Annotated in this window: 51 protein-coding genes and 1 other RNA gene (2 of these 52 cut by a window edge); 17 read left to right on the forward strand and 35 right to left on the reverse strand. The window is 60.1% G+C overall.

Annotated features, from left to right (window positions below; translation table 11 throughout):
* Nucleotides 1-549, forward strand: the final stretch of a protein-coding gene (locus JSS95_00225) for an EAL domain-containing protein (protein ID MBS1798227.1). It extends 1641 nt beyond the left edge of the window; the window shows 549 of its 2190 coding nt (coding positions 1642-2190); the start codon falls outside the window, past its left edge; it ends in the stop codon at nucleotides 547-549.
* Between the two features lie 87 nt (nucleotides 550-636).
* On the opposite strand, the gene JSS95_00230 is transcribed toward JSS95_00225, so the two are convergent.
* From JSS95_00230 to JSS95_00310, 17 genes are all read right to left on the reverse strand, one after another.
* Complete coding sequence (locus JSS95_00230; protein MBS1798228.1) at nucleotides 637-1302, reverse strand: riboflavin synthase; 666 nt, start codon at nucleotides 1300-1302, stop codon at nucleotides 637-639.
* A 44-nt stretch (nucleotides 1303-1346) separates the two neighbouring features.
* Nucleotides 1347-2513, reverse strand: a complete 1167-nt coding sequence (ribD, locus tag JSS95_00235; GenBank protein MBS1798229.1) for a bifunctional diaminohydroxyphosphoribosylaminopyrimidine deaminase/5-amino-6-(5-phosphoribosylamino)uracil reductase RibD — start codon at nucleotides 2511-2513, stop codon at nucleotides 1347-1349.
* A gap of 128 nt (nucleotides 2514-2641) precedes the next feature.
* Nucleotides 2642-6028, reverse strand: a complete 3387-nt coding sequence (locus JSS95_00240; GenBank protein ID MBS1798230.1) for a carboxypeptidase regulatory-like domain-containing protein — start codon at nucleotides 6026-6028, stop codon at nucleotides 2642-2644.
* A 364-nt stretch (nucleotides 6029-6392) separates the two neighbouring features.
* The gene (gene ftsY / locus JSS95_00245; protein MBS1798231.1) at nucleotides 6393-7385 is read right to left on the reverse strand and encodes a signal recognition particle-docking protein FtsY; all 993 of its coding nucleotides are present in this window, start codon (nucleotides 7383-7385) and stop codon (nucleotides 6393-6395) included.
* Nucleotides 7386-7453: 68 nt separating this feature from the next.
* Nucleotides 7454-7696, reverse strand: a complete 243-nt coding sequence (locus tag JSS95_00250; protein ID MBS1798232.1) for a hypothetical protein — start codon at nucleotides 7694-7696, stop codon at nucleotides 7454-7456.
* 120 nt (nucleotides 7697-7816) lie between these two features.
* Nucleotides 7817-8815, reverse strand: a complete 999-nt coding sequence (locus tag JSS95_00255; GenBank protein ID MBS1798233.1) for an NAD(P)-dependent glycerol-3-phosphate dehydrogenase — start codon at nucleotides 8813-8815, stop codon at nucleotides 7817-7819.
* The gene (gene plsY, locus JSS95_00260) at nucleotides 8812-9438 is read right to left on the reverse strand and encodes a glycerol-3-phosphate 1-O-acyltransferase PlsY (protein MBS1798234.1); all 627 of its coding nucleotides are present in this window, start codon (nucleotides 9436-9438) and stop codon (nucleotides 8812-8814) included. The genes JSS95_00255 and plsY overlap by 4 nt, the downstream gene beginning before the upstream one ends.
* Nucleotides 9439-9490: 52 nt before the next feature.
* On the reverse strand, nucleotides 9491-10759 hold the full coding sequence (locus JSS95_00265) for a competence/damage-inducible protein A (protein ID MBS1798235.1): 1269 nt from the start codon (nucleotides 10757-10759) through the stop codon (nucleotides 9491-9493).
* Nucleotides 10760-10859: 100 nt separating this feature from the next.
* Nucleotides 10860-11516, reverse strand: a complete 657-nt coding sequence (alkB, locus tag JSS95_00270; GenBank protein MBS1798236.1) for a DNA oxidative demethylase AlkB — start codon at nucleotides 11514-11516, stop codon at nucleotides 10860-10862.
* Nucleotides 11506-12213: a 2OG-Fe(II) oxygenase gene (locus JSS95_00275; GenBank protein MBS1798237.1), complete on the reverse strand. Its 708-nt coding sequence runs from the start codon at nucleotides 12211-12213 to the stop codon at nucleotides 11506-11508. Before JSS95_00275 ends, alkB begins: the two co-directional genes overlap by 11 nt.
* Before the next feature lie 120 nt (nucleotides 12214-12333).
* Nucleotides 12334-13659 carry a Gfo/Idh/MocA family oxidoreductase gene (locus tag JSS95_00280; GenBank protein ID MBS1798238.1) on the reverse strand — a complete coding sequence of 442 codons (1326 nt, stop codon included), beginning with the start codon at nucleotides 13657-13659 and terminating at the stop codon, nucleotides 12334-12336.
* Nucleotides 13660-13802: 143 nt separating this feature from the next.
* Nucleotides 13803-14843 carry a gluconolaconase gene (locus JSS95_00285; GenBank protein ID MBS1798239.1) on the reverse strand — a complete coding sequence of 347 codons (1041 nt, stop codon included), beginning with the start codon at nucleotides 14841-14843 and terminating at the stop codon, nucleotides 13803-13805.
* Between the two features lie 120 nt (nucleotides 14844-14963).
* Nucleotides 14964-15467 carry a phosphatidylglycerophosphatase A gene (locus tag JSS95_00290; GenBank protein MBS1798240.1) on the reverse strand — a complete coding sequence of 168 codons (504 nt, stop codon included), beginning with the start codon at nucleotides 15465-15467 and terminating at the stop codon, nucleotides 14964-14966.
* Nucleotides 15468-15686: a DNA gyrase inhibitor YacG gene (gene yacG / locus JSS95_00295; GenBank protein ID MBS1798241.1), complete on the reverse strand. Its 219-nt coding sequence runs from the start codon at nucleotides 15684-15686 to the stop codon at nucleotides 15468-15470.
* 31 nt (nucleotides 15687-15717) lie between these two features.
* Nucleotides 15718-17403, reverse strand: a complete 1686-nt coding sequence (gene rimO / locus JSS95_00300) for a 30S ribosomal protein S12 methylthiotransferase RimO (protein MBS1798242.1) — start codon at nucleotides 17401-17403, stop codon at nucleotides 15718-15720.
* Nucleotides 17404-17555: 152 nt separating this feature from the next.
* Nucleotides 17556-20084, reverse strand: coding sequence for an ABC transporter permease (locus JSS95_00305; protein ID MBS1798243.1), 2529 nt, complete (start codon nucleotides 20082-20084; stop codon nucleotides 17556-17558).
* A gap of 9 nt (nucleotides 20085-20093) precedes the next feature.
* A complete protein-coding gene (locus JSS95_00310) occupies nucleotides 20094-20384 on the reverse strand; it encodes a PadR family transcriptional regulator (protein MBS1798244.1) in 291 nt (96 codons plus the stop codon).
* Nucleotides 20385-20608: 224 nt separating this feature from the next.
* On the opposite strand from JSS95_00310, the gene argG reads away from it, so the two are divergent.
* Complete coding sequence (argG, locus tag JSS95_00315; GenBank protein ID MBS1798245.1) at nucleotides 20609-21949, forward strand: argininosuccinate synthase; 1341 nt, start codon at nucleotides 20609-20611, stop codon at nucleotides 21947-21949.
* A gap of 65 nt (nucleotides 21950-22014) precedes the next feature.
* On the opposite strand, the gene JSS95_00320 is transcribed toward argG, so the two are convergent.
* The 5 genes from JSS95_00320 to JSS95_00340 form a co-directional block, all read right to left on the reverse strand.
* Nucleotides 22015-22563, reverse strand: coding sequence for a PEP-CTERM sorting domain-containing protein (locus JSS95_00320; protein ID MBS1798246.1), 549 nt, complete (start codon nucleotides 22561-22563; stop codon nucleotides 22015-22017).
* Between the two features lie 386 nt (nucleotides 22564-22949).
* Nucleotides 22950-23564: a PEP-CTERM sorting domain-containing protein gene (locus JSS95_00325; GenBank protein ID MBS1798247.1), complete on the reverse strand. Its 615-nt coding sequence runs from the start codon at nucleotides 23562-23564 to the stop codon at nucleotides 22950-22952.
* Between the two features lie 285 nt (nucleotides 23565-23849).
* Nucleotides 23850-25304 (reverse strand): beta-glucosidase, encoded by a 1455-nt coding sequence (locus JSS95_00330; GenBank protein MBS1798248.1) that lies wholly within the window; start codon nucleotides 25302-25304, stop codon nucleotides 23850-23852.
* A 22-nt stretch (nucleotides 25305-25326) separates the two neighbouring features.
* Nucleotides 25327-26352, reverse strand: coding sequence for a pectin esterase (locus JSS95_00335; GenBank protein ID MBS1798249.1), 1026 nt, complete (start codon nucleotides 26350-26352; stop codon nucleotides 25327-25329).
* Between the two features lie 35 nt (nucleotides 26353-26387).
* Nucleotides 26388-28187, reverse strand: coding sequence for a hypothetical protein (locus tag JSS95_00340; GenBank protein MBS1798250.1), 1800 nt, complete (start codon nucleotides 28185-28187; stop codon nucleotides 26388-26390).
* Nucleotides 28188-28263: 76 nt separating this feature from the next.
* Between JSS95_00340 and ffs the strand changes: the two genes are divergently transcribed.
* Together ffs and JSS95_00350 are read left to right on the forward strand one after the other, a co-directional pair.
* Nucleotides 28264-28361, forward strand: an RNA gene (gene ffs / locus JSS95_00345) — signal recognition particle sRNA small type.
* A 197-nt stretch (nucleotides 28362-28558) separates the two neighbouring features.
* Nucleotides 28559-29575 (forward strand): ketoacyl-ACP synthase III, encoded by a 1017-nt coding sequence (locus JSS95_00350; protein MBS1798251.1) that lies wholly within the window; start codon nucleotides 28559-28561, stop codon nucleotides 29573-29575.
* Between the two features lie 138 nt (nucleotides 29576-29713).
* On the opposite strand, the gene JSS95_00355 is transcribed toward JSS95_00350, so the two are convergent.
* Together JSS95_00355 and JSS95_00360 are read right to left on the reverse strand one after the other, a co-directional pair.
* Nucleotides 29714-30424: a VTT domain-containing protein gene (locus JSS95_00355; protein ID MBS1798252.1), complete on the reverse strand. Its 711-nt coding sequence runs from the start codon at nucleotides 30422-30424 to the stop codon at nucleotides 29714-29716.
* Between the two features lie 71 nt (nucleotides 30425-30495).
* Nucleotides 30496-31440 carry a menaquinone biosynthesis protein gene (locus JSS95_00360; GenBank protein MBS1798253.1) on the reverse strand — a complete coding sequence of 315 codons (945 nt, stop codon included), beginning with the start codon at nucleotides 31438-31440 and terminating at the stop codon, nucleotides 30496-30498.
* Between JSS95_00360 and JSS95_00365 the strand changes: the two genes are divergently transcribed.
* Nucleotides 31396-31587: a DUF3565 domain-containing protein gene (locus JSS95_00365; GenBank protein MBS1798254.1), complete on the forward strand. Its 192-nt coding sequence runs from the start codon at nucleotides 31396-31398 to the stop codon at nucleotides 31585-31587. The genes JSS95_00360 and JSS95_00365 overlap by 45 nt on opposite strands.
* Nucleotides 31588-31669: 82 nt before the next feature.
* On the opposite strand, the gene JSS95_00370 is transcribed toward JSS95_00365, so the two are convergent.
* The gene (locus JSS95_00370; GenBank protein ID MBS1798255.1) at nucleotides 31670-32248 is read right to left on the reverse strand and encodes a CHRD domain-containing protein; all 579 of its coding nucleotides are present in this window, start codon (nucleotides 32246-32248) and stop codon (nucleotides 31670-31672) included.
* Nucleotides 32249-32426: 178 nt separating this feature from the next.
* On the opposite strand from JSS95_00370, the gene JSS95_00375 reads away from it, so the two are divergent.
* The 5 genes from JSS95_00375 (at nucleotide 32427) to JSS95_00395 (ending at nucleotide 38794) form a co-directional block, all read left to right on the forward strand.
* Complete coding sequence (locus tag JSS95_00375; GenBank protein MBS1798256.1) at nucleotides 32427-33533, forward strand: mannonate dehydratase; 1107 nt, start codon at nucleotides 32427-32429, stop codon at nucleotides 33531-33533.
* Nucleotides 33534-33551: 18 nt separating this feature from the next.
* On the forward strand, nucleotides 33552-34757 hold the full coding sequence (gene dprA / locus JSS95_00380) for a DNA-protecting protein DprA (GenBank protein MBS1798257.1): 1206 nt from the start codon (nucleotides 33552-33554) through the stop codon (nucleotides 34755-34757).
* 281 nt (nucleotides 34758-35038) lie between these two features.
* Entirely contained in the window at nucleotides 35039-37918 is a 2880-nt protein-coding gene (topA, locus tag JSS95_00385) for a type I DNA topoisomerase (GenBank protein MBS1798258.1), read from the forward strand.
* A gap of 9 nt (nucleotides 37919-37927) precedes the next feature.
* Nucleotides 37928-38344: a hypothetical protein gene (locus JSS95_00390; protein ID MBS1798259.1), complete on the forward strand. Its 417-nt coding sequence runs from the start codon at nucleotides 37928-37930 to the stop codon at nucleotides 38342-38344.
* A gap of 165 nt (nucleotides 38345-38509) precedes the next feature.
* On the forward strand, nucleotides 38510-38794 hold the full coding sequence (locus JSS95_00395) for a DUF427 domain-containing protein (GenBank protein MBS1798260.1): 285 nt from the start codon (nucleotides 38510-38512) through the stop codon (nucleotides 38792-38794).
* Nucleotides 38795-38856: 62 nt separating this feature from the next.
* Here the strand turns inward: JSS95_00395 and JSS95_00400 are convergent, their stop codons facing one another.
* Complete coding sequence (locus tag JSS95_00400) at nucleotides 38857-39045, reverse strand: hypothetical protein (protein ID MBS1798261.1); 189 nt, start codon at nucleotides 39043-39045, stop codon at nucleotides 38857-38859.
* 171 nt (nucleotides 39046-39216) lie between these two features.
* Between JSS95_00400 and JSS95_00405 the strand changes: the two genes are divergently transcribed.
* A complete protein-coding gene (locus JSS95_00405) occupies nucleotides 39217-39801 on the forward strand; it encodes a DUF2393 family protein (protein ID MBS1798262.1) in 585 nt (194 codons plus the stop codon).
* 305 nt (nucleotides 39802-40106) lie between these two features.
* Nucleotides 40107-41018, forward strand: coding sequence for an OmpA family protein (locus tag JSS95_00410; protein MBS1798263.1), 912 nt, complete (start codon nucleotides 40107-40109; stop codon nucleotides 41016-41018).
* A 328-nt stretch (nucleotides 41019-41346) separates the two neighbouring features.
* Here the strand turns inward: JSS95_00410 and kdsA are convergent, their stop codons facing one another.
* A complete protein-coding gene (gene kdsA / locus JSS95_00415) occupies nucleotides 41347-42189 on the reverse strand; it encodes a 3-deoxy-8-phosphooctulonate synthase (protein ID MBS1798264.1) in 843 nt (280 codons plus the stop codon).
* Between the two features lie 244 nt (nucleotides 42190-42433).
* On the opposite strand from kdsA, the gene JSS95_00420 reads away from it, so the two are divergent.
* Together JSS95_00420 and JSS95_00425 are read left to right on the forward strand one after the other, a co-directional pair.
* Nucleotides 42434-42742: a hypothetical protein gene (locus JSS95_00420; protein MBS1798265.1), complete on the forward strand. Its 309-nt coding sequence runs from the start codon at nucleotides 42434-42436 to the stop codon at nucleotides 42740-42742.
* Nucleotides 42743-42784: 42 nt separating this feature from the next.
* Entirely contained in the window at nucleotides 42785-43252 is a 468-nt protein-coding gene (locus JSS95_00425) for a winged helix-turn-helix transcriptional regulator (GenBank protein ID MBS1798266.1), read from the forward strand.
* 12 nt (nucleotides 43253-43264) lie between these two features.
* Here JSS95_00425 and JSS95_00430 read toward each other — a convergent pair whose 3' ends face one another.
* The 4 genes from JSS95_00430 to JSS95_00445 form a co-directional block, all read right to left on the reverse strand.
* Nucleotides 43265-43642: a VOC family protein gene (locus tag JSS95_00430; protein ID MBS1798267.1), complete on the reverse strand. Its 378-nt coding sequence runs from the start codon at nucleotides 43640-43642 to the stop codon at nucleotides 43265-43267.
* A 22-nt stretch (nucleotides 43643-43664) separates the two neighbouring features.
* Nucleotides 43665-44129, reverse strand: a complete 465-nt coding sequence (locus JSS95_00435; protein MBS1798268.1) for a DUF1641 domain-containing protein — start codon at nucleotides 44127-44129, stop codon at nucleotides 43665-43667.
* A gap of 18 nt (nucleotides 44130-44147) precedes the next feature.
* Nucleotides 44148-47177, reverse strand: coding sequence for a formate dehydrogenase subunit alpha (fdhF, locus tag JSS95_00440; protein ID MBS1798269.1), 3030 nt, complete (start codon nucleotides 47175-47177; stop codon nucleotides 44148-44150).
* A 66-nt stretch (nucleotides 47178-47243) separates the two neighbouring features.
* Nucleotides 47244-48662 carry a CCA tRNA nucleotidyltransferase gene (locus JSS95_00445; protein MBS1798270.1) on the reverse strand — a complete coding sequence of 473 codons (1419 nt, stop codon included), beginning with the start codon at nucleotides 48660-48662 and terminating at the stop codon, nucleotides 47244-47246.
* Between the two features lie 22 nt (nucleotides 48663-48684).
* Between JSS95_00445 and tsaD the strand changes: the two genes are divergently transcribed.
* Nucleotides 48685-49896, forward strand: coding sequence for a tRNA (adenosine(37)-N6)-threonylcarbamoyltransferase complex transferase subunit TsaD (gene tsaD, locus JSS95_00450; GenBank protein MBS1798271.1), 1212 nt, complete (start codon nucleotides 48685-48687; stop codon nucleotides 49894-49896).
* 123 nt (nucleotides 49897-50019) lie between these two features.
* A complete protein-coding gene (locus tag JSS95_00455; protein ID MBS1798272.1) occupies nucleotides 50020-51495 on the forward strand; it encodes a cysteine--tRNA ligase in 1476 nt (491 codons plus the stop codon).
* A 28-nt stretch (nucleotides 51496-51523) separates the two neighbouring features.
* On the opposite strand, the gene JSS95_00460 is transcribed toward JSS95_00455, so the two are convergent.
* Nucleotides 51524-54250: a TonB-dependent receptor gene (locus JSS95_00460; protein MBS1798273.1), complete on the reverse strand. Its 2727-nt coding sequence runs from the start codon at nucleotides 54248-54250 to the stop codon at nucleotides 51524-51526.
* A gap of 135 nt (nucleotides 54251-54385) precedes the next feature.
* A complete protein-coding gene (locus JSS95_00465; protein MBS1798274.1) occupies nucleotides 54386-54748 on the reverse strand; it encodes a hypothetical protein in 363 nt (120 codons plus the stop codon).
* Between the two features lie 202 nt (nucleotides 54749-54950).
* Here JSS95_00465 and JSS95_00470 point away from each other — a divergent pair, with 202 nt between their 5' ends.
* Nucleotides 54951-55937 (forward strand): hypothetical protein, encoded by a 987-nt coding sequence (locus tag JSS95_00470; protein ID MBS1798275.1) that lies wholly within the window; start codon nucleotides 54951-54953, stop codon nucleotides 55935-55937.
* A 14-nt stretch (nucleotides 55938-55951) separates the two neighbouring features.
* Here JSS95_00470 and JSS95_00475 read toward each other — a convergent pair whose 3' ends face one another.
* Together JSS95_00475 and moaA are read right to left on the reverse strand one after the other, a co-directional pair.
* On the reverse strand, nucleotides 55952-57034 hold the full coding sequence (locus tag JSS95_00475) for a sensor domain-containing diguanylate cyclase (GenBank protein ID MBS1798276.1): 1083 nt from the start codon (nucleotides 57032-57034) through the stop codon (nucleotides 55952-55954).
* 113 nt (nucleotides 57035-57147) lie between these two features.
* Nucleotides 57148-57545, reverse strand: partial view of a GTP 3',8-cyclase MoaA gene (gene moaA, locus JSS95_00480; GenBank protein ID MBS1798277.1) — the end only. It continues 691 nt past the right edge of the window; 398 of the gene's 1089 nt are visible here — the last part of the coding sequence; its start codon lies beyond the right edge, outside the window — the gene reads right to left on this strand; its stop codon occupies nucleotides 57148-57150.

A 57545-nucleotide genomic window follows, 5' to 3' on the forward strand; every position in this document is an offset into this window, starting at 1 on the left:
GCCGACTATGTGGAGACAGTGCTCGCGATGACGCGCGCGGAGGGAGTGGAGCCGGAGTGGATCATGTTCGAGATTACGGAGACGGTTGCGATGCGCAATCCCGAACTGACCTCCGAGATCATCAGGAGATTTCAGTTATCGGGGTTCGACGTTGCTGTCGACGACTTCGGTACTGGTTACTCAAGCCTGGCGTACCTCCAGCAGTTCCGCGTCAAGCAGTTGAAGATCGACCGATTCTTTACAGAGGGATTGGACCGGCATGGACGGGAAGGCGTGGCGATGGTTTCAGCAATCATCGCGCTGGCGCATGCCCTCAATATGGTGGTGGTTGCCGAGGGAGTTGAGACTCAGACGCAGCTATCGCAACTTAGGCAGCTCCAATGCGACGAGGTTCAAGGATTCCTCCTGGCACCGCCACTCTGCGCCGAAGATTTTGAGGAGACGATACGCGAGGGGCAGATCCCCTGGCGGAGTGCAGAAGACACAGAGCAGTCAAGTTACGGGCCGTATGGATGGAGGCTCTCAACGGAAGGCGCAGATGCAGGATGAACAGTATCTGTGCGTGGAAGCGAATCCCCGGCAATCAGCGAAGACCTTGATATGCCGTGCTACATGACGGCGAAAAAGAAAAGGGAATCAATAACCGTTGGCAAGCAGGTACTGCTCTGTGACGCTAAAGGCCGTGTTTTTTTCGCCTCTGGCTTCGGCATATTTCCCCAGAACATCCACTTCGATATTGAGACCATCGCCAGGCGACAGGGTGCGCAGGCTGGTCGCGGCGTAGGTGTGCGGAATGATCGCAATCTCCACCTCGTTGCCGCGAATGGCCGCAACCGTAAGGGAGATGCCTTCCACGGTGATGGAGCCCTTTTCAACCACGTAGCGGGTAAGTGAGTCGGGGATCGTCAAGCGCAGGCGGTAATCGGTGGTCTCCGTGTCGGCTGTAAGAGCATCAAGCGAGACAAGGGTCGCCGTCGCATCGACGTGACCCTGCACGACGTGGCCTCCAAGCGGAGAGCCCGCGGGCGTAGGAAGTTCAAGGTTGACGACGGTGTCGGGCTTGAGGCGCGAGAGCGTAGTGCGCGAGATAGTCTCGGCGGCAAGATCGGCGGAGAAACGCGGTGGGAAAGCATTGGGCTCAATGTCGAGGGCCGTAAGGCAAACCCCGCTGACTGCAACCGAGTCGCCGGTGTTTAGCCGGCTAATAAGCGGTGCCGGGGCGCCGATGGTGATACGGGTGACACCGGCGTGCGGCGTAACGCAAAGAACGGTGCCAGTGGTTTCGATCAGCCCGGTGAACATAACAACAGGGTACAGGTGAATGGGTGCCGCTTGCCAGAAGACGGTTAGAACTCGGGCCAGGGATCATGCAGATAGCCGCTGATACAGGTATCGGGGCCAAAGGCGGTGATGGAAGGGCGCCGCAGGGACTGCTCATAGACAGATGCCGGCTCCGTCCCCTGGGCAAATGGCAGGGCCTGATCGCCGAGCATGATGTCGGAGTGAAAGAAGACAGCTTTGTCGACGAGATTCTGGCGCAGGAAAGCTCCATTGAGATGTGAACCGGCTTCCAGCAGGACGCTGAGGATATTGCGTTCCGCAAGCATGGCCAGAATTGCGGGAAGCGAGAGGCGCCCGGCATGTTCGGGGACCACCTCAACCTCCGCGCCATCCTGGGTCAGGCTTTCAATCTTCCAGGCTGGGGCGGTCGCGCTGGTCAGGATCAGCAGATCGCGGTTCGCCGAGCGGACGAGTTGCGAACTGCGCGGGGTACGAAGATGCGTATCGAGCACAACGCGGAGAAGCGGCCGGCGGCGCGACTCTTCCGTGCGATCGGTGAGCAACGGGTTGTCGGCGAGCACCGTGCTGATGCCCGTCATGATTGCATCGGAGGCATGGCGTAGTAACTGGACCTCCTGTCGCGCTGCAGGGCCAGTGAGCCAGAATGGCTGGTTCGGAAAGCGCGATGCAGGAGGAGGCGCAAGTTTGCCGTCCGCGGAAAGCGCCGTCTTCAGGGTGACGAGGGGCGTTCTCGTGCGTACGAAATGTGCAAAGGCGTCGTTGAGGTCGTGCGCCTGTTGTTTCAGAACGCCGATGGTGACCTGAATATTCGCATCGCGAAGTATCTGGATACCGCGTCCACTGACCAGCGGATTGGGGTCGGCAGTGGCAATAACGCAACGCGAGATTCCCGCCTCGACGAGAGCATTCGCGCAGGGACCTGTGCGGCCATGGTGGCTGCATGGCTCAAGAGTCACGTAAGCCGTGGCCCCAAAGGCGGAGAGCCCTCTGGCGGCAGCCTGTTTGAGGGCGACAATCTCGGCGTGGTCGTAGTTATCGTAGAGGTGCGCGCCTTCGCCGATGACTTCGACGTTGGCGTCCGTGCGCACGATGACGCAGCCCACCTGCGGATTGGGGCTGGTAAGCGCAGTCGTTTGAGCGGCAAGCTCAAGTGCCCGGCGCATGAAGAACTCGTCCTGCTCGGTGAGCGAAGCTGGATGGGCAACGGCCATTTCACTGTTGAGGATAGCGCGATAGCCACTGAGCGCGCTCGTGACCAGCCGATGCCACGTCTTTTCTTGCAAAAGCAAGGGGCGAACGGCCTAAGCCATTCGCCCGAAGAGTTTTTGCTTTAAGGCCCCTAGAACTGGAACTTCGCCCACAGACGCAGATGCTGGTTGTTGGCCTCGCGTGCGTTCGAGACGTTCTGATAGCCCGACTGTCCTACCTGAGTGACGTTGTTGGTGAAGTAGGTGACATTGTTGTGGTTGCCGAGCTGCTGGGCCTCGACACGGAAGACAAAGGAGCTTCCCTCCAGGTGGAAGAAGGGAGTAGGGACCGCCTTTTCGGCGGCCACGTTCCAGTACTGCTGACCGGCGTTGGGATAGCTGTTGCGACCGATCTCCTGCCGGATCATCGCCACTCCATTGGAGGCATTGGGCACCAGGAAATGGACGTCGCTGGCGTTGACGACCTTCAGAGCTCCGGTCTGGTTGAAGACGGCGCGGTCATAGTAAAGGTTCTTGATACCGCCCTGCTTCTGGAGATAGAAGCCATCGATTCCGACGCTGTTAACCGGCGCCGACTTGTTTGAGAGCACGGGACGGTCGTTGGTGGTGCTGCTATCGCCGTTGGTGTCGAAGCCACTGACGTTATAGCTGGTGTAGAGGCCGGAGTAGAGCTGCGTCTGTCCGGAGATGGTGATATGCCGCGTGAACGCACTCAGCAGGAGGTCGGTGGCCATATTTTGAGCGTGGAAGCCGGCCGGGTTCCAGGAGTACGTAAGAACCACCTGGTTGCGTCGATCATAGGCCGAGGGGCCCCAGTCCTGATGAAGGCCGTCGCCGGCGAGGTTGGCGGAGTATGAAGTTGGCGAGGCAAAGGTTGTGAATACCTCGGACGAATCGTCAAGCAATTTGCCGTAGGTATACGCCATGCGGAAGAAGAGGCCGCGCGAGAAACCACGGTCGACCTGCACCTGAAGCGAGTGATATTGCGAGTCGGCGCGGTTGTCGCGGACGTTGATGACACCTCGCGAGGTGTTGATGCGCGATCCATTGATGATGTAGTTGAGCTGGCGGTTGGAGTAGAGCTTCTGTCCGCGTGAACCGACGTAGTTGACGGCCCCCTTGATCTGGAACGGAAGGGCGCGCTCGACGCCGAAGTTGTACTGATAAGTAAGCGGGTTGACCAGCGTGTTGACGGCGCTCTGGACTGCGGAGTTGGGGCTGAAGACAGGCGTGATGCTGCCAATCAACGACGAGGAGTTGGGCAGACCGCCATCCGCGGTTGTGGTGAGAAGGCCCGTCGGGGCAACCGGCGAGGACTGCGCGGAGTTCACGAGGATGTTGGTGAAGAACGGATCGTAGAAGATGCCAATGCCGCCGTGGATGACCGTCTTGCCATCCGCGAAGAAGCCCATATGCGGTACGTAGGCGAAGCCGATGCGCGGCGCGAAGTTGTTCTTGTCTTCTTTGACCTTGACGTAGGTGTTGATGGGTACAGTGAAGACGTTGTTCAGGTCAATGGCAGGATAGCTCAGCGTATTGAGCGGGTTCGAGAGATAGTCGTAGCGCATGCCAAGGTTGACGGTCAGGTCGGGCAAGAGTTTGATGTCGTCCTGCACAAATCCTGCGAGCTTCCACAGGTGTGGGTCGGTACGGGTGGGACCGAAGGTCTTGGTCGCAAAGCCCGAAGCGCCAAGCTGGTTGCGAAGGAAGTTGTCCATCACCGAGAGGGAGTCGGAGGCGTACGTGATCGACCCGATGGCATTCTGCGCGACGAGGTCGGTTTCAAGCAGGCGGCCGACATCGGCCCCGATGCGGAAAGACTGGCGTCCGTGCGTGTAGCCGACGGTGTCCTGGAACTGGTACAGCTCCTCAATGCGGCCCTGTGGCATGTTTTGAGAGATGCCGAAGAGCCCAGGAAGACCATTGCCGCTTCCACCAAGTCCGATTCCGCCGAAGGTAATGTTGTACAGCTTGGCGAGAGGGTTCTTGAGCGTATCGGCCGTAGGGCTGAACTGCGCATTGATCCGTGTCTCCGACGCGCGGAACTCGTTCAGCAGGTTTGATGTAAAGATATGGGTCCAGGTCCCGCCGCCAAGCTCGGAGACACCGAAGTTCTGCGCGTCGAAGCCGGGCAGCGTTGTGGGATTGAGAGGGAAGTACGGCGATATCGAATTGCGGTCGTGGATGTAGCGGGCGGTGAATGTATCGCGCGAAGTAGGCGTAAAGTCGATGCGGTACATCCACTGCGTATCGGGATTGGGCTGTGCCACGGCGTTGCGCAGGAAGGTGCCGGTGGTGATCGTGCAGCCACTGGGGCAGCCGGCCATCGGTGTTACGGCCAGATTCGAGACGACGGTTTTGGAGATGGGCGAGTAGACCGCGCTATCGAGGTACGATCCGCTATTCAGATAGCTAAGAAAGAGATTCGCCTGCGCGTTGCCGGCAGCGGCGATGTTCTTGAGCGTGGCGAAACCGTTGGCGTCAGGGAGCTCGACCGGCAGAGAGGGTTTGACGGTGCCGTAAAAGCGCTGGAATGTTGCGCCGCCAAAGGCGAAGAGTTTGTCCTTGATGATGGGACCGCCGAGGGTGAAGCCATACTGGTGCGTGTCGTACCGCGCTTTGCCCGCGGCAGAGCGCCGTGACTGACCGTCTACGGCATCGAGGCCGGAGCCGGTGTAGATCTCATGTACGCTGCCATGAAAGCGATTGGTGCCGTGCTGCGTGACCTGGTTGATCACAGCTCCTCCAGCACGGCCGAACTCTGCGCTGGAGTCATTGAGCAGCGTGGTGACGCTCGAGAAGAAGTCGGGCATGATCGGCTGAATCGCTTCGCCGCCGAGGCCGACGTCGTTGACGTCCTGACTGTCGATCATGAAGTTGTTGGCGCGCGGACGCGCTCCGTTGACGGTGAGCTTTACCAATCCATTGCCTCCAGAACCACCCAGGTTCTGCACCGTTGCGTACTGCCGGGTAACGCCGGGCATCTCACTGACAAGATCTGCCGGATTCAGACTGAAGATCGGGACTTGCTGAAGCTCCTGCTTGGCAATCGTTCCTGAAAGCTGGCCGTTTTCGGTATTGATCGAGTTGCTCTGGGCCTCGACCGTCACCATCGATGTGGATTCACCGATCGGCAATGCGGCATCGTAAGTGGTGACCACAGAAGGAAGTACGGCGATGTGCTGAAGATCGAAGGGCGCGAAACCCTGGTCAGTTACATGAATGCGATAGTTGCCGGGGTTGATCGCCTCCGCCCGGTAGGCCCCTGTGGATGTCGTTGTCACTGTGCGGGTTTCGCCTGTGTCCTCGTTGGTGATTACAACGGTGGCATTCGGCAGCACGGCGCCGGTCGTATCGCGTACTACTCCAGCCAGAGTGCCCTTGCTGGTCTGTGCATGTCCACGAAGCGGTATGGCAACGACGATGCAGAGGAGGGAGAGTAGAGCGCATAAGCGCAGCGACGTTGTTACCCGTTGGTGAAGCTTTTCAGCAAAGCCGATGCAGGTAGAGCGTGTCATTGGGAATCTCCTTGTCGGATACCTGCATCTGAGTGCACGGAACAGACCGTTGATGCGCGCCGAGAGGAGAAGAGTGACCGGCAGGTTTTTTATGTGATGAAATGCCTACCCTGTGTTGTGAAATGCGTGTACAGGATTGGGGGACGCATCGGACACGCCCCGGTCCTCCAAAATCGTGGAGAATCTCTTTGCTGTAGAGCAAACGCTAATGAATTGGGAGCAGTCGCACCAGTTTGTGACGAACTGTATGCCTTGAGCAATGAATAGACGATTCAAGCCAGGATGCCGCCTTCTTCCCTGGCTGATCCCTATGATTTTGTGGATGTGTGTGTGACAGTCGTCTTACAGCGTGTGACCAGTTGCTTCAATCGACAAGTGAATCGATGAATGCGGTGCTGTCGAACGGAATCAGGTCGTCGATCTTTTCGCCGATACCGGCGTAGAGAACAGGCAGCTTCAATTCCGTGGCGATAGCGAGGACGATGCCGCCTTTGGCTGTTCCGTCGAGCTTGGTCAGGACGATGCCCGTAACCCGAGCGGCCTCAGTAAAAAGACGCGCCTGCTGAAGGCCGTTTTGCCCGGTGGTGGCATCCATCACCAGAAACGTCTGATGAGGGGCTCCCGGTACAAGCTTTTCGCAGGTGCGCCGCATCTTGTCCAACTCTTTCATCAGGTCGGTCTTGGTGTGCAACCTGCCGGCCGTGTCGGCGATCATGACGCTGGTGGAGCGAGACTTTGCGGCAGCGAGCGCGTCATAGAGCGCAGCCGAGGGATCGCCTCCCTGCCTGGTCTTGATGAGCGGAACGTCGGAGCGCTGTGCCCAAACCTCAAGCTGCTCAATTGCTGCGGCTCGAAAGGTATCGGCGGCGCACAACAGCACGCTCCTGCCCTGCGATCGGTAGAGATTCGCGAGTTTGCCGGTTGTGGTCGTCTTTCCTGTGCCGTTGACGCCAACCATCAGAATGACCTCAGGCGGCTCCGCGGGATGCTGGATGGGGTGAGCGACGCCGTCGAGAATCTGGCGAAGTTCTGTCTTGAGAATCTGCTTGAGCTGCGCTCCGCTCTCGATACCGGTGCGAAGAGCGCGCTGGCGAAGGTTCTCCATGATGATGGCTGTCGTAGCGCTTCCAATGTCCGCCGCGAGCAGTCGCGGTTCCAGAGCATCCAGCGATGCCTGGTCGACTTCGCGGGTGAGCGCCACCACGGAGCTGATGGATTCGGAGAGAGACTCACGGGTGCGCGTGACCGCCTGCCGCATGCGGTCGAAGAGGCCGCGCTTCTGCTCAGGCTCAGGGGCAGCGGATTCGGGCTGTACAGGTTCGGCGGGACGTTTGCCGAAGAGAGACGAGAAGACCATACTCCATCCAGTTTAGCGGATGGAGGTCGAGGTTTTTCACCCTGAATCCCGCTGCCGCGAAGATCGTCTCAGGCAACCGTCTCCGATTGATACATCACAACTTGCGATAGCGGGTGAGATGTCTTGTTTTGAGGAATGAGATCCTTCCCCGTACCGCCGACAACTGCAATCGCGACGATCAGAATGACGACCAGCGCTATGCTGGCAGCAACAACAACCGGAAAAAACTCGGAATCTCCCAGTAAGTCTTCTCGAGAAGATTCATTTCCCGTCGCATTGACGGGTCTTTTGACACCGTTCGGACTGTTCATACTCCTTAAGATGCGCAAAGTGGATGGCATGTCGACAAACGGCGATAGTTTTCCGCGAACCGAATGCCCAGTCCTTGCGAGTCGAAGAAGATAGCCCGGAATGGCGAAAAGTTCCGGCTGCTACTGGTATTCATCGCGTCCCGGTCGAGACATCAGGTCGCGGATGGCATCTGCGGGCTTCTTGTTGCGGTGCAGGATAGCGTCAACCTGTTCGGTAATGGGCATCTCCACGCCGTACCTGGCCGCCAGGCCGAGTGCCGATGCGGTGGAGCGCACGCCTTCCGCTACCTTGCCTCCCATGCCGGAGAGGATGTCGTCGAGCCTGCGTCCCCGGCCAAGCTCGATGCCGACCGAGCGGTTGCGAGACAGATTTCCCGTGCATGTGAGCACAAGGTCGCCGATGCCTGAGAGCCCGGCAAGCGTCTGCCTGCGTCCGCCGCAGGCTACGGCAAGGCGTGTCATCTCTGCAATGCCGCGCGTTATCAATGCGGCAGCGGAGTTATGGCCGAGGTTGAGGCCAGTAACCACTCCCGAGGCCAGTGCGATGACGTTTTTGAGCGCGCCGCCCATCTCAACGCCCGTAACGTCGTCGTTGGTGTAGACGCGAAGGGCGGGCGACGAGAAGTCGCGTTGAATCACTTGCGACTGTAGGGGATCGCTGGAAGCGGCCACGATTGCCGCTGGAGTCCCCGCGGCAACCTCCTGCGCGAACGTTGGTCCCGATAGAACGGCGCAGGGGTTGTTCGTCACAGAGGCAATCACCTGCGACATGCGTAGAAAGCTGCCCTCCTCGATGCCCTTCGACGCGGAGACGATGAGCTGGTCTCGGGTAAGCAGCGGAGCAATATGAGAGACGATGCCGCGCAGGTGTTGCGAAGGCGTAACGAAGAGCAGTATTTCGGCTTCAAAGATGGCCGACGGCAGATCGCCCGTTACCGTGATATCGGCCGGCAGGGTAAAGCCCGGAAGATAGGGAAGGTTCTCGCCGTTTTCGGCGAGCTGTTCTGCCAGCGCAGGCGAGTGCGCCCAAAGCGTGACATTGTGTCCGCCGCGACGCATGAGGGAGAGTGAGAGGGCGGTGCCCCAGGCACCGGCTCCGAGGATGCTGATACGACTCAAGCAGTCACCTTATGCGAGCCAAAACGATTCTCGGTGCCTGAGATAAGGCGCCGAATGTTCTGGCGGTGTTTGAGGATGACGATCAGTGGTATGAGGATGTATCCCGCGATCACAATCGTCGTGCGCACTGGTGCATGTGGCAGCACGAGGAATGGAAGAATCCCTGCGGCAATGATTGAGCCGAGAGAAATGTACCGCGTGAAGAAGACGATGACCACGAAGAGAAGAACGACCCAGAGAACGGTAAGTGGAGCAAGCGCGAGGAAGACGCCAAGCGCGGTTGCAACACCCTTTCCTCCCCGAAAGCCCAGCCAGACAGGGAAACAGTGGCCGAGCACAGCAGCAAGCGCAGCGGCAACGGGAATCTCATAAGACTGCGGAAGTCCAAGCGGAGACGCGATATGTCCGGCGATAAGCACGGCGGCGTATCCCTTGAGCGCATCGAGGATGAGGGTAAGAACGCCCAGCCACTTGGCTCCTGACCGGATGACGTTGGTGGCTCCGATATTGCCGCTGCCGGTGGCGCGGATATCTTCATGCCGGAAAAGGCGCACGAGGATGTAGCCGAAGGGAATCGATCCCAGCAGGTAAGCAATCGGGATGGACAGCAGCCAGGGAGTCATGGTCGTCTGAGGTTTGAGTCTATCAAGTCGCGGTATTGCAGGAGTAAACGGTTCAAAAAGCCTGTGATTCCAGCAAGGTCATGCGGATAAGCTCCAGAGCGTGCTGCGAGGCCCACCAGCGAATCCGGTCGCGGTCGCCCGGCAGGTTTAGCTCCTTAACCCGCGTCCGATTGCCGTCGGCCAACGCAATGTAGACCAGTCCAATTGGCTTGTCGGCGTCGGGGCCCGTGCCCGGAGTAGGTCCGGCGATGCCTGTAATGGCGATGCCGAGCGAAGCTCCCGTACGCGCGCGGATGCCTTCAGCCAATGCCCGGGCTACAGGTTCGCTGACCGGCCCTGCCGCGGCCACCAGTTCGGCGGGAACGTCTGCGAAGGTGGTCTTCAGCGCATCGGAGTAAACAACCGCTCCGCCGAGAAAGTAGCGCGAGCTTCCCGGCACAGATGTGAGCCGCGAAGCGAGCAGGCCCCCGGTACAGCTCTCCGCCGCCGCCAGCGTCAGATGGCGAAGCCCCATCATCAGCAGAACGACCTCTTCCAGATTTTCGCCGTGCGAAGAGAAGATGGCGTCCTCCATCTCCGCTTCGACCAGGCCGGTCAGTTCATCGACCCTGCTCGTGGCCTCTCGAAGCGTGGTCTTCGATGCGACGAAGTGAAGCTGGATCTCTCCGTGTCCAGCCAGGATGGTCGTCTCGATGTCGCTGAACTCCTTGTAAATAGGGGCGGTGCGCGCATCGACATGGGACTCCGGTATAAGGGCCATCCGCAAGGTACGGCGCGCAAGATGCTGCGCCGGAAGCGTGGCCGCCAGCCTCGGCTTCACGGCCTGTTCGAAGAGTGGCTTCAACTCTCCCGGAGGCCCGGGCAGCAGGATGAGGATCTTGCGGAAACCGTCGACTGTGGCGTCGAGGAACTGGCCGGGCGCGCTGCCCTTCGTATTTGTCAGCACCGTGGCCCCCGCGATCACATCTGCCTGCTTCGCATTATTCGGCGGCATGACCATCTTGCGGACGGCGAAGCGCTTGTAAAGCTCAGCAAGCAGCGATGGATCGCGGCGCACTTCCACACCAAGCGCAGCGGCTGCGGCCTCACGCGTGAGGTCGTCTTCCGTTGGCCCAAGTCCTCCGGAAAAGATGACGATGTCGGCGCGGGCGAGTGCATTGCGCGCTGCGCCCGTAAGGTGCTCCAGATTGTCGCCCACGATGGTCTTGAAGGCCACCTGCACGCCTAAATCGTTGAGTTGCTCCGTGAGATAGAGAGAGTTCGTGTCCTGGCGGTACGGCGTCAGCATCTCCGAACCAGCTGCGATGATTTCTGCGATCATGTCGGCGTTTAGCGTCCTCAAGCGAACTGCCGGGGAGAGAGCAGTGAAGCTACGATCTCCATGATAGAGAAATTTCCGGGCCATAGGCTGGTCCGTGCGCCTATAAAACTGCCCGACGGAAGGTGAGGTTGAAGCGGAACGCTCCGGTAAGCGGGTGCGCGCTTTGCCGGATGGGGGCGACGCCGTGATAGACAAGGCGCGCCGGACCTCCCCAAACAAGGATGTCGCCATGCTCGATGCGGACACGTCGCGGCGTATCGGTTCGCCGCATCGTTCCAAGAAGAAACGTCGCAGGAAGTCCCAGCGAAACGGAAACGATGGGGTGACTGTAGTCGCGCTCATTTTTGTCCTGATGCAACGACAGCCGCGCGCCGGTGGCGTAGCGATTGATGAGGCAGGCATTGGTTGCGAAGCCGGGGAAACCACCCGCCGCCGCCGCGCGCACGGCAAGCGAGAGCATCGTCTCCGGTATCGCGGGCCATGCGCTGCCTGTAACAGGATCGCGGGTGGTGTAGCGATAGCCGGTACGGTCAGTCGTCCACCCAAGCGTTCCTGCATTTGTCATGGCGACCGATATGGTATGGCCGCCGGGAACGATCATCTGACGAAACGGAGAGGTTGCCGCAACCTCTCCGATAGCATCGAGAAGACCCTGTGCCTCGTCGCGACAGAAGCCGCGCAGAAGAGTGATCCCTTCGGCAAGCTGTTCCTCCGAGGGCGTGGAGACGTCTGGCCACAGTGTGCCGCTACTGCGCATCGTGAAAGATCACTCCAAGGGTAAAGCGTTCGCCGGAGCGGACAGGGCTGACTCCGTGGCGCATGGCGACGCGGTAGACGCCGCGCGTTCCGCGTTGTGGCCGATGATTGACTGCGAAGATGACACCCTCTCCTTGCCGCAACGGCACAACGGTGACCCGCGACTGCATGCGCGGGCGCTGCTCCGTCAGCACGAACTCACCTCCTGTAAAGTCCCGCGCCGGTTCGCTGAGCAGAAACGCAACCTGCAGCGGAAACACAAGCTCGCCGTAGAGGTCCTGGTGAAGGCAGTTGTAGTCGTCCTGCCCGTACTTCAGCAGAAGCGGCGTCGGACGCGTCTGACCTGCCGCATGACACCTCCGCTGAAACTGCGTCAGTTCGTCGGGGACCGGCGCAGCGAGACCCAGCGCCTCGTTCCATCGATTGGCGACTCGCGCCAGCGGCGGATAGAAGGCCTCGCGCAGCTCTTGAACGGCGCAGGGAAGAGGATAGCTGTAGTACTGGTACTCGCCGCGTCCAAAGCCATGGCGCGACATGACGACGCGGCTGCGAAACAACGTGCCGTCGTTGTAGCCCTCTGCGAGTTGGTTGCATTCGTCTGGCGTGAGCAGCGGACCGGTTGTTGCATGGCCCCGTTCATCAAGTTCTGTGGAGATAACGGGCCAGTCGAGCGATGAGATCTTTTCGGTAAGTGACATCATGTCAGCGTCCGCTCTTTAGACGTGATTCGCACTCCGAATTGTTCATGCGAATTGCCGTGCAAAGGAAAGCGGCAGCCCGCAAAGCGAACTGCCGCTTTTTTCTCTGTGTTGCAGCGGTTAGACCTTCGGCGCCCAGCCCTTCTCGTACTCACGATTCCAGAACTTCATCGCTTCGGGATCGTTCAGAACGTGCCCGTTGGTTGTGTCGAGATTCAGGCCGCGGTTCAGCTCCCACGCGACGTTGGAGAGCTGAAGCATGGTGACCGCTACGTTGCCAACCTCGATCGGTGCGTTGAGCTTCTCGCCCTTCTGAATGCCGCCGATGAAGTTGGCGAAGTGCAGGTCGGTCATCGAATCCGCACCCACGGTGTCGGCAGACGAAGCGGAAGCCTCTTTCTTCGCGCTGAAGGACGACGTCTTCGTTCCCTTCAGGTCGTAGATGTCGTAACCTTCACGGTCGACGACGACCGTTCCAGTCGTGCCCATAATGGCCGAACCGCGGTCGCGGTCATAGAACTTCATGCCCTGGCAGCACTTGCCCTCCCAGGAGATGATCTTGTCGTCGTATTCGAAGCTGGTGACCAGCGTGTCATAGAACTGCCAGTCGTCCTTGAACTGATAGCGTCCGCCGGATGCGGAGACATGCTTGGGGAAGTCGACGCCGATCAGCCAGCGGCAGACATCGACCTCATGTGTGCCGTTGTTCAGCGTCTCGCCCGTACCCCAGTGTTTGAACCAGTGCCAGTTGTAAGGGTGGTAGTTCGACATGTACTGCTTGCGCGGCGCCGGCCCCTGCCACAGGTCCCAGTCGAGCGTGGCGGGTACGGGAACCGGCTTGCCGAAGCCGATCGACTTGCGCGTATTGCTGTACCAGGCCTTGGCGTAATATGGGCGGCCGATGATGCCGTCCTTGATCTTTGCCGCGACCTCGATGGTGTGCGGAGACGAGCGCTGCTGGCTGCCCATCTGCACCAGCTTCTTGTACTTGTCGCGCGCCGCGACCAGCATGACGCCCTCGCCGGGGTTATGGCTACAGGGCTTCTCCACATAGACGTGCTTACCCGCTTCTAGCCCGGCGATCGCCATGGGTGCGTGCCAGTGATCGGGGGTGGCGATGGTAATCGCGTCGACATCCTTCGACGCCAGCACCTTGCGAAAATCTTTTTCAGTTGCCGGCTTGTAGCCCAGCGTCTTCTCAGACTTGCCGGCAAACTTCTCCAGGATCGGTGTGTCGACGTCGCAGACGTGCGTGATGTGCGAGGTCTTTGCGTTGGCCTTCAGCGAGGAGAGATGCGCGTAAGCGCGGCTGTTGAGTCCGATGACGGCGAAGTTCACGCGGTCGTTGGCCCCCATAATTTGTGCATAGCTCTTTGCGTTCGAGCTGACGGCTACGCCTGCGGCGCTTACCGCGAGTGTGTCGAGAAATTCGCGTCGGGTGATCACGGGGTCTCCTCCTCGGGAGTTAGTTCGGTCTTTGAAGTAATAGCGCGTAAACGGACTATTTGGAATGCGCAATCAATGTACACGACAAGGACGGCAATTTGCCAGAGTCATGCGCAAGTGTCACCAAACAGGCGCGTTGCCGGTTAGGAGAGCAGCGGCCGTCCCTCAATATCCAGTGCCACATGAAACAGAGCATCCCGCGTCGCCAGAACCGCGCAGCCGTCTTCGACAAACGCCAGCCCTACAAGATTATTGCCGGAGACCGCCAGCGAGGCCTCGCGCGACGGCGTAATGCGCACAATCCCGCGTTGCCCATGCAGGCTCGCCGCTACGTAAAGGTTGCCGTCGACGTCGAACGCCATCCCCTGGGCGCGGCCGAGTCCTTGATAGTAGACAGAGATATTGCCGTCGCGGTCGATGGCATGGATCGCCTGGTTCGACGAGGTGGTTGGCCCCGTGACGTAAAGAGTTCCCGCATCGTCAAAGGCCAGATGGTAAGCAGCGATCGAGGGTTCAAGCGTAGCGAAGACGAAGATCTCGCGCGAAGGGTTGATTTTGAAGATCGTTCCCGAGCGGTCGCCAACATAGAGGTTGCCGTCGCGGTCAAATGCGATTCCCGTCGCGATCCCCATGCCCTCGGCATAGGTCGACATCTCGCCCTCTGGCGAAATGCGGTAGACCGTCCCTTCGGCGCGCGAACTTGCGTACAGATAACCTCCGTGGTCGAAGGCCAGCCCGGTCGGGTTCATCAGTTCGCGAACGAAGGGAAGCATCTGGAAGTCGCGCTGAATACGAAAGATGGAGACCGGCGTTGCCTGCCCGCGCGCTCCAGAGAGTGTGGTAAAGACCTGTCCCGTGGCGTCCACAACTGGGTTAGCGACCGGGTGCAGGTTCTCCGCCATGGGAACGGCCACGTGCACCGTGACCGGGTTCGATGCCGCGCCATTGCGGTGCAGCACAATCTCGCCCGAGATGCTGCCGTCGAGGATTCGTACCGTAGCGCGATTCGGCCGGCTCAGGCTGACCGGCGCAAACACATCGCCGATGGTGGCATGTGGCATGCGACGGCTGTCTGGGTCCAGGTGCGTTCCATGCAGATCGATCTCACCACCGGGCATCGCGGCGGGCGGAGAGATGCGTGTGATGTGCGGGGCCAGGGGCGAGGACGAGCTGAAGAGACTCATTCGTCTTAAGCCTAGACCGCCCGCCGAGGCAATACAAGCAGCCGGCCTAAGCGTGCGGATATAAGGGCCAACGGCCCGGCAAAATACCAGCCTGGGCCGAAGGCCCAGGTACTGTGCCATCTACAGAAAATGACGCAGCAGTTGCATACAGATAAATGCCAGCACGCCCGCCGCAACATCGTCCATCATGATTCCCGTGCCCTCAGGCAGACGTTCAAAACGCCGGATCGGCCAGGGCTTGAAGATGTCGAAGGCGCGAAAGAGTATGAGGGCCACGATGGCGTGGGCCCAGTCCGGCGGACAGAAAACGAGCGTGATGAGCTGTCCCGCGACCTCGTCGATAACGACATGGCCAGGGTCTTCGCGTCCCGATTCGCGCGCAACAATGGTTGAAGCGGGAATCCCAATCAACGTCACCACAATAGCGGCGATAAAGGTGATGAGAGAAAGATGAGTCGGATGCAGCGTCTGTGCAAACGCCAGCCAAAGTGCGAGCGCAGCCGCCGAGCCGTAGGTTCCGGGGCCAGGTTTGAGGAGACCCGCGCCGAAGAAGGTTCCGACCGTCCAGGCCCAGAGCGTCTTTTTCTCCGAGGGAGGCCGCAGTTGAACGTTCGAGTTCGCCACCTAGTCTTCGTCCTTGTCGCTGTTGCCGGGGTTGTCGCGTTTTGAGCGGGACAGCTCTTCGAGAAGATCGGGGTCCTGAATCGGCGTAGAAACTTTGTAGTCCCCCGAGGCCCACTTGCCAAGATCGAGCAGACGGCAACGGTCAGAACAAAAAGGAAAGTTCTCGTTGTCGATCAGGACAACATTGCGGCAGGTCGGACAGAAGAGCGCTTTCGGCATTGCAGCTTCGATTGTAAATCCGCAGCGCGAGTCACATGATGATGCGAGCGACTACATCATAATCATGCGACTCGGTGATCTCGGCGCGGTAGAAGGTGCCGGGGACGAGTTCTTCGTGGGGGCCGAAGTCGTTGATGAAGACCTTGCCGTCGATCTCGGGGGCGTGCTGGATGGTGCGGCCCTCCCAGAGGAGTTCGGTCTCTTCGGACTCGCCTTCGACGAGGAGGTCGATCTCGCGGCCAACCCATTGGGCTTTGGCTTTGGCGCTGATCTTCTGCTGGAGCTTCATCAGCTTGCGGCGGCGGGCCTGGATGGTGCGCTCGGGGACCTTGAGGGCGGCGTCGAGATCGAAGGCCTTCGCGCCCTCTTCGTCGGAGTAGGTGAAGACGCCGAGCCAGTCGATCTGTGCTCTCTTCACGAACTCTGCGAGTTCGTTGAAGTCCTGATCAGTTTCCCCCGGGAAGCCGACGATGAAGCTGGTGCGGATGACGATGCCGGGGACGATGCGGCGGGCCTTCTCGATCAGGTCGAGGAAGATCTTTGCGTTGCCGCCGCGCTTCATGCGCTTGAGAACCGGGGCGCTCGCGTGTTGCAGCGGAACGTCGAGGTACTTCGCAATGTTGCCGTGCTTCGCCATCGTCTCAAGCAGCCGCGTCGTCACCTTGTTGGGGTAGGTGTAGAGGAAGCGGAGCCACTTGAGGCCGGGGAGCGTTGCGAGGGCTTCGAGCAACTGGGCGAGGCCGTCGGTGAGGCCGAGGTCTTCGCCGTAGCAGGTTGTGTCCTGGCCGATGAGGGTGATCTCGCGGACGCCCTGCGCGATGAGCTTTTCTGCCTCGGAGACGATCGACGACATGCGGCGCGAGCGGAACTTGCCGCGAAGCTGCGGGATGATGCAGAAGCTGCACGGGTGGTCGCAGCCCTCGGCGATCTTGATGTAGGCCGAGGCGCGCGGCGTGGCGAGGATGCGCGGCGTCTCGTCGCTGTAGAGATATTCCGGCAGCGCGGCGGTGGCTCCGTCCCATGCGGTGCGGGAGAAGCGGCCTTGTTGTTCGCGGAGGTCGCCTTCGGGGCGCGAGGCGAGGTGTGCAGCTTCCGGCGCTATCGGTAGAGAAGCAGATCCCTCCACTCCGCTGCGCTTCGGTCGGGATGACAACTCAAGTTTTTGTACTTCAATCTCGTGATGCTCGATCTTTACCTGCGTCGAGTCCTCCTCGGGGCGCGAGTGCTGCTGCACGGCGCTGTGGGCGCGGCTTACGAGGCCCTGCGGCAGGATGTTGAAGGGCGAGTCTGTCGCTGGCGCAGGCTTGGGAGCGAGGCCAGCTGCGGTGAGAATGGCTTCGAGTTCGCCGGTTCCGACGACGGCGTCGACCTCGGGGATGTTCTTCTGGATCTCGTCGCGGTAGCGCTCGACGAGGCAGCCGGCGACGATAAGCTTCTGCGCGCGGCCTCCGTTGGCCTGCTTGTGCTGCACCATCTCGAGGATGATGTTGACGGACTCCTGCTTGGCCGAGTCGATGAAGCTGCACGTGTTGACGACGATGATCTCGGCGTCTTCGGCTGCGGGTGTCAGTTGACCGCCGGCCTGATGGAGCAGGCCCATCATAACCTCGGAGTCTACAAGGTTCTTGGGGCAGCCGAGGGAGACGAAGCCGATCTTGGGTCTGGCTGAGGCGGTCTCGGGCGTGGTTGCAGCTTCAGTTGTGGCGGGGGGAGTCACAGCCTTCTAGTTTAGCAGTTTTTCGGATGTCTCCGCTGTACTCCACCGGCACCTATTTTGTGCAAAGTATTAGAAATAATTGACTTAGGTCGGTGGGTGGGTAAAGTGCTGAAATGCTGACGCATTGGCTGCAAAAGTATTCATTTTGCAGACTACTCGTGCCTGAGGATCCTCATGGGATCGATACGGAGCGCTCTTCGTGCGGGGGCGAAGGCGGCTACGGATGCGATGGCGGCGAGCAGTCCAATGGCGGCGGCGTAGCTCAGCGGGTCGAGTCCGCTGACTCCGTAGAGGATGCGACGCAACAGTTGTGATGCGAGTGCGGCTAGCACGGTACCCATGATCAGTCCCAGCGCTACCGGAGTGATGAACTGACGCAGCGTTGCGGCAATGACGTGGGTCTTGCTAGCGCCGAGCGCGAGCCGTATGGCGATCTCCGTGGTCTTCTGGGAGACAGTGTAGGCTACCAGGCCCAGGAGTCCGATGGCTGCGAGCAGTACGGCGGAGGCTCCCATCAGGCTTGCGATCACTGCTCCTTTCTCTACGGTTCCAACCTCTTCGTGGAAGGAATCGCTGAGCAGGCGAACCGAGGGGAAGAGTCCGGCGTCGATGCCGGCGGTCACAGTTCTGGCTGCAGTTGCGATGTTCTCGAGCCTTCCCTGTGTGCGCACGAGCAGGACCATGTGCGGAAGCGAATGGTCATCGCTGAACTGATAGAGCTCGGTGGCGTCGGGGTCGTGCATGGACATGGTGCGGGCGTTGGTGACTACGCCGACGATGGTGAGTTTTTCGGACTGTGGGTTCGAGGGGTCGAGAGAAAACTGCTTGCCGAGGGGAGACTCGTTGGGCCACATACGCCGCGCGAGGGACTCGCTGACGACGGCTTCGTTGGTGTCGCCGGCCTGCAGGTCTCTTCCGCTGAGCCGAGGGATTGCCATGGTGGTGAAGAAGCCGGGTTCGATGTGACTGACGAAGATTCCGAAGTGATATCCGCCGAGCCCGGTGACGTTTTTATGTCCGAGGGGAGCCATAGAGGTGAGTCCGACGGAGGTGACACCGGGAAGGCGGCTGAGCCTGGCCTGCGCGGCGTCGAGATAATTTCTAGCGGCGGAGCTGGAGTAGCCGTGCGCGGCGAGGTCGGGATCGACGATGAGGACGTGCTGGTAGTCGTAGCCGGGGTCGGTGGATACGGCAAAGTGCAGGGCGCGAACGAGCAGTCCTGCGACGATGAGGAGGACGCAGCTTGCGGCGATCTGCGCGGTGACGAGAAGTTGGCGGGTGCGCGTGCCGCTTCTGCGCTTTGCAGTGAGCTGCAGGGCGGGTGCGAGTCCGAAGACGATGGCTGCGATCAGCCCGATGGTTGCGGCGAAGGCGACAACTCTCCAGTCGGGCGTGGGGTTGAGCCACGGCGGAGCATTGACCTGCGAGAGGAAGACGCGGAGGCAGAGGTAGCCGAGGCCGATTCCTGCGGCGGCGGCTAGCAGCGCGAGAAGGAGGCTTTCGGTGAAGAGCTGGCGAATGATTCGGCGGCGGCTTGCTCCCAGAGCAAAGCGTATGGAGATCTCGTGACCGCGGGTGACGCCGCGCGCCATCAGGAGTCCGCCGAGGTTGCTGCAGGCGACGGTGAGGATGAGCAGGACGAGCGTTGCGACGAGGCTGATCATGGGGACGTTGTCTTTGTGCAGCGCCTGCAGGTAGCCTCCAGGCTCGATGGTAATGCGCTCGTTGTCCCAGACGGCCTGGGGGGATTGCTTTCGCAGTTCATTGGTGAGGGCGAAGAGCTCCTGCGCGGTGATCTTTGGCGATACGCCGGGCTGGAGGCGTGCCCACACGTCGAGCATGCCGTCGAGTGTTGCGTCCGTGAGCGCGGTGCTGCCTTCTATGAAGTAGGGCTGCTGGGCGAGCGGCATCCAGAAGGCTGGCTCGCGCGGCAGACCGAGGCCGCTGAAGTTGCGCGGGGCGATACCGATCACGATTGCGGGCTTGTGATTGAGGTGCACGGTTCGACCGACGATGGAGGGATCGCTGTCGAAGTGCTCCTGCCAGAAGGTGTGGCTGAGGACGACGACGGGAGCAGAGTCCTTTTGTTCGTCGCGTTCCGGGTCGAAGAGTCTTCCCTGTGATGTTTCGGCGCCGAGCTCGCGGAAGAGGTTGGCGGAGATGAAGCGGGCGCGTATGGGCTTGCTCTCGCTTTCGAGGAGGATCTCGCGATCGGTGCTGACCATAAAGGCGCGCAAGGTCTTGGCGTGGTCGCGATAGAACTTGATGGAGGGGTACGCGATGACGGAGGCGAAGCTGCCGGGGGCGCTTCGCTGCAGGCGGACGATGGTGTCGGGGTCGCGCACGGGCAGGGGCTTCAACACGAACATGTTGAAGAGCCCGAAGGCGGCGACGTTGACGCCGATTCCGACTGCAAGCACGAGGACTGCGGTGAGGGTGAAGCCGGGGGAGCGCGCGAGGGTGCGCAGCCCGAAGCGGAGGTCCTGCAGGAGTCTGTCGATCCAGATCCAGCCCCAGGCCTCGCGCGCCCGTTCATGCAGCAAGGCTTCGTTGCCGAAGCTCTTCGGTTCGGCGCCGGCGCGGGTGGACATCTCGCGGTGGAACTGCATCTCGTCGTAGAGCTCCTGCTGCATACGTCTGCGATGAAGCAGGTACTGGATTCTTCGCGTGAGCTCGTTCATTGGATTCTCCTATGCGGTGCGCAGCACAGCTTTGATCGCTTCGGTGACGCGGTCGTAGTCTTCGAGCTCGGCCTCGAGCTGTTTGCGGCCCGCAGCGGTCAGCCGGTAGAAGCGGACCTTGCGGCCGGTCTCGGAGATTCCCCACTCGGCGCTGGCCCAGCCCTTGAGGAGTATCTTCTGGAGGGCGGGGTAGAGGGAGCCTTCTTCTACTTCGAGGACTTCTCTGGAGAGGAGATGGATCTTTTGCGCGATGGCATATCCGTGCAGAGGGCTGGAGCGGAGGACGCGCAGGATGAGCATGGCGAGTGCGCCTGAAGGCATTCCATTTTTAGGTGTAGGTTTCATAGGCATAGATAATCTATGCCTAAAGATATTTAAGTGTCAACTTTTTGTCAGGAACGCTACTCCTTCCGGACGAGCCTGTCGGGTTAGTTGCAGGTTATGCGGGTTTGACTCGGCGAGTGACCGGCACGGATACTGAGGATCGGGACTTCTCAAAAAAATCTTTTTTATAAGGCTGAAACGTGTCGAATATTTTGCAGTCTCTTCCGACCGGACAGAAGGTTGGAATCGCGTTCTCCGGTGGTCTGGATACCAGTGCGGCTCTGCACTGGATGAAGCTGAAGGGCGCTGTGCCGTATGCGTATACGGCGAACCTGGGGCAGCCGGATGAGGCGGACTACGATGAGATTCCGAAGAAGGCGCTGGAGTATGGCGCGGCCCAGGCGCGGCTGATCGACTGCCGCTTGCAGCTCGTGGCCGAGGGACTGGCTGCGTTGCAGTCGGGCGCGTTCCACATCACGACGGCGGGGGTGACGTACTTCAACACGACTCCGATCGGGCGCGCGGTGACGGGTACGATGCTGGTTTCGGCGATGAAGGAAGACGGCGTCGGCATTTGGGGAGACGGCTCGACGTACAAGGGCAACGACATCGAACGGTTCTATCGCTACGGCCTGCTGGTGAACCCCGACCTGAAGATCTACAAGCCGTGGCTGGACGATGCCTTCATCGAAGAGCTGGGCGGCCGCAAGGAGATGTCGGAGTTCATGCAGCGGTCGGGGTTCGCTTACAAGATGTCGGTGGAGAAGGCGTATTCAACCGACTCGAACCTGCTTGGCGCGACGCATGAGGCGAAGGACCTGGAGTTTCTTTCGAGCAGCGTGAAGATCGTGGTGCCGATTATGGGTGTAGCCTCGTGGCGCGACGACGTTGAGGTGAAGCGCGAAGAGGTGACGGTGCGCTTTGTCGAGGGCTGGCCCGTGGCGCTGAACGGCAGGGAGTACACGGACTCGGTGGAACTGCTGCTCGAAGCCAACCGCATCGGCGGACGCCACGGTTTGGGCATGAGCGACCAGATCGAGAACCGTATCATCGAGGCGAAGAGCCGGGGCATCTACGAGTCGCCGGGACTGGCGCTGCTGTATATCGCGTATGAGCGCCTGATTACGGGCATTCACAACGAGGACACGATCGAGCAGTATCGCGAGAACGGCCGCAAGCTGGGGCGACTGCTGTACCAGGGGCGCTGGTTCGATTCACAGGCGATCATGCTGCGTGAGAGTGCGCAGCGCTGGGTGGCGAAGGCGGTGACGGGCGAGGTCACGCTGGAGCTGCGGCGTGGAAACGACTACTCGATCCTGAATACGGATTCGCCGAACCTGACCTTCAAGCCGGAGCGGCTGACGATGGAGAAGGGCGAGTCGACGTTCTCGCCGCGCGACAGGATCGGCCAGCTGACGATGCGGAACCTCGACATCGCAGACACGCGGGAGAAGCTGCTGACGTATGCCAAGGCCGGACTCATGACGTTGACGAAGGGTTCGGAGATGCCGCAATTGCAGGATGGCAGCAAGAGAAAATAATTTTTTGAGAATAGAAAACGCCTCTGGCATTGCCAGAGGCGTTCTTGTTTGAGAGTCGGCTCAGCTTAGGAGAGCCTGCGTTTCAGCGCCCCGGCAGCTCCGAGAAGGCCGGTGCTAAGAAGCAGCAGAGTGGACGGCTCAGGGGTGGCAGCCATGCCCGTAACGGAGAAAGTGACGTCTCCGTTGGCCTGTGTGCTGAACAGGAGCGTACCCGGTGTGGGGTCGTATCCAGGCTTCGCGGTTGTCATGATCCCGTTTGCGGTGAAGTTGCCAAAAGGTCCAAAGCTCATGTTGGTAATCGATTCGATCGTAAACGTGAATAACGATGCGCCATTTCCGGTCGTGAGCGCGGCACTGCCTGGAACGTAGGCGGCATAGTTGATCGGCGAGGTGATAACGCCATACTCTCCACCATACATAAGAATCTGGAAGTCGCCGGTCAGTGTGCTCTGCGCGCCGACATTGATGCCGTTCGGGTTGAAGATCAACTGTGTTCCAGTATCTTGCACCGAGGGACCAGTGGCAGAAAATTGACCTGTAATCGGAGTGGCATGCAGTGCTGGAACAAAGACCAGCGCCAAAAGTACAGCGAGCGAAAGGATTGATTTACGCAAGGTAGGAACCTCCTGCAAAGGGAAACTGGGAACTAATTACCTAAGCCTGGGAGCAACAATAGATGCGACAAATGTTTGTGCCTAGTCTGAAAGCGTTTTCCGCGATATTGCATTGTTTTGCGCAGTATTTTTTACTCTTCTGCTTGCAGCGAGGTAGAGAAAATTTGCCGTAAATTGTATCGATTAAAAACGGTTCGATTATCGAACCACAGCGGTTCAACGTAGTTTAGGAAGGGCATTTTTCTGGGTTTTCCGGACAAAGTGTGGCATGTCAGGGTTGTCACATGATGGCCGCGGGAGCATAAAAACGCCTCTGGCGCGGACTCAGACCGTTTGGGGATCTGTACCTGCGCCAGAGGCGTCGGATACTTCTTGAAGGTCGTGCTCTAGGAGAGACGGCGCTTCAACATTCCAGCAGCGCCGAGGAGTCCGGTGCTGAGAAGGAGCAGGGTGGAGGGTTCGGGAACAGCCGACGGTGTCGCAACCGCCGTTGCCGAGAAGGTGACATCACCATTGGCCTGCGTGCTGAAGAACAGATTCGCCAGGGTGGGGTCGTAGCCTGCAACGGCCGACGTGATGAGGCCGGTTCCAGTGAAGTTGCCGAACGCTCCACTCGTCACTTCAGTGATGGAGTTGAGCGTAAAGGTGAGTAGTGTTGAGCCGCTACCAAAGACCAGCGACGCGCTGCCGGGAGTATAGGCGGCGTAGTTGATCGGCGAGGTGATGGTCCCGGCCTCTCCCGCCGTCAGCAACGAGGCGAAAGAGCCTGTGATGGTTCCGGCCGCACCGACATTGATCGAGTTCGGGACGAAGATCAATTGTGTCCCCGTGTCCTGAACGGAAGCGCCGGTAACGGAGAATTGACCTGTAATGGGAGTTGCATGCAGCGCTGGAGCAACAATCAGCGCCGAAACAGCTACGAGTGAAAGTAGAAATTTACGCAATGGAGTTCTCCTAGGAAATGGGGAAGGTTTTTCACTTTCTGCGTACGGTAAGACCATAGATGCGGATAAGGAGACCTCGATAGTCTGAAAGAAATTTCTCAAAAACATGCAATAATTTGCATGTTTACTGGTTCTTCTCTGCTTCCAGCGACCTAGCAGGAGGCAGGCGATTTTGCCCATCCGAAAATAAATTTCATGCGGCCGATTATCGGACGAACTTCGTGCGAAATCGCAGGAAAATGCGGTCTGGCAGGCGGCTTCGCTCAGGTGGGAACGAAGTTTTCAATCACCAGTTTGGAGCTGGCGGTTCGCGGTTTGTACGAAAGGCAGTCTGCCGCTCCTTTATGCGAGGCCGTTGCGGGTGATGACTTCTTTGTAGAAGCGCGCGCTTAGCTTTGGTGTGCGTTTCTGGGTTTTGAAGTCGACGTAGTGAAGGCCGAAGCGGTAAGCGTAGCCATCGGCCCACTCGTAGTTGTCCATGAAGCTCCAGCAGAAGTAGCCTTTGACCGGCACGCCTTCGGAGACGGCGCGCTGTAGCTGGGCGATGTAGTTGCGCAGGTACATCACACGGTCGGTGTCGTAGACATGGCCGTCGGGGGTGAGGACGTCGCTGGACGAGGCCCCGTTCTCGGTGATGTAGATCTCCTTGACGCTCCAGGTTTCGGCGATGAGCTTTGGTCCCCAGTAGAGTCCCTGCGGCCCGACCTGAAGCCATGAGCTCATCATGTGCGGATAGGACTTCGGCGAGGGGACGACAGCATAGCCGCGCGGTGAGCTGTCGGCGCGCACCCATGTGGCGGTGTAGTTGTTGAGGCCGACGAAGTCCAGCGGAGAGCCGATGGCCTTCATGTCGGCGGCGGTGAACTTCGGCGCGTCGGCTCCGTGATGAGCGAGGTAGGCGTCGGTGTAGCGACCCTCCATCACGGCGGTGAGGTAGCCGGCGTTCTCTTCGCGCATGGCTTTGCGGGCTGCGGCGATGTGTTCGGCGGTCTCGATGACAGGGGTGCAGGCATCGGCGTTTTCGGCGAGACCGACTTTGGTGCCCGGCCTGGCGTGGGCGCGGATGGCCTGTACGCCGAGTCCGTGAGCGAGGACGGCGTGGTGCCGCACCTGGTTGACGCCTGCGGGCGGAAGGGTGAGTCCGGGCGCGTGGCGGCCGTCCTTGTAGCCGATGTCGACGAAGGAGCGCATCTCGTTGAGGGTCATGAAGTGCTTGACGCGGTCGGAGAGATGCTCGGCCATATAGCCCGCGTAGCGGGCGAAGGCCTCGGAGGTATCGCGCGACTGCCAGCCGCCTTTGTCTTCGAGCGCCTGTGGAAGGTCCCAGTGGAAGAGGGTGCAGTAGGGCTGAATGCCGTTGGCCAGAAGCTCATCGACGACACGGTTGTAGAAGTCGAGGCCTTTGGGGTTGGGAGTGCCGACGCCGGTTGGAAAGATGCGCGACCAACTGACGGAGAAGCGGTAGGTCTGGAGGCCCATGGCCTTCATGAGCTGGATGTCTTCTTTGTAGCGATGGTAGTGGTCGTCTGCGACGTCGCCCGTGTCGCCCATGTTGGTCTTGCCGGGAGTGTACGAGAAGGTGTCCCAGATGGAAGGCCCGCGGCCGTCTTCGTTGACGGCACCCTCGACCTGATAGGAGGCCGTAGCGGATCCCCAGAGAAAGTTCTTCGGAAAGGAGTGCGGCGCAGGCGCTGCCGGGTTTGCCGCTGCGAAAGCAAAGCTGGGGAGCGCGGTGGGAGCAAGTGCGGCGGAGCCGAACAGCCTGGCGAAGGTGCGGCGGGAAAATCGATTTAGCACTGGGGATTTCCTTCCAGGGGCGTCAGGGAAGTTTAGCCGCTTCTGTCTCCGGGCGCCAATGGTCTTTGCCTGCGAGGAAGTTGTCTGGAAGGTACTGGCTGGTTTCTTCCGGAGTGAGTTGGTGTGACCACTTCACTCGCGAGGATGGATTCGCGTCGGGGCCAGTGTTGCCGGATTCGGCATAGTCGGCGGTCTTCTCGTTGGCCGGGTTGCCCCAGTTGCTCCAGCCGGCGGGGTCGAGGTCGGAGGGAAGTTCAGTGTTGATGTAGACGACGCGCGAGTACGGGCGCCACGGACGGCCGAGGGCAGTAGTGGCTCTTGCTGAAGGGTTATGGTCGATGCTGCTGGTGACGCGACTATTCACGATGACGTAGCCGGTAGGTTGATCGACAGCGGTGCGCGACTGCGCGGTGAGGTAGCCGGGGCCGTTGGCGTGGAGCTCTGTGCGGTCGAAGACGGCGGCCGCGTTGCCGAAGATGAAGTCGACGCCGCCTTCGATATAGGAGTCGACGTAGTACTGGCGGCCGTAGTCGGCGAAGAGCGTGTCCTGATGGCCGAGGAAACGGCAATGCTTGAAGATGGCGCGGTCGGAACGGACGGCGACAGCAACGGCCTGGCCGGTGTTGCCGGCGGAGTTCTCGAAGGTGATGTTGTCGGCCTCGAAGCCGGAGCCGTTGACCTGGACTGTTTCGGTGAAGAAGGTTCCTCCCGCCTGCTTTGCATTAAGGCTGTTGGTGATGACGACGTCTTCGGGCCGTTTGCCTTTACCGATGAGAGTGATGTTGGGATGGTTCTGGGTGATGATGACGCGCTCGTGGTAAATGCCGGGGGAGATCTCTATATAAATGCGTGCTGGATTGCCGTCTTTGCTGAGGGATCCTTTACCCGGCCAGGGGTGATGGTCGAGCGCATTCTGGATGGTGGGGAAGACGGTGCGGTCTTCGTTGCCGGGGTTGGCGTGAGGAGCGGAAGGATCGACGCGGACGTGGACGTCTTGTGCGCGGACGGCGATGGAAAGGAAGAGGAAAAGTGGCAGGACCAATCGCATGGAGGGAAGGGTAGCACGGGTGGGCGGGTTTGGGGTTAGGTCTCGATGTCCATCATGCGGATGATGGCGAGGGCGTTGGAGGCGGGGTTGATACCCGGTTTGAGAAGGAAGTCGAAGGCAAGGGGATCGTCGGAGTTGGGGCTGGCCATGTGGACATTGATGCCGTGGTTTTCCGGCGTGGCGAGTGTGGTGAGAGCAAGGTCGTGTGTGGAGAGAGCGCCGATGGCGTTGTTACGGAGAAGATCGCGAAGGACGGCCTGAGCTGCGATGGCGCGATCGTGCGAGTTGGTGCCGCTGAAGAGCTCGTCGATGAGGAAGAGCGTGGGTGAGCGTTTGCTGAGGGCGAGGATGGCGTGGAGGCGCTGGACTTCGGCGAGGAATTTGGATTTGCTTTCGGCGAGAGAATCGGTGAGAGCGAGAGAGCTCCCGATGCGGAGAGGAGTGAGTGAAAGCGATGTCGCGCGGACGGGAGCACCGGCGAAGGCGAGGACTGTATTGAGCCCGATGGCGCGGAGGAGGGTGGATTTTCCGGCCATGTTGGATCCGCTGATGAGGTAGAAGCGTGTCTCCGCATCGAGAGCGATGTCGTTACAGATGCAGTGTTGCCTGGGAATGAGGGGGTGACCGAGGGCGGTGGCGTGAATCTGACCGGACTGCTTCCGGGAAAGCAAGGTGGGATAGACGTCCTGGGGATGCTCGAAGGCGTAGTTGGCCAGGGCATTGAGAGCTTCGAACTCTGCCCACGCGACGATCCATTGTTTGAGCGAGCCGGCGTGGGTGCGTTTCCAGTTGGAGATGGAGATGGCAGCCTGAGTTCCTATGGAGAAGAGGATAGAGAGGATGGCCGAGTATTCGCGGGTTAGCTGCTCGACGATGTCGAACTGATTCTGGATGCCACGCAATGCGGAGAGCGCTCGAGACGGTTCTCGGAACGCTTGCTGCAGTTTTTGCAGGCGAGGCGAGTGGAAGTCCTGCCGATCGAGGAGAGCGACTCCGTCGGCGAAGAGCTGCATCTGGTTGGCGACGCGTGAAGCGCGGAGGATGGGGAGAACACGGGCACGGACGATGAGGTAGACGATTCCCTGAACAGCGAAGGCGCATGCGAGTCCGATGAATACCGTGGTCCATGCGATGCGCTGAAACAGGCCAGCAAGAAGAAGACCGATGACGGTCACAGAGATCGCGATGAGAACCCATGAGATTGCCGGATGGAAGTATGGAGCAGGTTCTTCGACCCATGAGTCGAATATGGTGGCGGAGACATCCTGAAAGCGCGAGGGGCCAAGGAGGGTGATTTTTTCACGAAGGGTTGTGAGAGGCGCAAGCTCCTGTACGGATTGCTGGCGCTCAAGGACTTGCTCGGGTTCGGCTGGATCAAGGAGTATGCGGGCCAGTCCGCGCTGGCCAATACCGGTGCGAACGGTGGCAAGGAGGCCAAAGAGCGAGTTGGGGCCAAGGACGTTGAGGTCCCGATCGTAGAGGTGCGAGGGCGAGTAGAACTCTTCGCCCGTATGGCCAGACTGCGTGCGGGTTCCGTCGACGCGGGCAAGATTGGTGTCGTGAAAGACCTGTAGGCGCTGGATGCGGACGAGCTCGGATTGAAGGCCGAGATAAGCGGGCACGGAGGCAAGACCGGCGATAAGAGGAATTAAGGCGAACCAGGATGCGAGGCCTGAGGTGCGCAGTCCGAGGATGAGAACAAAGGCGAGGCAGAAAAGAAGGAAGATACGGTGACGCGTGCGCCGGGAGATGACGAGACTCTGTTCGTGGTCGAGAGAGGCAAGTCGTTTGCGGTAGTGCGCCTGAAGCGCTTCATTCTCTGCGGGCAGATCCATCGAGGTCCAGGGAAGCCTTGTCCAGAGTAACAAGCGAAGATGCGTGGATGGTCGCGCGATGATAAACTTGATCGTGTGCCGGGTCCTACGCGACGTAATCCCGCCAACCCCGCCAGGTCCGGAAGGAAGCAACGGTAACGGGTCATTACGGGCGCAGTGGGTCGCCCGGTACATTTTTAACTTAAGCGCGCTCAGCGCAGACTTCTTCCCTTGCTCTACCCTTGGACAATTCAAAGATGCCTGAGGAGCCGGGGTTTGCTGCGTCCTTACAACGGCTTTATGGGGGGCGTGACAGGTGGGCCATTCTCGGTGAGAATGGTGGCATTCAAGGAAAGTTCATTTTTCGCGAGTTGAAGGGCTGAGGTGAGAGTTTGAGTCTGACGTTGAAGCCGCGGACACAGGTGCGGGCAAAGATCTCTTCGGTTGGAACCTATGTTCCGCCGCGTCTGTTAACCAACGCCGATCTGGAAAAGATGGTGGAGACCAACGACCAGTGGATTGTGGAGCGGACGGGAATCCGCGAACGCCACCTGGTCGACAAGGGCGTTGCGACCAGCGACCTGGCGACGGAAGCGGCAAAGCGATGCCTGGAGAAGCGCGGCATTCCGGCGACTGAGGTCGAGGCGATCATCGTCGCGACGGTGACTCCTGACATGCTGTTTCCGGCCACGGCCTGCCTGGTGCAGAACAAGCTGGGAGTTCCGGGAGCCTGGGGTTTCGACCTCTCCGCCGCGTGCTCGGGGTTTCCATATGCGTTGCAGGTGGGCGCGAAGCTGGTGGAGAGCGGAGCGCACAAGAAGGTGCTGGTGATCGGCGCCGACGTGATGAGCTCGATCATCGACTATACGGACCGGGCGACGTGCGTGATCTTCGGCGATGGCGCGGGTGCGGTCCTGCTGGAGCCCTGCGAGGAGGGCGAGATCGGGCTGATCGACTTCTGGCACGAGATCGACGGCGCAGGTGCGGTAGCGCTGAATATGCCGGCCGGAGGAAGCCTGAATCCCACAACAGCGGAGACGGTGTCGAACAAGATGCACTACGTCCATCAGGACGGACAGGCGGTGTACAAGTTTGCCGTGCGCAAGATGGCCGAAGCGGCGGAGAAGATACTGGAGCGCAATGGCGTTGCAGGCAGCGAGCTGGCCTGTTTTATCCCGCACCAGGCCAATAAGCGGATCATTCTTTCGACAGCGGAGCGGCTGGGGATGCCGGAGAACAGGGTGGTCATTAATATAGATAGGTTCGGCAATACGACGGCGGGAACGATTCCGCTGGCGATGCAGACGGCGCTGGACGATGGACGGCTGAAAAAGGGTGACCTGGTGCTGCTGGCGAGCGTGGGAGCCGGATTCACGGTGGGCGCTACGCTCTTGCGGTGGGAGTTTTAATAGGGAATAGGGAATAGGGCGGCGGGTGCCGCCCTGCTTCTATTTGCAGGCAAAGAAGGCTCCCATTCGACCTCGCCCAGGCAAGCACTTCGCTGCGCTACGGAATGACAAAGATAGAAAGATTCGGGCGCACAAGTCTCAGGCGACGGACTTGTTCTGAGCCAGACCCTGCGGCGCAGCGACGCTCTGCGAGGCTTTGTATATCTTCCAGAAGGCGAAGGCGCAGCCGAGGATGATGGATGCCCAAACGACGATGAGGATAGGCGTGGCGTACTTCGCCGAGATGTGGTGCCAGAGGCGCAGGATGTGGCGTCCGTAGTAGAGGCCCAGCCCTGCTGCAATGGCGTGACGCGCTGCGCGGCTGATGATGAAAGCGGTGAGGAACTTCCTCTGCGGCATCTTCAGGGCGCCGGCGGCGAGCACGAAGGGTGTGAGCGGCATGGGCGGAGGCAAGAGGGCAGGGAGCGCGACCGAGAGGACGGCGTGGCCTTCCATCCATTCGCAGACAAGCTTGAAGATGCGCGGGGGAACACGCTTCTCGATGAAGGCCATGCCTCCCGACAGGGCAACGCGATAGCTGAGGTATCCGCCGATGGCCGACCCTGCGGTGGCGATGAGGATGAGCAGAAAGGCATTCTGGTGGCGCGCCGCCATCAGAATGAGCATGATGTCGGTGATGCCGGGGATGGGCAGGGGGACGAACGAGGCGTCGGCGATGGCGACGAAGAAGAGTCCGAAGAGGCCGAAGCCGAAGAGGAAGTGAAGCAGGGGGGAGCGCCTGCTATGTGGCGCCACGATCTCGAACGCGGAGCCGGTATCGGCTACGACGGCGGTGACGGTTGGCGTCATAGGCTCTATGACGCCAAACTGGCAGATGAAGTCGCGCGGAAATCGGAGAAAATTGTCAGTTTGCCGTATGGCTACAGGAACCGCAGGTCGGGCAGGGGAGGCAGGATTTCTGCTCCAGCGGCCAGCCTGCGGAAGAGACGGATGGTTTCGACGCACTCCGTTGTCAGCGTGTAATGGATGTTTTCGGTGAGATAGCGATGGATGGTGCTGCGTGTCAGCGCGATGCGCGGCGCCCACTCGTCGGCGAGGTCGCCGATGTGAGCGAGACCGTGATCGCGCGATCGGGTGAGGTCGTCGATCAGGTCGGGGGCCGGTACGCTGTCGCGGGTAAGGGCCTCGGGGCGCACGGCCCAGACGGCTGCGACCCAGGGCAGGCCGGTGTGCGTGCGCCACTCGTGCGCCAGATCGAACCACTGGCAGGGGCCGATGGCCCCTTCGATCTGATGGCGCGCTTCAAGGGCGAGCAGGGCCGGGTCTCCGATGACGAGTGCGGCATCGTGATGGCGCAGCATGACGATCGGGGCGGCGGGTTCCTCGATGAAGGTTGGCGAGTTGCGATGGACGTCTCGGAAGAGGATCTGGGCGTAGGCGCGGGAGCTTCGCGAGGCGCTGTCGGTTGCGACGGTGCGTACGGTCTCGAGCGTGTGAGGCGTTTTGACGATGAGCTGAATGGAGCGGACGTGGTCGAGCGACGCGATGGTGCATCCGGGTACGATGGCGAGGTCGGGCGTGATGGAGGCGATGGGGATGAGGCCGAGGTCGGCGCGTCCAGCGAGGAGGTCTTCGGCGCACAGTGACGGCATGGTGTAGTGGAGCCGGTAGCGCGCGGAGAGATGGAAGGAGCGGGGAGGATGCTCGAAGTCCCACATGAGGGGAGCGGGATTGAGGAAGTCGATGGCTGCTACGCTGACGGGATGGGATGAGACGGGGGCCAAGGAAGTAGTGTAGTGGATGTGAGGGGAGGGCGTGATATGCAACGTGCGATCATCGGTTACGAGAAAGACGAAGAAGGGCATTGGGTGGCGCGGCTGGAGTGCGGGCATGGACAGCATGTGCGGCACGACCCTCCATGGATGGTGCGGGAGTGGGTGACGACGGAGGAGGGGCGCGCGTCGCGTCTGGGGGTGAAGCTTAATTGCAAGCGATGTGATGAAGGGGAGTAGATCTCTAATTCGAGAGGGGATTTTGCAATGGATGGCCGGGGGTCCTGTTAGCGTCCCGGCCACCGATACGAAGGGGGAGAGCTCAGGCTTGCAGACGCCTGCGGAGTGTGGCGAAGGCTCCGATGAGTCCGGTCCCTAAGAGCAGGAGTGAATTGGGTTCGGGGGTAGCGGCGATGAAGCCGCGAATCTCTCCGCCGGGGAAGGTTGCATTGTGAATGTTGCTGTAGGTTTGACCGCTGTTCAAGGCCGCGATAAGGGCAGCCTCTGCTCCCGCAGCTGTTCCGCCCTCGGCGGTGATAAAAGCTGCGGTATAGGTTGAAGCGAGGGTAAGGTCAAAGGTGTTGGAGTAGGTGCCGGAGGTAGCATTCGGAAATCCGGTAAAGGGAACCGCAACAGCGGCATTGCTGCCAGGAGCGGTGCAGCAGTGGATATGAGCGGCGCTGGCTGGACCGCCGGTAAGACCCGAGAAGGTGATGTTGACCGTCAGCATATCTCCGGTGAGTGTGAGTGTCGTAAAGCCTGTGGCGGTGCTTCCATTTGACGGGACCTCATTGGCCCCGCTCATCATGGCGGTGTAAGTGATGGTGGATGCCCTAAGCGGCAGGGTACAGGCGATCAAGGCGAGTACAAGGGGCCCGGCAAGAAGAAGGCGTTTGAGCATAATCATTCTCCTCCCGTGGAAGGGGTGGCTAGGGATTGCTTAAAGCATGCGGCCTTAGTGGAGACAGGATTGTCAAATGTTTGTCAGTTCTTTGTCCCCGCGATGTTTTGCGCACGGAAATAGCGCTGGCAGGATGAGTTATGGATATTTCCGTTGCGATGGGAGATAGTGGGTGACTATGGATCGCAGACGATTTCTTTCAAGTTCGACCGCTGTCGCGGCAGTGATTGGCGGCGGCGTGGCGACGGATGCCCAGTCTTCTGGTTCAAGGGCAGCAAAGTCGAAGCCGGTATTGATGAAGCTGGGTTGTCAGAGTGCTCCGACTACGGATGCTCATCTGAAGTACCTGGCTCGCTATGGTGTGAAACATATCTGCGGTTATCCTCAGACGTCGGACGGCAGGATTGCGTCGACGGTGGAAGAGCTCAGCCGGATGAAGGAACTGGCTGAGAAGAATGGCATTGAGGTGGTGTGTGTCGGGCCGCCGATTCTGGAGTCGAGCTACATCGACAATGAGAAGCATCCGGCGATCATGCTGGCGAAGAGCCCGGAGCGCGATCGCGACATTGAGCAGTTGCAGATACTGATTCGCAACTGCGCCCAGGCGGGTCTGCCTTCGATCAAGTACAACATGAGCATTCTCGGCGTGCTGCGTTCGGGAAGAGTGCCGGGCCGCGGCGACGCGAGCTACAGCAGGTGGAACCTTGCCGAAGCGAAGCCGAAGTCTCCGCTGACGATCGCCGGGCACGTGGATGCCGATGCGTTCTGGGAGAGGATTACGTACTTCCTCGACAGGATCATTCCGGTGGCGAATGAGAACAAGGTGAGGATGGCGTGTCATCCGCAGGACCCGGGGGTGCCGCCGGAGGGGTACCAGGGCGTCGATCGCGTGTTGGGGACGGTGGATGGGTTGAAGAAGTTCATCACGATTCGTGAGAGCGAGTATCACGGTCTGAACTTCTGCCAGGGGACGGTATCGGAGATGCTGACCGATCCGGGTACGCAAATCTACGACGTGATTCGCTACTTCGGTTCGCGGAAGAAGATCTTCAATGTGCACTTCAGGAATATCCGCGGGCACAGGAACGACTTTACCGAGGTGTATCCGGACGAGGGCGATGTGAATATGTGGAAGGCGCTCAACGTCTACAAGGAGGTTGGGTATCCTTATATGCTGATGCCTGACCACGTGCCGCAGGCGGAGAGCGATCCGCGCGGTTTACAGTCGTTCGCCTATTGTTATGGGTATATTCGCGGCCTGATACAGGTGGCGCAGCAGGTGTAAGGGCTAGAAAGAGGATGGATGAAGTTGGGCCAGCAGAGCAGTGTGGCTACAGTTGAAGCTCAGAGGACGGCGCAGCTTGCATGGCTGGCGCTGGTGCTTACACCGGGGATGGGTGCTACCCGGACGTGGAAGGTGATGCGGCGGCTGGGTGAGCCGGAGCGGTTGTTCGAGGCGTCGCTGACCGACCTTGAGGGGCTGGGGATGCCGGCGCACTCTGCGCAGTTTGTCTTCGAACAGAGGGCGCGCGCGGCAGCGGAGGATGAGCTGCATCGCCTCGGAGAGAGCGGCGGAAGAATTCTCACTCCTGTCGACGAGCAGTATCCCGAACGTCTTCGGCAGATATACGATCCTCCGGCGGTCCTGTGGGTTCGCGGCAGCATGGAGTCGCTCGCGCGTCCGGGGATTGCCGTTGTGGGGACGCGGCATCCTTCGACCTATGGCGCGGGGATGGCCGAGATGCTGGCGCGCGATCTGGCGGCGCGCAGGCTGACGATCTTTAGCGGCATGGCTCGCGGTGTGGACACTGCGGCGCACAAGGGCGCGCTTGCGGCGAAGGGCAACACAGTTGCGGTGTGGGGAACGGGGATCGACGTGATCTATCCGAAGGAGAACAAGCGGCTGGCCGAGCAGATCGTCGAGAGCGGAGGCGCGATCGTCAGCGAGTATCCGCTTGGCACGTTTCCGGCGCCGCAGAACTTCCCCGTGCGCAACCGCATTCTGAGCGGAATGAGTTTGGGCGTGCTGGTGATCGAAGCCGCGGAGCACAGCGGAACGAGGATCACGGCGCGGCTGGCGATGGAGCAGAACCGCGACATCTACGCGGTCCCAGGCAACGTGACGAACAAGAATGCCTGGGGGCCGAATACGCTCATCAAGCAGGGAGCGAAGCTGACGGCGACCTGGGAGGATGTGTGGGAGGACCTGCCCTCACCGGTTCGCCGGCAACTGGAGGAGGAGGCGGGGGTTAGAAGCTCCGATGAATCGAATGCGGCAGGGACTGCATCCTTATTTAGCGATACGGGCCGCAGAGAGACTGCACTTTCGGACCAGGAACGTTTGGTTCTCGACAGACTGCGAGCGGATGAGGCGACACAACTGGATGAGCTGATCGAGGGTTTGGAAGGAGAGCTTGGATCGCCGGAGATCTTTACGGCGTTGTTTGAGCTGGAGCTTTCAGGCCGGGTGAAGCAGCTTCCGGGAAAGAATTATGTTCGTGCGCTTTAGCGTTCTCCGTGATCCGGCCGGTACGACCGGTGGAAAAGTTTTTTCTTCGAGCAGGTAAGTCTGCGTTCTGGCTTGACTTGGAACGAGATTGAGGAATGGGTGGAGCGGAGGTTGTACCTATTCATGGTGGTAACGTTTTGGCACCGAGCGCGTCAGTTGTGGGATATGGAGAGATGGCGCCCCGGACGAAACCGTGTTAGGTTCGCAAGGGAATCTTGAGAAGTGAGAGAAAGATGGAACGTTTGGCCACGGCTGAACGTTTTGGTGAGTGAAGGGACCAGATGGCTAAGTCATTAGTGATCGTGGAGTCGCCGGCGAAGGCGAAGACGATCGGAAAATATCTCGGCAGCGATTACACGGTGGAGGCCTCGATCGGCCACATCATGGATCTGCCCAAAAACGACATCGGCGTGGAGCTGAAGAAGCGGACCTTCGAGCCGACGCTGATCGTCTCTCCTGGAAAGGAGAAGGTCGTCGACCGCCTGAAGAAGCTGGCGGCGAAGGCCGATGCGGTTTACCTGGCGCCTGACCCCGACCGCGAGGGCGAGGCGATCGCCGCGCATCTTTCGATGCAACTGCTGCCGGTGGTGAAGGACAAGTCGAAGGTGCGGCGCGTGACCTTCAACGAGATTACGAAGAAGGCTGTGAATGCGGCCTTCGCCCATGCCCGCGACGTCGACGAGAACCTGGTCGATGCGCAGCAGACGCGGCGTGTGCTGGACCGGCTGGTGGGCTACCAGATCTCTCCGTTGCTATGGGACAAGGTGCGCCGCGGTTTGAGCGCGGGACGTGTGCAGACGGTGGCGCTACGGCTGATCGTCGAGCGCGAGCAGGAGATCAACGATTTCAAGCCGGTGGAGTACTGGACGATCGACGCCGATCTTCTGCCCGGCGGTAAGCAGGGATTTACAGCGAGGTTTGTCGGCGTGAATGGCGTTCCTTCGCGTGTGGCGAATGGCGTTGATGCGGACGGCAAGGAGTTGTTCATTGCGAATGCGCTTCCCGATGGAGACGCCGTCGAAGAGGTTGTCGGCGAGCTGAAGCAGGCTTCCTGGAAGGTCCGCTCGGTCGACAAGAAGGAGCGGAAAAACAATCCAAAGGCCCCTTACACGACGAGCAAGCTGCAGCAGGATGCGGCGGGACGGCTGGGCTTCAATGTGCGCCGCACGATGGGCGTGGCGCAGCGTTTGTATGAGGGCGTCGAGATCGGGAGCGAGGGAACGGTCGGCCTGATTACGTACATGCGTACCGACTCGACCCGCGTGAGTCCGGATGCGATTGCGGAGGCGCGTGAGTTTATCGGCAAGCTGGGCGGGCAGTATCTGCCGGCGAAGCCGAATGAGTACGTGGGCAAGAAGCAGGTCCAGGCGCAGGATGCGCACGAGGCGATCCGCCCGACGTCGGTGAAGTTCACGCCGGAGTCGATCCGCAGGTATCTCTCGGACGAACAGTATCGTTTGTACAAGCTGATCTGGCAGCGGTTTGTCTCGAGCCAGATGACTCCGGCGATCTTCGACCAGACGACGGTGGAGATCGAGGCGAAGGCGAAGCTGACGTATGACTTCCGTGTGAGCGGGAGCGTGCTGAAGTTCGACGGTCATCTGAAGTTCGAGGAAGAAGAGAAGCGCGCTCGCGCCGCGGCGAAGGAGAAGGTTGCGAAGGAAGAGAAGCTGGCGCAGGGCGACGCCGATGCGGAGAACGAAGACGAGGCGGAGCGTCGTCTGCCGGAGCTTGCCGCGGGCGAGGCGTTGCGGCTCGAGAAGCTGGATTCGCAGCAGAAGTTCACGCAGCCTCCGCCGCGCTACAACGAAGCCAGCCTGGTGAAGACGCTCGAGGAGAAGGGCATTGGCCGGCCTTCGACATATGCGTCCATCATTAATACGATCCAGGACCGCGACTATGTGAAGAAGATCGGCGCGAAGTTCGTTCCGACTGAGATCGGCATCGTTGTGACAAAGTTGCTGGTCAAGAACTTTCCGTACATCTTCGACACGCTGTATACGGCGACGCTCGAGGGCGAGCTGGACGCCGTGGAAGAGGGCCAGGAGCGGTGGACGGACCTGCTGAATGGCTTCTACGACCACTTCGAGAAGGAGCTCAAGGTCGCCGAGAAGCACATGGAAGACATCAAGCGGATGGAGGAGCCGACCAAGGAGACCTGCGACAAGTGCGGCTCGCCGCTGATCCTGAAGTGGGGCAAGTTCGGCAGCTTCTACTCGTGCTCGAACTTCTCGAAGACGAAGCCGATGACGGTTGCGGCTGGTCCGTGGAAGAAGGACAAGAAGGCGGTGCTCAAGAAGATCACCTCTGCGCTGACCTACCCGATGACGGTGAAGGCGACGACCGACGACATGATCGACTTCTCGGCGGAGGCAGCGGATGCAAAGGCGCTGACCACGGCGATCGAAGAGGCGCAGGAGAAGGGCAAGAAGGTGACGGTGGAGACCTTCAGCTGCGACTTCACGAAGGAGAACTACGCCGCCAAGCCCGACCTGAGCGCTCCGGGCGCGGATGAGGCGCCGGAGGAAGAGGCCTGCGACAACTGCGGCCGCACGATGGTGCTGCGCAACGGTCCGTGGGGGCCGTTCATGTCGTGTCCCGGCTACAACGACGATCCGCCGTGCAAGACGATTCGCAAGTTGAGCCAGAAGGTGCAGCAGAAGCCGCCGGTGCAGCTTGAGGAATCCTGCCCGAAGTGCGGCAAGCCGTTGCTGCTGCGCAATGGGCAGTATGGCGAGTTCATCAGCTGTAGCGGCTATCCGAAGTGCAAGTACATCAAGCAGGAATTGCTGGACGTGAAGTGTCCGAAGGATGGCGGCGACATCGCCGTGCGCAAGACCAAGCGCGGAGACACGTTCTACGGTTGCGTGAACTATCCGAAGTGCGACTTTGCCTCGAACCTGAAGCTGATCGATGAGACGTGCCCGAAGTGCGAGAGCGCGTACCTGCTTGAGGTGTCGAACGACAAGGGAACGTTCTGGGTGTGCCCGAACAATCTGGCGGACCTGCCGAAGCGGCGGAAGAAGAAGGGAGAGGACGAACCGGCGGCGACGGTGCCTCCCTGCACGTACAAGAAGAAGGTGGCGGCACCGGCTCCGGTGGAGACGCTGAGCCGTCCCGACCCGGAGAAGACTCGACCTGTAGTAGAAAGCGTAGCGTAAGGAGACGAAGTGGCGATAGCAGCAGATGCGGAACTGATTCTGAAGCTTTATGAGGTACGGCGCGAGGAGACACTGAGGAAGTCGCGTAAGTTTTTGGTCTTCGACTTTCAGCCAAAGACGCTGGAGGAGCTTCGCGCGGTGACGCGCGATACGGCATCGCCGTACAACGCGGCCTGGCGGCAGACGCTCAGCTACTGGGAGATGGCTGCCTCGCTGGTTCTGCGCGGCGCGCTCGATCCGGATTTGTTTCTGGATTCAAACGGCGAGGGCATTCTGATCTACGCCAAGTTTCACCACTTCCATAAGGAGACGGAGAAGGAATCCGGCAACCCGTTCATGCGGAATACAGCAGCGCTGATCGCAAAGTATCCGGCGGCGCAGGCTCTCCACGGCATGTTTCTGAAGATGTTGGGAGTTACCTCGTAGAGGAGTACGTCGGCGATTCAAGGACCGCCCAAATGGGCGGTCTTTCATTTCTTGCATCAATTCTGTTACAACTAGAAGGGAGTGTTTGCGGGCAGAAGTTAGTTCCGTATTGCTTTCAGGGTCGGTTGATTGTTGTAAATTATTGAAAAGATTGGGTAGTCGATTATGGCGAAAGCAGTTTGGAACGGTCAGACCCTGGCAGAGAGCGATACATTCGAGACCGTAGAAGGCAATGTTTACTTTCCCGATGAGACGGTAAAGCGGGAGTTTCTGCGACCCAGTTCGACGACCTCAAGCTGCCCGTGGAAGGGGCTGGCACGCTACTACACGGTTGTGGTTGACGGGCAGGAGAACCAGGATGCAGCCTGGTACTATCCTGACCCTAAGCCGGCTGCGCGGAATGTGAAGCACCATATCGCCTTCTGGCGTGGTGTTGAAGTCACCAAATAACAACTCAGTTGAGATGTTGAGCGGAACGCGCTCTCGCAACGGGTTGCGCCCCTTGAACCGGCTTAGACGAAGGTAGCGAGCAAGGCCAGTCCAGCCGTCAGTGCGGCGATACGATAGGCATAGTCGGCAAACCGCGATGTGGGCGCAAGGGTTGCTCCGTCGCAGGCCAGCGTTGCCACAGGTCCAATGGGAACCAGGGTGGCCGCTGCATCGTTTGAGGTATCGGTCCGAAAGCCGATCGGGGGAGTCATGGCAATCTCTCCTGCTACAGCAGTAGATGATGGTTAATCGAATTTTGTAGCAGGAAGTTCCGGTCGGGGATGAAAATCCTGTAAGTTTTATTCCTTGTCTATTTACTGGTTTGCCCGATGAGATGAAGTTGACTGCTCCCGGGCTGGCTGGGGAGTATAGAATTTTTCGCAATGAGCGATTTCAGCAACAGACCCGAAAACGTGGAACGGCCATCGGAGCAGGGTGGAACCCCAGTCGAGTTCAAAGCTCCGGTATTTTCTCCGCAGGAGGCGGAGAAGGGTCCGGGCATGCCTCTTTCTGCATGGGTTATTGCGGGTGCAGTGGTTCTGGTGGTTCTGGCAGGGATCGTGTTTGCGGGAAGACGCAAATCGCCGGAGATCAAAGGTATCCAGCCGCCGGCGGCCTATGCGTCGAGCCTCCCGCTGTCGAACCTGGAGATGAGTGAGTCGACGAGTCTCTCGGGCGGGAAGTCGACCTTTATCGACGGGCGGATTCGCAATACAGGTACTTCGACGGTGACGGGAATTATCGTCCAGGTGCTGTTCCGGAATGAGGAACAGATGCCGCCGCAGATAGAGACGCTGCCGCTAACGCTGATTCGCACTCGTGAGCCTTACGTGGACACTCAGCCGGTAAGCGCTGCACCCTTGCGATCGGGCGATGAGCGGGAGTTTCGACTGATCTTTGAGTCGATTCCGGCAAACTGGAATATGCAGATGCCGGAAATCCACATCGTCAAGGTCGATACGAAATAATGCTTTTGCGTATCCGCGGTTCGGTGGGGGAGTCTGGACGATGTTCCGGCTAAAGTAAAGAATCTTCAAGGCTGAGGAGCCGTTCATTTACCTGGGGCAATCAAGAAATACTTACCTGACGCACGGAAGATTTTGCGTGAGCCGTATTTAATTCTTTGGCCGGATCTCACTCGGATTGCTGCATTTAAATGCTTTATTATCAATAAGATAAATTTATTTATCCGGTTTGGCATGAGAGATGCTCTATGTCTGGGTGTACAGACGTCTGATACGGCAGGCGGCTGGTGCATCGAGGAGCAAAGACAATGACAAAATCCGGATACAAATTTGGTCTTTCCGTTGTAGTACTCGGCACCACCATGGGAATGAGCGCTTTGGCTCAGTCCGCTACCCAGAGCGACGCGACAACCCCGGCTGCGGCCCCGGCGAGTCACAACCAGATCAACATTGACGACAAGTCCACCTATGCAACCGGCCAGCCGCTGGAGACGCAGTCCAAGGAAGGCTTCTGGGGTCATCTGAACCCTCTTGCCCGCAAGAAGTGGGTACACAGGCAGGTTGATCCGGTCAAGGATCGCGTCAACGAGCTCGACCAGCTCCAGGCCAAGAATGCAAACGATATTCGCGATGTAGACTCGCGCGCAACCGCCGGAATCAACAAGGCGCAGAGCGCGGCCCAACTCGCCGACCAGCACGCGATGGACGCGGCAAACCGCGCCAACTCAGCGCAGACTACAGCAACCACAGCCAGCAACCGCGCGACCTCGCTGAACACGACGGTCGGCAACCTCGACCAGTACCAGGAAGTGGCTGCGACCTCGGTGAAGTTTGCCTCCGGTCGCACCAGCCTGGGCCCCAAGGCGAAGTCTGATCTTGACGATATGGCCACCAAGTTCGCAAACGAGAAGGGCTACATCATCGAGGTTCAGGGCTACAGCCGTTCGGGCGTGGGTACGTCGCAGGCGATGGCCGACTCGGTGGTTCGCTATCTCGTCACCGAGCACCAGGTTCCGGTCTATCGCATCTACAAGACCGGTCTGGGAAAGAACACAGTCAAGCCGGCTGAGGGCGAAGTTGCTCTCAACAACGGTGTACGCGTGACCCTGCTGCACAACAGCCTGGCCACGATGGATTCAAGCTCGGCGTCGGTTGCAGCTCCGACGACCCCACAGACCTCCCGTACGGGAGTTAGCGCACCACCAGAGGCTAACCAGTAGTTGTAGCCCTCCCCCAGGGCGGCATGGCCCCTCCGGTTATGCCGCCCGACAGTTTCGTAAGTTTGCTGGGCACCGACATAGATCGGTTCCGCAAAAGACTCTCCTAACCAGAGAGAACCAAGGCAGATTGGCCCCTCGACTGAGGGGCCGTTTTTTTGCTGATGGCGCTGTTAATGCAAGTTCTCGTACTCGCAAACATTTGTGCGCCGCGAGAGAAATAGAGGGATTCTTCGCTGCGCTCAGAATGACGGCATCGAGGGGCGAGCGCTCAGGTTTATGGGATCGATGAACGGCGCTGAGGCATTGGGAATTCTGGACGCTTCGAGGATCAAGGATTGATTCCTTTGACGGTCTCGTGGATGGCCAACAGGGTTTCAAGGTCACCCCTCAGGCGATTCAGGTGGAGAGCGTTGGCTCCGTCGGATTTGGCGCGCTGGGGGTCATCGTGGACCTCGAGGAAGATGCCATCAACACCGGCGGCAACGGCGGCGCGGGCGAGGACGGGGATGAACTCCGGTTGTCCGCCGGAGACACCATTGGCGGCGGAAGGTGTCTGCACGGAGTGTGTTCCGTCGAAGACGACAGGAGCGAAGCCGCGCATGATGGGCAGCGCGCGCATGTCGACGACGAGGTTGTTGTAGCCGAAGCTGGCTCCGCGCTCGGTGAGGGAGACGCGCGGGCAGCCGCTTTCGCGGACCTTCTCGACGGCGTGGCGCATGTCGGCCGGGGCGACGAACTGGCCTTTCTTGATATTGATGGCACGGCCGTGTTGCGCTGCGGCTTCGGCAGCGGCGATCAGCAGGCCGGTCTGGCGGCAGAGGAAGGCCGGGATCTGCAACACGTCGACGGCCTCGGCGACGCGGGCGCAGTCCTCTGCCGTGTGGACGTCGGTGAGAACAGGGAGGCCTGTTACATCAGCGATGGCGCGAAGGATGCGCGTTCCTTCGGCGAGGCCGGGCCCGCGGAAGCTGTGGATCGAGGTGCGGTTGGCCTTGTCGTAGCTGGCCTTGAAGATGTAAGGCACGCCAAGATCGGAGGCGATGCGCTGGATCGCGTCGGCCATGCCGCGGGCGTGCTGTTCCGATTCGATGACGCAGGGGCCGGCGATGAGGAAGAGCTTGCCGTGACCGACCTGGATGCCGCCGCGGGAGATTTCAAAGGGATTCGTCACAAAGTTATTTGATCATAGCCGGGGCGTGGCATTCTTTGAATCCGATAAGTTGCAGATACATCTATTTGGTTGTAACTGCAACCATGGAGGTTTTACGATGACACTCAAGAATCTTTCTGCTGTTGCGCTTGCTGGCGCTGGGATGCTGGCGCAGGGTCAATCCGCCACGAACCACTCCGGCCTGCAGGCGGGTTCAATGCCCCCGCAAGCACAATCCGCCCCAGCACCGGTGGTGACGGCGGTGATGGTGATACTGACGGTGAAGCCGGGCGTGGCGCGCGAAGATGTGATGAAGGTGATACCGCAGGAGGTGAGGGAGACGGCGAAGCTCTACCTCGACGGGAAGATTGAGCAGTGGTACTCGCGTGGCGACGGCAGAGGGGTTGTGTTCTTTGTGCGTGCGCAGACGGTGGAAGAGGCGAAAGAAATCATGGATGGTCTGCCGCTGCACGCGACCGGCTATATGGCGGAGGAGTATGTGCCGGTGGGGCCGCTGATGCCGTTGCGGTTTCTTCTGGCTGCGCCGCAGGGCGGGAACGGAGCAGGGAACTGAGTTCTGTTCGCTCCGGCTCGGAGGGCTTTAGACTTAGGAGCGATGCGGAAGAAGACGATTCCAGAAGCGGGGAAGTGGCCGGTATGCGCGTTGGCTTCGACGCGGCGCGCGGCGCGGCTGCTGACCCAGTTTTACGACAGCTACCTGGCCGAGTATGGGATTGAGGCGGCTCAGTTCGCGCTGCTGATGATGGTGGATGCGATGGCGGAGCGTGGGCAGGCAGGGATCGCGCAGGCACTGGGGATGGACAAGACCACGCTCTCGCGGAACCTGAAGGTGCTGCGGCAGAGGGGCTGGGTGGAGTCGGAGGCGGGTTCGGGCGACGGGCGGCGGCGAGAGCTTTCGCTGACCGCTGAGGGCCGCATTGTGCTGGCGAAGGCGCGGCCGGGGTGGCGGCGGGCGCAGGATGCGTTTCGCAGGCAGTTGAAGGGGCTCGAGTTGCCGCAGCTGCTCGAGACGATGGAGAGCGTCTCACGAGCCGCTGTGGATGCGGGGGCTGCGAAGCGGTAGCGGCTCGCGGAGCTACTCGGGTGGATGCTGCGAGATGGACAGGATATTGCCGTCGGGATCTTTGAACCAGGCGATCCTTGCGCCTCCCGGTGCGGTCCATATGCCGGAAGGGTCTTCGACGAAGGGATATTTCTCGAAAGAGACGCCAGATGTCGTAAGTGTTTTCGCGGCGGTTTCGATGTCGGGGACCTTCCACCCGCAGATGGTGTAGGGCGCGGGAGTGACGGTCTTCATGTGGGCAAGCCGGATATCGTTTCCGTTGGCGCGGACGACGAGTGCGAACTGGTCATCACTGACGAACTGGAGTCTAAGTTTGTCGATGTAGAAGGCCCGAGCTCGTTTGGCATCAGTGATGGGGATGAAGCCCATGAGGTCGCATTGGGCGAGCATTGTTCACCTCCGGTTTGTTGCTTCAAGCACGATGCTTCTTGTGTGCACCTAAGCAGGTGAGAAGAAGCGTCACGAAGGACAGGCCGCGGCGGCCATCCTCGCTGGTGGCGCGTTTGAATATCTGCCAGAGCGAGGGTGGGGTGCGTTCCTGAAGGTGTTCCGTTGAAGCATCGCGAACGGCATTGGTGAGCTGTTCCAGCAGAGAGGGATCGACGGAGGCCAGCAGCTTCGCGGATTCGAGAAGATTGCGAATGCCGGTCTCGCCTTCGGTTGTGTGTGCAAGCTCAGAGAGTTTGCCGGCGATGGTGTCGCGCGCGGAGACTATGCCGTGAACGGTGTCGAGCAGACCCTTGTCATGCGCGGCTTGAAGGATGTCGTAGGCGACCAGCAGCGCTTCGGCGTGTTCGCGCGGCGCGGCTTCGAGGCGGCGCTGAAGCTCGAAGTGCGGGTCTGCGGGGACAGGTTTGAAGTTCAGAGGAACTGCCATGCGTGTGGCTCCTGAGTGTTAGACCTGGGTTGATTTAATCTGCACCAGCTTGTCGTTTGGCGATGTTCCGGGCAGGTGGTAATCGGGGCGTGCCCATTTGCGTTCGATCTCGACGCCGCTTTGCGGAGTGCGTTTGCCGAAGCGGAAGTTGCGCTGCGGCAGCGGACTTGCTCCGGCTTCGCCGGAGAGCACGGTCATGCTGACGGCCGTCTCTTTGAACGCTGGCGTGTGCGTTGCACGGTCGGTGTAGCTACTGGTGAGGCGGTTGACCGGCTCGGTAACTGTGTTGAGCGTCATGTAGAGCTGCTTGCCCTGCACGCGATCGGAGACCAGCACCTTGACGCGAACCCGGCCATAAACCGACGTGAGCTGCACGAGAGTGCCGGTCGTGATGTCGCGCTCACGCGCGAGCTCAGGTGAAACCTCGACGAAGGCGTCCGGCGTGATCTCGCGGATGCCTTCGGTGCGATAGGTCATGGATCCCTGTTCGAAGTGTTCGAGAAGACGGCCGTTGTTGAGGTGAAGATCGAATCGTCCGTTCGATTCTTCGGACGGAGGAATGTATTCCGTGGGATAGAAGCGCGCCTTGCCGTCGGGGAAGGGGAAGCGCTCTGTGAAGAGGAGCGGCGAGTCGGTTCCATCGGCGGCGACGGGCCATTGCAGGCTATTGAAGCCTTCGAGCCGCGTGTAGCTGACGCCGGCGAAGAATGGAGTGAGCGACGCGATCTCGTCCATGATCTCGGAGGGATGTTTGTAACTCCACTTCGCTCCCATGCGATTTGCGATGAGCTGGATGATCTCCCAGTCGGCCTTCGATTCGCCGAGCGGCTCGAGCACTTTGTAGATGCGCTGGATGCGGCGTTCCGTACTGGTGAAGGTGCCATCTTTTTCAAGCGATGCCGCAGCGGGGAGGACGAGATCGGCGTAGCTTGCGGTTGCGGAGAAGTTGATGTCCTGGACGATGAGGAATTCGATCTGCGAGAGGGCCCTGCCGACGTAGTTGGCGTTGGAGTCGGAGGTGATGGTGTCTTCGCCCTTGATGTAGAGGGCCTTGAGTGAGCCATCGAGGATGGCGTCGATCATCTGGTGATTGTCTTTGCCCGTGCTAGTGGGCAGCGTGACGCCCCACCCGGCCTCGAACTTCGCGCGGACGGCTGCGTCGTCGACCTTCTGGTAGCCGGGAAAGACGTTTGGCATGGAGCCGAAGTCGCTGGCGCCCTGCACGTTGTTGTGGCCGCGCAGAGGATAGGCTCCAGCGCCGGGGCGCATATAGTTGCCGGTGAGGAGGAGGAGGTTGCTCAACGCGCTGGTGGTGTCGGAGCCTCCGCAGTGCTGCGTGACTCCCATGGCGAAGAGGATGCATGTGCCGTTGGCCGCAGCGATCTCGTTGGCCACTGTGATAAGCGTGGCCTGAGGAACGCCGGTGATGCGCTCGGCGTATTCAAGCGTGAATGGCGTAAGAGAGGCCTTGTATTCGTCGAACTGATTGACCCACTGCTGAATGAACTTCCGGTCGTGCAGGTTGTGGTCGAGGATGTATTTCGCAACTGCGTTGAGCCATACGCCATCGGTGGATGGGTTGGGGCGGAAGAAGATGTCGGCGCGTTCGGCCATCTCGTGTTTGCGAAGGTCGGCGACGATGAGACGCTGGCCGCGGAACTTGTGCGAACGCTTGACGCGAGTTGCCAGCACGGGATGGTTCTCTGCAGGATTACAGCCGATCATGAGCACGAGGCCGGCCTGCTCGATGTCTGCGATGGAGCCAGAGTCGCCGCCGTAGCCGACGGTGCGTTGCAGGCCCATGGTTGCGGGGTTCTGGCAGTAGCGGGCGCAGTTGTCGACGTTGTTGGTGCCGATGACAGCGCGGGCGAGCTTCTGCATCAGGTAGCTCTCTTCGTTGGTGCACTTCGACGAGGCAATGAAGGCGAGGGCATCGGCGCCGTGGTCATTTTTGATCTGCGTGAATCTTTGCTCAATCAGGTCGAGAGCTTCGTCCCATGAGACCTCTACGAATGTGTCGCCCTGCCGCTTCAGTGGCTTCGTCAGGCGATCGTCGGCGTTGATGTGTCCCCAGGCGAACTTGCCTTTGATGCAGGTGGAGATTCCGTTGGCCGGGCCGTGCGTGGGTTCGATCTTGAGGATGTGGCGGTCGCGTGTCCAGACCTCGAAGCTGCAACCGACGGCGCAGTAGGTGCAGACCGTCTTGGTGCGCTTGACGCGGGCGTGACGCATTTCCGCTTCCATCTCGGAGAGCGCGAGGATGGGGCCGTAGCCTATGGGAGGCTCGATGGCTTTGACGACGTCGATCATGTCGTCGAGCACTTTGGCCGGTAGGTTAGTGAGGTAACCTGCATGACCAAGCATCGACTTTTCCATCAGCGCGTTGCAGGGGCAAACGGTGACGCAGTGTCCGCAGGAGACGCAGGAGGAGCCGTCGATACGCTCGCCACCGTCCCAGAGAACGCGCGGATGTGCGCTCTCCCAGTTGATCGTGAGCGTCTCGTTGACCTGGACATCCTGGCAGGCTTCCACGCAACGGGCGCAGAGGATGCACTGGCCGGGGTCGTAGCGATAGAAGGGGTTGGAGTGGTCCTGCGGATAGGGCTTGGGCGTGTACGGCCGCGACTGGTGTTTTACATCGAGTACGGCCGTGGTGTTGTGTACGGTGCAGTTCTGATTGTTGTTGTCGCAGACTGTGCAATAGAGCTGGTGGTTCTGGAGGATGCGATCAAAGGCCTCGCGTTGCGCGATGTCGACAGTCGCACTGGCGGTGACGACGTTCATGCCGGATGTGACGCGCGTGCCGCAGGCACGGGCGAGTTTGCCGTCGACCTCAACCATGCAGGTGTCACAGCTTTCGATGGGCCCCATCCGCGGGTGATAGCAGACCTGCGGATGGGGAGCCTGTCCGTGGGCCTCGCGCCAGGTGTTGAGCAGATCGATCAGCAACTCCCCGGCACGCGCTGGAGCAGCGGCACCGTCGATAGTGATCTTGGTGTTGGGAGAGTGTTCCGTCGGTGTGTTTAGAAGCGGGCGTTCGATGGCCATAGCGGTTAGGATGCAGGACGAAGATGCAGGCGTTTGCTCTGGAGGAGGGTAGCACCTCGCAGTCGTTCACGCTCGGTCTGGCGCGCCGAATCGCTTCCGGACAAAGCGTAGCGCGTCGGAGAGGCTGGCGACCGTGCCCTCAAGCTGTGCGTCTTCTGCCGCTTCGAGCATCTTCTTGAAGTGAGGGCCAGGCTGATAGCCTTCGGCGATCAACTCGCGACCGGTAAGAAAGAGCTTTGGCCGGATCTCCTCTGGCGGGGCGGATTCGTATCGCCGCTTTGTGTAGTCGTAGAGGCTCAGGTCGCCGTGCGAGGAGAGGCAGTCCATGCGGTGAAGCGCGAGATGTTCCTCGAAGTGCGGCAGGCGCAGAAAGCGCTTGAGCGTGGCCTCGCGCATGTGCCGGACATCGCCAAAGCGCATGTGATTCTTCACAAGAGCGACGATCTGTTCGCTCTCTTCCGAAGAAAATCGGAGACGCGAGAGAATCGCCTCTGCGATGCGCACGCCGACCTCGACGTGTCCGTTGAAGCGAATGCGATCGTTGGCGACGGCGGGATCGGGTGGGCGGAAGGTCGCCGGTTTGCCGATATCGTGGAGCAGCGCTCCCCAGGCGAGCGTGGGCGAGACTCCGGCGGGGAGGTTGTCGAGCAGGAGCATGGTGTGAATCCAGACGTCGCCCTCAGGGTGATACTCCGGCGGCTGTTCGACACCATGAAGCTTCTGAACCTCAGGCAGGATGTGCGGAAGCAGGCCGAGTTGATCGAGCAGCTCGAAGCCTTTGCGGGCGCCTCCCTCGGTGAGGATGAGGGTGAGCTCGTCGCGGATGCGCTCGGGGATGACAGCTGTAATCTCAGCAGCGAGCTTGCGAATGGCTGCTTCCGTCGCAGGCTCGATCTCGAAGCCGAGACGCGCGGCGAAACGTACCGCACGCATCATGCGCAGCTTGTCTTCAGTAAAGCGCAGAGTGGGATCGCCGATGGCGCGAATAATGCCTGCGGCGAGATCGTCGCGGCCGCCGACGTAGTCGAGCGTTGCCTGCGCCACATCGCCTGTCTGATCGTAGGCAGTCGTGTCGAGCAGCATACCGTTGATGGTGAAGTCGCGGCGAAGCACGTCTTCGCGGGGGTCTGTGGAGAAACGCACTGCATCGGGGTGGCGCCCGTCGGAGTAGGCTCCGTCGTGGCGAAAGGTGGCGACCTCGGTGGAGATGTCCTCGCCGCTCTCTTTTTTCGGTTCGCAGATCAGGACGACGCCGAAGTGCGCGCCTACGGTGAGGGCTTTCTTGTTGGGGAAGAGGGCGAGGACGGCATCAGGGGTTGCGCTTGTGGCGACGTCGTAGTCCTTCGGAGCCAGACCGAGCAGGAGATCGCGCACGCAGCCGCCTGCCAGGTACGCCTGATGACCGGCCTGGCGCAGCGTGTCGGCAATGTTGCGCGCGGCGGCGTAGTGCGGATTGGAGGACTCGGGCTTGGCTGACTCTGCCATCACAGTCACCTATGATAAAGAGATGCGCAAGACGAGCCACGCCAATGAGAGAAATGGCCTGATTCTGGGGATCGAGAGCTCGTGCGACGAGACGGCCGCCGCGGTGGTGCGCGGCGGGACCGAGGCGCTCTCGAACGTCGTCGCCTCGCAGATGAACCTCCACGCGAACTATGGCGGCGTCGTTCCGGAGCTTGCTTCGCGTGAACATCTGCGCAACATTGTGCCGGTTGTGCGCGAAGCGATGGATCGTGCCGGGGTTGGCTTCGACGATCTGGATGCTGTGGCAGTGACCGAAGGCCCGGGCCTGGCTGGCGCGTTGCTGGTTGGCATTACCTATGCCAAGGCGCTTACCTTCGGTTTCGACAAGCCGCTGATCGGCGTGAATCATCTCGAGGGTCACATCCACGCTGTGCTGATGGAGGCACGTCAGCGTGCGGAGCAGCCGATGGATCTGCCGCTGCTCGCGCTGGTGGTCTCGGGGGGACATACGCATCTTTACCTGGCGGAGCAACAAGGAGAACGAGAAGGCTCGCTGCGTTACCGCAACGTCGGACGCACAGTGGATGATGCGGCGGGAGAGGCGTACGACAAGGTGGCTAAACTGCTTGGGCTTGGCTATCCCGGCGGCCCGTGGATCGATGCTCTGGCGCGTCGCGGCAATCCGCAGGCTGTGCCATTTCGGTTCGCGCAGATCAAGCCGAGGATTCACCGCGGTGGGCCTGTTCCCCTGAACAAGAAGGCCCCGCCGAGGCAGGAGGGGCCGAGCTTCGATTTTTCGTTTAGCGGAATCAAGACGGCCGTGTTGCGCTACATCGAGACGAACCACATGCGCGAGGCTGTTGCAGTGCGGCGCGCGAAGTTGGCGGAGCACCCGGAGTGGAAGCCCGGCACGGATGAGGCCGCCGCGTTATGCGACGCGCAGACGCTCGATCTGATTGCTTCGTTCCAACATGCCGTGGTCGGCAACCTGCTTCGCCAGACCTTCGCTGCGACCGAGACTTTTGGCGCACGGGGAATTGTGGTCTCCGGTGGCGTGGCCGCGAACAGCGAGCTGCGACGAAGGTTTCAGGCAGAGGCGGACCGGCGTGGACTGCCAGTGGCGTTTCCTTCGCTGGCGCTCTCAACCGACAATGCGGCGATGATTGCCGCAGCGGCATGGCAGAAGCTGATGGCGGGAGAGTTTGCCGCGGACGATCTTGGGCCGGCGCCTCAGCTCCGGCTGGGTGGCGTCTAGCTGGCTATGCGGCGTACCGAGGCGTAGGTCATCGGCTAAAATGAGCAAGGAAATCATCAGGTAGAGAGGTCTGCGCCGCGCTACGTGCTCGGCTGCGGCAGGTACCAGGCGCACGTGGCAACGATGGAACTCTTTAACACGTTGGGCAGTAAGGTCGAGACGCTGGAACCGGTGGGCGCTCCCGAGCTGCGAATGTATTGTTGCGGCCCGACGGTCTACGACTATGGCCACATCGGCAACTTCCGCACCTTCCTGCACGTCGACGTGCTGCGCCGCTTTATGCGTCAGCTTGGCGTTCCTGTGAAGTACGTGATGAACGTCACCGACGTCGACGACAAGATCATCCGCAACGCAGCGGCGGCGGGCAAGCCGATCGCGGAGTATACGGCCAAGTACGAAAAGGCGTTTTTCGAAGACTCGGATGCGCTGGGCATCGAGCGGTCGGAGATCGTGGCGCACGCGACGAGCTGCATTCCGGACATGGTCGTCATGATCGAGAAGCTGGCTGCGCACGACATCGCCTATCAAACCGAGGATGGAAGCTGGTACTTCCGCATCGCGCGCTTTCCCGAGTACGGCAAGCTGTCGCGCAAGGACTTTGAGGGAATCGAGGACGGCGCGCGCGTCGACATCGACGAGTACGAGAAAGACGCCGCGCGCGACTTCGCGCTGTGGAAGGCGTGCAAGCCGGGCGAACAGAGCTGGACGACGGCGCTGGGATGCGGGCGGCCGGGCTGGCACATCGAGTGCTCGGCCATGGCGATGAAGTTCCTTGGCGAATCGATCGACCTGCACTGTGGCGGCGAAGATCTGATGTTCCCGCACCACGAGAACGAGATTGCGCAGTCGGAATCGGCTAGCGGAAAGCCCTTCGCCCGGCACTGGATGCATGTGCGCTTCCTGCTGGTCGAGGGGCGCAAGATGTCGAAGTCGGAGGGGAACTTCTACACGCTGCGCGACCTGTTGCTAAAGGGATATCGCGCGTCAGCGATCCGGTTCCTGCTGATCTCGGTGCCTTACCGGCACCAGATGAACTTCACGTTTGATTCACTCACGGAGTCGACGAATGCGATTGAGCGTCTGCGAACCTTTCACCAGCGCATGGTGAAGGGGCCGTGGCCTGAGAGCGGAAGCGACGCATCGTTGTCGGAGCTGATTCGCGAGGCGCGGACAAAGTACACGGCGGCGTTGGCAAACGATCTGAACACCGCAGAGGCGCGCGCCGCGATCTTCGACATGGTGCGCGTGGTCAACAGCGCGGCCGATGCCGGGACACTTACGAAGAAGAATGTCGATGAGGTCCTGAACGTGCTGGATCTGTTCGACGGCGTCTTCGCTGTGTTGAAGGACAACGATGCCGAGATCACGCGCGCTGCGCTGGCGTGGGCGGAGGCCGAGGGCAGATTGGGCGAAGCAGCGCCGGAGCTGCTGACGAACTTTGCTCTGTCCGATGCGGATATTGACGCATTGGTGGCGGAGCGCACGCAGGCGAAGAAGGCCCGCAACTTCGCTCGCGCCGATGCGATCCGCAACGATTTGCTTGCCAAGGGCATTCTGATTGAGGATTCGAAGGACGGGGTTCGCTGGCGCCGAAAATAGCGACAAGCAGCGAACTCCGCCCCGTTATTCAGAAGCTGTAGCTGATCTCTCCCGTGATGGACCGTGGGGTTACGTAGTGCGTTCCCGAGAACGTCGACAGGAAGTTGTACAGCGCATACTTGTTGGTTAAGTTGACGGCCGTCAGACGCAGACCTACTTTGTGCTTGTCCCCATGGAAGAGGTTGTCTTCGCCAATTGCGAGGTCGAAGAGACTTCGCGGCTGGATGCGCGATGGATTGTGATCGTCGTTGCTGGTGTTGGCTGTGGGGATGTTTAGCAAGGACGAGGTAAGCTGCGAGGCCAGGCACAGACCCGGCAGAGCGCTGGTCGGCGTGGCTTGAACGCCGCCACATGCGAGGCCGGCCTGAAACTGCTGATCGGCAGTGAGGCCGCTGAGGTTGATGGCGGGGGCGCCGTTGATGGTGAGCGGGTTGCCATTGCTGTCGAAGGAGTAGTCCGCGCACCGGGTATTGGTGCCGATGACGTTATAGCAGGGGGCCGAGCCGGCTACCTGTCCGCTGTCATAGCGCCAGTTGAAGCCGACCCACGTGCTCTTGCGGAAGGGAAGCGCGTATTGCAGATGCGACGTCTGGTTGAAGCGTTCATCATGGTCGATGCGGAAGGGGAAGTTTGAGCCCGGAGTGCCTGGGGTTGCGCCGACGCCTCCCACCTGCGGGTTGAAGAAGCGCGCGGCCACCGACGACATGACGACGAAGGCGCTGACGCCGTGCGTCTCAGGCACATTGGCCCGGAGCACGAAGCCGGGGATCTTCGAGTTCTTCCACTCGATGGGAAAGGTGATCGGGGTGGCGCCGAAGACGGAGAAGTCGTAGGCGTTGTGTGTGTATTTCCAAATGTATTCGGCGCTCAAGACGAGGTGTTTGCTGAATGCCTGCTGAAAGCCGGCGTGGAACTCGTTACGGAAGCCGGGGTTGAGCGGCGCTGGCGTGCAGCTTCCCAGCGTCTCGAAGATTCCCTGAATGACCGGGTCGTAGCAACCATTGGTGGAGAGTACGAGGTTCTCGTTGAATGGGGTCTCCTGCGCGCGCGCATACGAGAGGCGGAGGACGGTGTTGGTGCGCTTGATATTGTAGGAGAGGCCGACGCGAGGCTCAGCCTGCCGCTGAATAGCAAGGCCGTTGTAGATGTCGCCGCGTATACCGATGTTGAGCAGCCACGGGCCCTTGGTGATCTGGTCCTGCGCATAGAGCGCAAGCTGTTTAACGACCGTCTGCCCATGCCAGAAATAGTTGCTTCCCCCGCGGGTAATGTCGTGCGGAAACAGCACGCGGTTGAAGCCGCTGTTTGCATCGAGACCGGCGGCTGAGCATTGCGATGGATCGGTGAAGCCCTTGACGGGATCGCCATTGTTATCGACGCACGGAGCGTTCAATAGTGGATCGACCAGACCGGTGTGCAGGTTTTCGCGAAGGAAGGTGTGCTGATACATGCCGCCAGCCTTAACGTTGTGGATTCCCTTGACCCACGACACGTCGCCGCGGATGCCGGCGTTCGTCAAGGTGCGGTATTGCTGCACGGTCTCCTGCTGAACCGGGCCAAGATCGGCCAGCGGGTTGTTGCTAGGGAAGTAGTTGTAACCGTCGCGGCGAAGATAACCGCCAAAGTTGGCAACGGTGTACTGGTTAATCAGGTGCGTCCATGTGGGAGCAATGTTGACGGTCTCGATCTTGGAGCGCTGATCGGTGGGGCTAACCGAATTGCCGAACTGGTCAAAGACGTTCATGGTGTCGAAGGAGTTCGGTGTCTGAAACCAGGAGCGTGTGTACTGCAGGTTGGTGTGCAGGGAGTCAGTGTCGTTGAACTGAAGATCCACGCGGTCAAAGACGTTCTGCTGATTGCCCCTGTCGTGCAGGGTTTGAAACTCGGGGCCGTCGAGGAAGCGGCCTGAGTTCATGCCGCTGAGAGCGATGAAGTTGCCCCAGCGCTGTCCGCCGTAGGCAAGATTGCCGTCGAGGCTGGTGGTCCCGAAGCTGCCGTAGTCGAGCGCAATGCTGCCGTGTGGCGTGGTGACTCCCTGCCCGGAGCGTGTCGTGGCCTTGATGATGAGGCTGGTCTTGTCGCCATACTCGGCCGTGGGAGCGCCGCCGATGACCTCGAGCGATTGCAGAGCGTCGGCTGGTAGCTGGTTGGAGAAGACTTTGCTCTGCTGGTCGGTGATGGGTTGGCCATCGATGGAGAAGGAGTTCTCCGCATGGTCGCCAAGGCCGTGAAAGAGGCCGTTGGAGTCTGCGGCGACGCCGGGCGACGAGAGCGTCACAATCGAGCTAAGTGACGAGGACTGACTCTCGACTGGCATGCGGTCGATGGTGGAGCGGTCGACGTCGGTGTGAAAGGTCGAATCGGTTTCGATGAGGTCGGAACCCGTCTCCACCGTGACTGAAGTCGATGCCTCGACCATGTTGAGCTGGATGGGGGCCACGACCGGCACAACGGTATTGATTTCGATGGGCTTATTCGTCTCGGCGAAGCCTGTGGCGGTGACGCTCAGGTGGTAAACGTTGAATGGAATGTTATTGAAGCGGAACTGGCCGGAGGCATCGGTCTTGGCGGTTCGGGTGTAACCGCTGACATGACTGGCGATCTGAACGGACGCTCCGGGAACGAGCGCCCCGCTGGGATCGGTCACGGTGCCGGAGAGTGTGCCGGTACTGCTTTGATAGGCATGTGCGAGCGAGACGAGTGTTGCGAAGAGAAATGCGAACGAAATAAGTCGAAGAACGACGGGCCTGCGCATATGGGAGAAACTCCTGTCGGGCTCAAAGAGCATCAGTGCTGAAAAGCGCGGGTGCAATACACAATGGATTGCACGGACAGGCAGGTGAATTTATTGGGGAAATCTATTTCCAGAAAAATCCAAATCCTGCGAGGACTAAGCGAGGCTCGCGACTGGCGGGGGGCGGCTGGCCATCTCAAAGCGCCAGTGGAAGATCCGAGCAGCTTCGGCTGCGACTGAGTCAAGACGCTGTATGGAGAGTGTCGGCTCAGGAGCATACTGCTGCGATATTGCGAGGGCGGAGTGCATCGCCACGCAGAGCGGGCAATGATCGGTCGTCGGGTTGTTGTGGTTGGAGTTCTGCTTGGTTACCGAGAAGTCAGTGTGCGCATGGGAGACCTGCGCCGTGCTCATCAGAGTGACGACCAGCACGCAGACGACAGCCAGTACACGCAGCCACATGGGCCGGTGCGTGCGCAGACCGAGTTGGGAGATCATCTGCATTGGAGTTGCCGTCACTACATCCTGTTTAGCATACCTGCCAGAATGATCCAAACAGCCGGCTGCTTCTCTTAAGGCTGGCTGAAACGTCCAAACGTCGCCCGGTACTACACTGAGTACGTTAGAGCCTATGTTTAAGACGATTTACACGCACGGAAAGTTTTCCCTTATTTTGCTTTTGCTTACGGGTGCGTTCGCAGCCCCGGCCGCTGTCTTTGCCATGCGAGCGCAGCAGAAGCCTCTGGTTTTGAGCGATCCGTCCGCTCCACACCGTACCCGCCTGATTCTGAAGGACGGAAGCTACCAGATCGTGATGAGCTATCGCGTCGTTGGCGACCGCGTGCGCTATATTTCGGCGGAACGTGGAGGAGCGGAAGAAGAGATTCCAGCATCGCTGGTGGACTTCGATGCGACGAAGAAGTGGGAGCGCCAGCACAGTTCTCCGCAGGAAGGAGAGGGGCAGAGCCCGGGGGCCGCACCGGCGATTGACCCTGAGTTGCTGAAGGAAGAGGCAGATCGCGCAGCGCTGACTCCGGAGGTTGCAACCGACCTGCGGCTGCCCGATCTGGATAATGTGCTCGCGCTCGATACGTATCGCGGTCAGCAGCAGTTGGTTCCGCTGCCGCAGTCAGACGGCGAGCTGAACCACAATACAGCCCACAATGTTCTTAAGGCGGTCGTCAATCCGCTGTCGAGCTCGCACCAACTGGTGCAGTTGAAGGGCGAGCGCTCGATGGTGCAGCTTCATGTGGACCAGCCCGCGATCTACATTCGCATCGGCGAAGTATCGGCAGCGCCAAGCGGCGCCGCTCCGCTCACGGTGGATACTCATGGTGCCTCAACTGCGATGAAGGACGCGCATTTCGATCCCGCAGCCAGCAGGTATGTCATCGTCCGGGCCGATGTGCGTACCAACTCACGCATTGTGGCGTCGTTCAAGATCAGCATGCTGGGGGGCGTTACGCGCGACGGAGACGTGGTCGAGACGACCGCGGAGATGCTCCCAGGGGGGCACTGGATGAAGCTGACGCCAAAGCAGAACCTTACCTTTGGCGAGTATGCGTTGATGGAGGTGCTCTCGGACCGCGAGGTGAACCTTGGTGTCTGGGACTTTGGCGTTCATCCCACCGCGCCTGCGAACCGCGATGCCATTCTTCCGCAGCCGAAGCGTCCCTTTGCGTTAACGCCGCGAAGGCCGGATCAATAGGGAAGTATCTGCGATTAGCGGGATGATCTCGCCGCGCCCACAAGGCGTGGTTTGTCCATCAACAGACCCCGGCCGGCAACGGCGATGTTATCGCGCGTCACCTTGGCTTCGTACATCATGGTGTCGGCGGCGCGCAGGATCGATGCGACATTGCTGCCATCTTCGGGGAAGGTGGCGAGTCCAAAGCTGCCCGACAAACTGAGCGACAGGCCCGCGCCTTCAAGGAAACGTGCCTTTCGCAGACTCTCATGCAGGGCGACGGTGGCGCCCATGGCCGCGGGTTTTCCCATGCCGGGAAGCAGCGCGACGAACTCGTCGCCGCCATAGCGGAAAGAGGAGTTGCCCGGCCCCAGGGAGCGTTGCATCAGGTTCCCCACCTCGGCCAGCAGGCGGCTGCCAACGAGGTGGCCGTGCGTGTCGTTGACGCTTTTGAAGTGGTCGAGGTCGATAAACAACAGGCTGAACTCGTCGTTCCTGGCAACCTCTTCGTCGAGCATGGTGTAGAGATGCCGTGCATTGAAGAGGCCGGTGCAGTCGTCGGTGATGGTGAGTTCCTGAATGAGCGTCATCGAACGCGCATTCTGAATGGCGATGGCGGCGTAGTCGCACAGGATGCGGAGGAACGAGATCGAGTACTCCGACATCAGGTCGAGCTTGCTGTTGAGCAACTGGATGACGCCAAGCGTCTTCTCGCCGGATCGCACCGGAACGCAGGCTATCGACTGAATGTTGAGTTCGGGATGTTTCGCGGAAAATGCCGACCAGTGCGGGTCGAGCTTTACATCGGGAACGACCAGAGGGTTGCCGGTCGACGCCACCCAGCCAGCGACACCTTCGCCGAGAGGTACGCGAAGCCCGCGCAGGGTCTCTGCGTTCTCACCGACGGCGATGGCATAGTAGAGATGGCCCCCCTTCTCGTCGACCATCAGCATCGACCAGCGCTCAGGCCCGAAGAACTGCGCCATCTTGTTCATAATGGCGCTAAGAATCTCCTCAAGCTCCAGACTCGATGTCAGGGCCCGAGCCACGTCATGGAACACCCTCAGGTGGTCTAACTGGCGGCTCTCAATAACTTCGAACTGTCGTCTGTCCTTCAAGCACAGTCCTCAGGGGTTCTGAAACAGGAGATCCGTTTCCGGGTCTCGAAGCATTACTGGAATGCAAAGGGTCTTGAGCTTAGACGTAATTCAGTCAAATGGCGGTGCCTGTGTCATCCACCAATGTGGACCATGTTTCTTGACGGCTTTTCAAATCCAGCCTCACCAATGTGATGACGTGCTTCCTTCCGTATGACAATACTACGGATGTACGCTGCCAGAGCTTCATCGGTTCCACCTCTAAGCAACAGACCGTAAAGGTCATGGTCGCTTTGGGAGAAAAGGCAGGTGCGAACCTTGCCGTCGGACGTCAGCCGGACGCGGCTGCAATGGCCGCAGAAGGGCCTTGAGACAGGGGCGATGATGCCGATCTCACCCAGGCCGTCGTCGAAGGTAAATCTTCGTGCTGTTTCACTTACCGAGTTTGGCGGAAGCTCCACCAGCGGGCGGTAGGCGTTGAGCCGCCCGACAAGCTCCTCCATGCGGATCACGGTTTCGGGGCGCCAGCTTC

The organism is Acidobacteriota bacterium (genome assembly GCA_018268895.1).
Taxonomy (GTDB): domain Bacteria; phylum Acidobacteriota; class Terriglobia; order Terriglobales; family Acidobacteriaceae; genus Edaphobacter.

What these genes read in the sequence shown, in the direction of transcription:
- JSS95_00285 (MBS1798239.1), bottom strand. Translation starts at nt 14,843, where the DNA reads ATGAGTCTCTTCAGCTCGTCCTCGCCCCTGGCCCCGCACATCACACGC.
- JSS95_00355 (MBS1798252.1), bottom strand. Translation starts at nt 30,424, where the DNA reads ATGACGCCAACCGTCACCGCCGTCGTAGCCGATACCGGCTCCGCGTTC.
- JSS95_00405 (MBS1798262.1), top strand. Translation starts at nt 39,217, where the DNA reads ATGAGCGATTTCAGCAACAGACCCGAAAACGTGGAACGGCCATCGGAG.
- JSS95_00420 (MBS1798265.1), top strand. Translation starts at nt 42,434, where the DNA reads ATGGTGATACTGACGGTGAAGCCGGGCGTGGCGCGCGAAGATGTGATG.
- JSS95_00410 (MBS1798263.1), top strand. Translation starts at nt 40,107, where the DNA reads ATGACAAAATCCGGATACAAATTTGGTCTTTCCGTTGTAGTACTCGGC.
- ftsY (MBS1798231.1), bottom strand. Translation starts at nt 7,385, where the DNA reads ATGGTCTTCTCGTCTCTCTTCGGCAAACGTCCCGCCGAACCTGTACAG.
- tsaD (MBS1798271.1), top strand. Translation starts at nt 48,685, where the DNA reads ATGCGCAAGACGAGCCACGCCAATGAGAGAAATGGCCTGATTCTGGGG.
- JSS95_00310 (MBS1798244.1), bottom strand. Translation starts at nt 20,384, where the DNA reads ATGCTCATCCTGCGCGTCCTCCGCTCCAGCCCTCTGCACGGATATGCC.
- JSS95_00460 (MBS1798273.1), bottom strand. Translation starts at nt 54,250, where the DNA reads ATGCGCAGGCCCGTCGTTCTTCGACTTATTTCGTTCGCATTTCTCTTC.
- JSS95_00425 (MBS1798266.1), top strand. Translation starts at nt 42,785, where the DNA reads ATGCGGAAGAAGACGATTCCAGAAGCGGGGAAGTGGCCGGTATGCGCG.
- JSS95_00240 (MBS1798230.1), bottom strand. Translation starts at nt 6,028, where the DNA reads ATGACACGCTCTACCTGCATCGGCTTTGCTGAAAAGCTTCACCAACGG.
- JSS95_00430 (MBS1798267.1), bottom strand. Translation starts at nt 43,642, where the DNA reads ATGCTCGCCCAATGCGACCTCATGGGCTTCATCCCCATCACTGATGCC.
- JSS95_00435 (MBS1798268.1), bottom strand. Translation starts at nt 44,129, where the DNA reads ATGGCAGTTCCTCTGAACTTCAAACCTGTCCCCGCAGACCCGCACTTC.
- JSS95_00395 (MBS1798260.1), top strand. Translation starts at nt 38,510, where the DNA reads ATGGCGAAAGCAGTTTGGAACGGTCAGACCCTGGCAGAGAGCGATACA.
- JSS95_00275 (MBS1798237.1), bottom strand. Translation starts at nt 12,213, where the DNA reads ATGTCACTTACCGAAAAGATCTCATCGCTCGACTGGCCCGTTATCTCC.
- alkB (MBS1798236.1), bottom strand. Translation starts at nt 11,516, where the DNA reads ATGCGCAGTAGCGGCACACTGTGGCCAGACGTCTCCACGCCCTCGGAG.
- ribD (MBS1798229.1), bottom strand. Translation starts at nt 2,513, where the DNA reads ATGGCCGTTGCCCATCCAGCTTCGCTCACCGAGCAGGACGAGTTCTTC.
- topA (MBS1798258.1), top strand. Translation starts at nt 35,039, where the DNA reads ATGGCTAAGTCATTAGTGATCGTGGAGTCGCCGGCGAAGGCGAAGACG.
- plsY (MBS1798234.1), bottom strand. Translation starts at nt 9,438, where the DNA reads ATGACTCCCTGGCTGCTGTCCATCCCGATTGCTTACCTGCTGGGATCG.
- dprA (MBS1798257.1), top strand. Translation starts at nt 33,552, where the DNA reads ATGAAGTTGGGCCAGCAGAGCAGTGTGGCTACAGTTGAAGCTCAGAGG.
- JSS95_00305 (MBS1798243.1), bottom strand. Translation starts at nt 20,084, where the DNA reads ATGAACGAGCTCACGCGAAGAATCCAGTACCTGCTTCATCGCAGACGT.
- yacG (MBS1798241.1), bottom strand. Translation starts at nt 15,686, where the DNA reads ATGCCGAAAGCGCTCTTCTGTCCGACCTGCCGCAATGTTGTCCTGATC.
- JSS95_00340 (MBS1798250.1), bottom strand. Translation starts at nt 28,187, where the DNA reads ATGGATCTGCCCGCAGAGAATGAAGCGCTTCAGGCGCACTACCGCAAA.
- JSS95_00230 (MBS1798228.1), bottom strand. Translation starts at nt 1,302, where the DNA reads ATGTTCACCGGGCTGATCGAAACCACTGGCACCGTTCTTTGCGTTACG.
- JSS95_00360 (MBS1798253.1), bottom strand. Translation starts at nt 31,440, where the DNA reads ATGCCCTTCTTCGTCTTTCTCGTAACCGATGATCGCACGTTGCATATC.
- JSS95_00335 (MBS1798249.1), bottom strand. Translation starts at nt 26,352, where the DNA reads ATGCGATTGGTCCTGCCACTTTTCCTCTTCCTTTCCATCGCCGTCCGC.
- JSS95_00445 (MBS1798270.1), bottom strand. Translation starts at nt 48,662, where the DNA reads ATGGCAGAGTCAGCCAAGCCCGAGTCCTCCAATCCGCACTACGCCGCC.
- JSS95_00400 (MBS1798261.1), bottom strand. Translation starts at nt 39,045, where the DNA reads ATGACTCCCCCGATCGGCTTTCGGACCGATACCTCAAACGATGCAGCG.
- JSS95_00375 (MBS1798256.1), top strand. Translation starts at nt 32,427, where the DNA reads ATGGATCGCAGACGATTTCTTTCAAGTTCGACCGCTGTCGCGGCAGTG.
- JSS95_00265 (MBS1798235.1), bottom strand. Translation starts at nt 10,759, where the DNA reads ATGATCGCAGAAATCATCGCAGCTGGTTCGGAGATGCTGACGCCGTAC.
- JSS95_00325 (MBS1798247.1), bottom strand. Translation starts at nt 23,564, where the DNA reads ATGGTCTTACCGTACGCAGAAAGTGAAAAACCTTCCCCATTTCCTAGG.
- JSS95_00250 (MBS1798232.1), bottom strand. Translation starts at nt 7,696, where the DNA reads ATGAACAGTCCGAACGGTGTCAAAAGACCCGTCAATGCGACGGGAAAT.
- JSS95_00470 (MBS1798275.1), top strand. Translation starts at nt 54,951, where the DNA reads ATGCGAGCGCAGCAGAAGCCTCTGGTTTTGAGCGATCCGTCCGCTCCA.
- JSS95_00365 (MBS1798254.1), top strand. Translation starts at nt 31,396, where the DNA reads ATGCAACGTGCGATCATCGGTTACGAGAAAGACGAAGAAGGGCATTGG.
- JSS95_00455 (MBS1798272.1), top strand. Translation starts at nt 50,020, where the DNA reads ATGGAACTCTTTAACACGTTGGGCAGTAAGGTCGAGACGCTGGAACCG.
- fdhF (MBS1798269.1), bottom strand. Translation starts at nt 47,177, where the DNA reads ATGGCCATCGAACGCCCGCTTCTAAACACACCGACGGAACACTCTCCC.
- JSS95_00370 (MBS1798255.1), bottom strand. Translation starts at nt 32,248, where the DNA reads ATGCTCAAACGCCTTCTTCTTGCCGGGCCCCTTGTACTCGCCTTGATC.